The organism is Mycobacterium sp. 852013-50091_SCH5140682, assembly GCF_001665685.1.
Lineage (GTDB): Bacteria > Actinomycetota > Actinomycetes > Mycobacteriales > Mycobacteriaceae > Mycobacterium.
Window position 1 is genome coordinate 1 of sequence record NZ_LZTB01000005.1, and the last position, 56,782, is coordinate 56,782.

General features: G+C 67.2%; 56 protein-coding genes (1 of these 56 cut by a window edge). 24 read left to right on the top strand and 32 right to left on the bottom strand.

Annotated features, from left to right (window positions below):
* Positions 1-95 precede the first annotated feature (95 nt).
* Positions 96-527 carry a hypothetical protein gene (locus A5784_RS38960; RefSeq protein WP_232005886.1) on the bottom strand — a complete coding sequence of 144 codons (432 nt, stop codon included), beginning with the start codon at positions 525-527 and terminating at the stop codon, positions 96-98.
* Between A5784_RS38960 and A5784_RS38965 the strand changes: the two genes are divergently transcribed.
* Positions 505-753, top strand: coding sequence for a hypothetical protein (locus A5784_RS38965; protein WP_232005887.1), 249 nt, complete (start codon positions 505-507; stop codon positions 751-753). The genes A5784_RS38960 and A5784_RS38965 overlap by 23 nt on opposite strands.
* A gap of 9 nt (positions 754-762) precedes the next feature.
* Here the strand turns inward: A5784_RS38965 and A5784_RS00795 are convergent, their stop codons facing one another.
* Positions 763-2,271: an adenylate/guanylate cyclase domain-containing protein gene (locus A5784_RS00795; protein ID WP_064941365.1), complete on the bottom strand. Its 1,509-nt coding sequence runs from the start codon at positions 2,269-2,271 to the stop codon at positions 763-765.
* Between the two features lie 226 nt (positions 2,272-2,497).
* Between A5784_RS00795 and A5784_RS00800 the strand changes: the two genes are divergently transcribed.
* The 3 genes from A5784_RS00800 to A5784_RS00810 all read left to right on the top strand — a co-directional run bounded on the left by A5784_RS00800 (position 2,498) and on the right by A5784_RS00810 (position 5,436).
* Entirely contained in the window at positions 2,498-3,826 is a 1,329-nt protein-coding gene (locus tag A5784_RS00800; RefSeq protein WP_064941367.1) for a PE-PPE domain-containing protein, read from the top strand.
* Positions 3,827-3,906: 80 nt separating this feature from the next.
* The gene (locus tag A5784_RS00805) at positions 3,907-5,160 is read left to right on the top strand and encodes a sensor histidine kinase (RefSeq protein WP_064941369.1); all 1,254 of its coding nucleotides are present in this window, start codon (positions 3,907-3,909) and stop codon (positions 5,158-5,160) included.
* A gap of 102 nt (positions 5,161-5,262) precedes the next feature.
* On the top strand, positions 5,263-5,436 hold the full coding sequence (locus tag A5784_RS00810; RefSeq protein ID WP_064941371.1) for a CsbD family protein: 174 nt from the start codon (positions 5,263-5,265) through the stop codon (positions 5,434-5,436).
* 100 nt (positions 5,437-5,536) lie between these two features.
* Here A5784_RS00810 and A5784_RS00815 read toward each other — a convergent pair whose 3' ends face one another.
* Entirely contained in the window at positions 5,537-6,370 is an 834-nt protein-coding gene (locus A5784_RS00815; protein ID WP_232005888.1) for a 1-acyl-sn-glycerol-3-phosphate acyltransferase, read from the bottom strand.
* Between the two features lie 104 nt (positions 6,371-6,474).
* Positions 6,475-7,302 carry a patatin-like phospholipase family protein gene (locus A5784_RS00820; RefSeq protein WP_064941375.1) on the bottom strand — a complete coding sequence of 276 codons (828 nt, stop codon included), beginning with the start codon at positions 7,300-7,302 and terminating at the stop codon, positions 6,475-6,477.
* Positions 7,303-7,485: 183 nt separating this feature from the next.
* Here A5784_RS00820 and A5784_RS00825 point away from each other — a divergent pair, with 183 nt between their 5' ends.
* On the top strand, positions 7,486-8,796 hold the full coding sequence (locus tag A5784_RS00825; RefSeq protein WP_064941377.1) for a glycoside hydrolase family 183 protein: 1,311 nt from the start codon (positions 7,486-7,488) through the stop codon (positions 8,794-8,796).
* Positions 8,797-8,812: 16 nt separating this feature from the next.
* Here the strand turns inward: A5784_RS00825 and A5784_RS00830 are convergent, their stop codons facing one another.
* The 6 genes from A5784_RS00830 to A5784_RS00855 all read right to left on the bottom strand — a co-directional run bounded on the left by A5784_RS00830 (position 8,813) and on the right by A5784_RS00855 (position 14,810).
* The gene (locus A5784_RS00830; protein ID WP_064941380.1) at positions 8,813-9,034 is read right to left on the bottom strand and encodes a DUF1918 domain-containing protein; all 222 of its coding nucleotides are present in this window, start codon (positions 9,032-9,034) and stop codon (positions 8,813-8,815) included.
* A 67-nt stretch (positions 9,035-9,101) separates the two neighbouring features.
* Positions 9,102-9,842 carry an SDR family NAD(P)-dependent oxidoreductase gene (locus A5784_RS00835; protein WP_064941382.1) on the bottom strand — a complete coding sequence of 247 codons (741 nt, stop codon included), beginning with the start codon at positions 9,840-9,842 and terminating at the stop codon, positions 9,102-9,104.
* A 3-nt stretch (positions 9,843-9,845) separates the two neighbouring features.
* Positions 9,846-11,417 (bottom strand): ABC transporter ATP-binding protein, encoded by a 1,572-nt coding sequence (locus tag A5784_RS00840; RefSeq protein ID WP_064941492.1) that lies wholly within the window; start codon positions 11,415-11,417, stop codon positions 9,846-9,848.
* A gap of 23 nt (positions 11,418-11,440) precedes the next feature.
* Complete coding sequence (locus A5784_RS00845; protein WP_064941384.1) at positions 11,441-12,319, bottom strand: ABC transporter permease; 879 nt, start codon at positions 12,317-12,319, stop codon at positions 11,441-11,443.
* Positions 12,316-13,293: an ABC transporter permease gene (locus tag A5784_RS00850; protein ID WP_232005889.1), complete on the bottom strand. Its 978-nt coding sequence runs from the start codon at positions 13,291-13,293 to the stop codon at positions 12,316-12,318. Before A5784_RS00850 ends, A5784_RS00845 begins: the two co-directional genes overlap by 4 nt.
* Positions 13,290-14,810, bottom strand: coding sequence for an ABC transporter substrate-binding protein (locus A5784_RS00855; RefSeq protein WP_197514589.1), 1,521 nt, complete (start codon positions 14,808-14,810; stop codon positions 13,290-13,292). The genes A5784_RS00850 and A5784_RS00855 overlap by 4 nt, the downstream gene beginning before the upstream one ends.
* A 147-nt stretch (positions 14,811-14,957) precedes the next feature.
* On the opposite strand from A5784_RS00855, the gene A5784_RS00860 reads away from it, so the two are divergent.
* Together A5784_RS00860 and A5784_RS00865 are read left to right on the top strand one after the other, a co-directional pair.
* Positions 14,958-15,491, top strand: a complete 534-nt coding sequence (locus A5784_RS00860) for a hypothetical protein (RefSeq protein ID WP_064941388.1) — start codon at positions 14,958-14,960, stop codon at positions 15,489-15,491.
* A gap of 56 nt (positions 15,492-15,547) precedes the next feature.
* Positions 15,548-16,609: a glycoside hydrolase family 183 protein gene (locus tag A5784_RS00865; protein ID WP_064941390.1), complete on the top strand. Its 1,062-nt coding sequence runs from the start codon at positions 15,548-15,550 to the stop codon at positions 16,607-16,609.
* A 1-nt stretch (position 16,610) separates the two neighbouring features.
* On the opposite strand, the gene A5784_RS00870 is transcribed toward A5784_RS00865, so the two are convergent.
* Positions 16,611-17,357, bottom strand: a complete 747-nt coding sequence (locus tag A5784_RS00870) for a 3-oxoacyl-ACP reductase family protein (protein WP_064941392.1) — start codon at positions 17,355-17,357, stop codon at positions 16,611-16,613.
* A 125-nt stretch (positions 17,358-17,482) separates the two neighbouring features.
* Between A5784_RS00870 and A5784_RS00875 the strand changes: the two genes are divergently transcribed.
* From A5784_RS00875 to A5784_RS00885, 3 genes are all read left to right on the top strand, one after another.
* Entirely contained in the window at positions 17,483-18,043 is a 561-nt protein-coding gene (locus A5784_RS00875; RefSeq protein ID WP_064941394.1) for a TetR/AcrR family transcriptional regulator, read from the top strand.
* A 67-nt stretch (positions 18,044-18,110) separates the two neighbouring features.
* On the top strand, positions 18,111-19,139 hold the full coding sequence (locus A5784_RS00880) for an NAD(P)H-dependent amine dehydrogenase family protein (protein WP_232005894.1): 1,029 nt from the start codon (positions 18,111-18,113) through the stop codon (positions 19,137-19,139).
* 62 nt (positions 19,140-19,201) lie between these two features.
* Positions 19,202-21,004, top strand: a complete 1,803-nt coding sequence (locus A5784_RS00885; protein WP_064941398.1) for an Hsp70 family protein — start codon at positions 19,202-19,204, stop codon at positions 21,002-21,004.
* A 6-nt stretch (positions 21,005-21,010) separates the two neighbouring features.
* On the opposite strand, the gene A5784_RS00890 is transcribed toward A5784_RS00885, so the two are convergent.
* Together A5784_RS00890 and A5784_RS00895 are read right to left on the bottom strand one after the other, a co-directional pair.
* Positions 21,011-21,649 (bottom strand): TetR/AcrR family transcriptional regulator, encoded by a 639-nt coding sequence (locus A5784_RS00890; RefSeq protein WP_064941400.1) that lies wholly within the window; start codon positions 21,647-21,649, stop codon positions 21,011-21,013.
* 9 nt (positions 21,650-21,658) lie between these two features.
* Complete coding sequence (locus A5784_RS00895; RefSeq protein WP_064941402.1) at positions 21,659-22,504, bottom strand: SDR family NAD(P)-dependent oxidoreductase; 846 nt, start codon at positions 22,502-22,504, stop codon at positions 21,659-21,661.
* A gap of 208 nt (positions 22,505-22,712) precedes the next feature.
* Here A5784_RS00895 and A5784_RS00900 point away from each other — a divergent pair, with 208 nt between their 5' ends.
* Positions 22,713-24,257, top strand: a complete 1,545-nt coding sequence (locus A5784_RS00900) for an acetolactate synthase large subunit (protein ID WP_064941404.1) — start codon at positions 22,713-22,715, stop codon at positions 24,255-24,257.
* Here the strand turns inward: A5784_RS00900 and A5784_RS00905 are convergent.
* Positions 24,254-25,330 carry a class I SAM-dependent methyltransferase gene (locus A5784_RS00905; RefSeq protein ID WP_064941406.1) on the bottom strand — a complete coding sequence of 359 codons (1,077 nt, stop codon included), beginning with the start codon at positions 25,328-25,330 and terminating at the stop codon, positions 24,254-24,256. The genes A5784_RS00900 and A5784_RS00905 overlap by 4 nt on opposite strands.
* Positions 25,331-25,332: 2 nt before the next feature.
* On the bottom strand, positions 25,333-25,572 hold the full coding sequence (locus tag A5784_RS00910; RefSeq protein ID WP_064941408.1) for a lipopolysaccharide assembly protein LapA domain-containing protein: 240 nt from the start codon (positions 25,570-25,572) through the stop codon (positions 25,333-25,335).
* A gap of 47 nt (positions 25,573-25,619) precedes the next feature.
* On the opposite strand from A5784_RS00910, the gene A5784_RS00915 reads away from it, so the two are divergent.
* A complete protein-coding gene (locus A5784_RS00915; protein ID WP_064941410.1) occupies positions 25,620-26,372 on the top strand; it encodes an SHOCT domain-containing protein in 753 nt (250 codons plus the stop codon).
* A 3-nt stretch (positions 26,373-26,375) separates the two neighbouring features.
* Here the strand turns inward: A5784_RS00915 and A5784_RS00920 are convergent, their stop codons facing one another.
* The 3 genes from A5784_RS00920 to A5784_RS00930 all read right to left on the bottom strand — a co-directional run bounded on the left by A5784_RS00920 (position 26,376) and on the right by A5784_RS00930 (position 29,621).
* Complete coding sequence (locus A5784_RS00920) at positions 26,376-27,749, bottom strand: styrene monooxygenase/indole monooxygenase family protein (protein ID WP_064941413.1); 1,374 nt, start codon at positions 27,747-27,749, stop codon at positions 26,376-26,378.
* Between the two features lie 157 nt (positions 27,750-27,906).
* Positions 27,907-28,530: an MBL fold metallo-hydrolase gene (locus tag A5784_RS00925; protein ID WP_197514587.1), complete on the bottom strand. Its 624-nt coding sequence runs from the start codon at positions 28,528-28,530 to the stop codon at positions 27,907-27,909.
* A gap of 5 nt (positions 28,531-28,535) precedes the next feature.
* Positions 28,536-29,621, bottom strand: a complete 1,086-nt coding sequence (locus tag A5784_RS00930; protein WP_064941496.1) for an S-(hydroxymethyl)mycothiol dehydrogenase — start codon at positions 29,619-29,621, stop codon at positions 28,536-28,538.
* A gap of 40 nt (positions 29,622-29,661) precedes the next feature.
* On the opposite strand from A5784_RS00930, the gene A5784_RS00935 reads away from it, so the two are divergent.
* From A5784_RS00935 to A5784_RS00945, 3 genes are all read left to right on the top strand, one after another.
* Positions 29,662-30,567, top strand: a complete 906-nt coding sequence (locus A5784_RS00935) for a hypothetical protein (protein WP_064941417.1) — start codon at positions 29,662-29,664, stop codon at positions 30,565-30,567.
* 10 nt (positions 30,568-30,577) lie between these two features.
* Positions 30,578-31,411, top strand: coding sequence for a serine hydrolase domain-containing protein (locus tag A5784_RS00940; RefSeq protein WP_064941419.1), 834 nt, complete (start codon positions 30,578-30,580; stop codon positions 31,409-31,411).
* 115 nt (positions 31,412-31,526) lie between these two features.
* Positions 31,527-32,039, top strand: coding sequence for a DUF3145 domain-containing protein (locus A5784_RS00945; RefSeq protein ID WP_064941498.1), 513 nt, complete (start codon positions 31,527-31,529; stop codon positions 32,037-32,039).
* Between the two features lie 19 nt (positions 32,040-32,058).
* On the opposite strand, the gene A5784_RS00950 is transcribed toward A5784_RS00945, so the two are convergent.
* From A5784_RS00950 to A5784_RS00965, 4 genes are all read right to left on the bottom strand, one after another.
* Positions 32,059-32,577 carry a hypothetical protein gene (locus tag A5784_RS00950; RefSeq protein WP_232005891.1) on the bottom strand — a complete coding sequence of 173 codons (519 nt, stop codon included), beginning with the start codon at positions 32,575-32,577 and terminating at the stop codon, positions 32,059-32,061.
* An 82-nt stretch (positions 32,578-32,659) separates the two neighbouring features.
* Positions 32,660-34,114 carry a flavin-containing monooxygenase gene (locus tag A5784_RS00955; protein ID WP_082944590.1) on the bottom strand — a complete coding sequence of 485 codons (1,455 nt, stop codon included), beginning with the start codon at positions 34,112-34,114 and terminating at the stop codon, positions 32,660-32,662.
* Positions 34,111-35,040, bottom strand: a complete 930-nt coding sequence (locus tag A5784_RS00960; RefSeq protein WP_064941422.1) for a patatin-like phospholipase family protein — start codon at positions 35,038-35,040, stop codon at positions 34,111-34,113. The genes A5784_RS00955 and A5784_RS00960 overlap by 4 nt, the downstream gene beginning before the upstream one ends.
* Positions 35,037-35,921, bottom strand: coding sequence for an SDR family oxidoreductase (locus A5784_RS00965; protein ID WP_064941424.1), 885 nt, complete (start codon positions 35,919-35,921; stop codon positions 35,037-35,039). The genes A5784_RS00960 and A5784_RS00965 overlap by 4 nt, the downstream gene beginning before the upstream one ends.
* A gap of 106 nt (positions 35,922-36,027) precedes the next feature.
* On the opposite strand from A5784_RS00965, the gene A5784_RS00970 reads away from it, so the two are divergent.
* Entirely contained in the window at positions 36,028-36,672 is a 645-nt protein-coding gene (locus A5784_RS00970; RefSeq protein WP_064941426.1) for a TetR/AcrR family transcriptional regulator, read from the top strand.
* Here A5784_RS00970 and A5784_RS00975 read toward each other — a convergent pair.
* Together A5784_RS00975 and A5784_RS00980 are read right to left on the bottom strand one after the other, a co-directional pair.
* Complete coding sequence (locus A5784_RS00975; RefSeq protein WP_064941428.1) at positions 36,669-37,574, bottom strand: diacylglycerol kinase; 906 nt, start codon at positions 37,572-37,574, stop codon at positions 36,669-36,671. The genes A5784_RS00970 and A5784_RS00975 overlap by 4 nt on opposite strands.
* A 25-nt stretch (positions 37,575-37,599) precedes the next feature.
* On the bottom strand, positions 37,600-39,168 hold the full coding sequence (locus tag A5784_RS00980; RefSeq protein WP_156750312.1) for an FAD-binding oxidoreductase: 1,569 nt from the start codon (positions 39,166-39,168) through the stop codon (positions 37,600-37,602).
* Positions 39,169-39,218: 50 nt separating this feature from the next.
* Here A5784_RS00980 and A5784_RS00985 point away from each other — a divergent pair, with 50 nt between their 5' ends.
* The 4 genes from A5784_RS00985 (at position 39,219) to A5784_RS01000 (ending at position 43,652) form a co-directional block, all read left to right on the top strand.
* The gene (locus A5784_RS00985; protein ID WP_064941432.1) at positions 39,219-39,803 is read left to right on the top strand and encodes a TetR/AcrR family transcriptional regulator; all 585 of its coding nucleotides are present in this window, start codon (positions 39,219-39,221) and stop codon (positions 39,801-39,803) included.
* A complete protein-coding gene (locus A5784_RS00990) occupies positions 39,800-41,335 on the top strand; it encodes a glycerol-3-phosphate dehydrogenase/oxidase (RefSeq protein WP_064941434.1) in 1,536 nt (511 codons plus the stop codon). The genes A5784_RS00985 and A5784_RS00990 overlap by 4 nt, the downstream gene beginning before the upstream one ends.
* Positions 41,336-41,385: 50 nt before the next feature.
* Positions 41,386-42,006 carry a TetR/AcrR family transcriptional regulator gene (locus A5784_RS00995; RefSeq protein ID WP_064941435.1) on the top strand — a complete coding sequence of 207 codons (621 nt, stop codon included), beginning with the start codon at positions 41,386-41,388 and terminating at the stop codon, positions 42,004-42,006.
* A gap of 74 nt (positions 42,007-42,080) precedes the next feature.
* Positions 42,081-43,652 (top strand): FAD-dependent monooxygenase, encoded by a 1,572-nt coding sequence (locus A5784_RS01000; RefSeq protein WP_064941437.1) that lies wholly within the window; start codon positions 42,081-42,083, stop codon positions 43,650-43,652.
* Here the strand turns inward: A5784_RS01000 and A5784_RS01005 are convergent.
* On the bottom strand, positions 43,626-44,531 hold the full coding sequence (locus A5784_RS01005) for a LysR family transcriptional regulator (protein ID WP_064941439.1): 906 nt from the start codon (positions 44,529-44,531) through the stop codon (positions 43,626-43,628). The two genes, A5784_RS01000 and A5784_RS01005, sit on opposite strands and share 27 nt — an antisense overlap.
* 87 nt (positions 44,532-44,618) lie before the next feature.
* Between A5784_RS01005 and A5784_RS01010 the strand changes: the two genes are divergently transcribed.
* Entirely contained in the window at positions 44,619-45,368 is a 750-nt protein-coding gene (locus A5784_RS01010) for an SDR family oxidoreductase (RefSeq protein ID WP_064941441.1), read from the top strand.
* 75 nt (positions 45,369-45,443) lie between these two features.
* Here A5784_RS01010 and A5784_RS01015 read toward each other — a convergent pair whose 3' ends face one another.
* From A5784_RS01015 to aceE, 7 genes are all read right to left on the bottom strand, one after another.
* The gene (locus tag A5784_RS01015) at positions 45,444-46,871 is read right to left on the bottom strand and encodes an acyl-CoA carboxylase subunit beta (protein WP_064941444.1); all 1,428 of its coding nucleotides are present in this window, start codon (positions 46,869-46,871) and stop codon (positions 45,444-45,446) included.
* Between the two features lie 56 nt (positions 46,872-46,927).
* Positions 46,928-48,181 (bottom strand): 3-oxoacyl-ACP synthase KasB, encoded by a 1,254-nt coding sequence (gene kasB, locus A5784_RS01020; protein WP_064941446.1) that lies wholly within the window; start codon positions 48,179-48,181, stop codon positions 46,928-46,930.
* Between the two features lie 27 nt (positions 48,182-48,208).
* Entirely contained in the window at positions 48,209-49,459 is a 1,251-nt protein-coding gene (gene kasA, locus A5784_RS01025) for a 3-oxoacyl-ACP synthase KasA (protein WP_064941448.1), read from the bottom strand.
* Complete coding sequence (gene acpM / locus A5784_RS01030) at positions 49,456-49,755, bottom strand: meromycolate extension acyl carrier protein AcpM (RefSeq protein WP_064941450.1); 300 nt, start codon at positions 49,753-49,755, stop codon at positions 49,456-49,458. The genes kasA and acpM overlap by 4 nt, the downstream gene beginning before the upstream one ends.
* A 74-nt stretch (positions 49,756-49,829) precedes the next feature.
* Complete coding sequence (locus tag A5784_RS01035; RefSeq protein WP_082944591.1) at positions 49,830-50,747, bottom strand: ACP S-malonyltransferase; 918 nt, start codon at positions 50,745-50,747, stop codon at positions 49,830-49,832.
* Positions 50,748-50,910: 163 nt separating this feature from the next.
* Positions 50,911-52,197 (bottom strand): PucR family transcriptional regulator, encoded by a 1,287-nt coding sequence (locus A5784_RS01040; protein WP_064941454.1) that lies wholly within the window; start codon positions 52,195-52,197, stop codon positions 50,911-50,913.
* Between the two features lie 130 nt (positions 52,198-52,327).
* Complete coding sequence (gene aceE / locus A5784_RS01045; protein ID WP_064941456.1) at positions 52,328-55,117, bottom strand: pyruvate dehydrogenase (acetyl-transferring), homodimeric type; 2,790 nt, start codon at positions 55,115-55,117, stop codon at positions 52,328-52,330.
* A gap of 145 nt (positions 55,118-55,262) precedes the next feature.
* Between aceE and A5784_RS01050 the strand changes: the two genes are divergently transcribed.
* From A5784_RS01050 to A5784_RS01060, 3 genes are all read left to right on the top strand, one after another.
* Positions 55,263-55,838 (top strand): Rv2240c family protein, encoded by a 576-nt coding sequence (locus A5784_RS01050; protein WP_156750308.1) that lies wholly within the window; start codon positions 55,263-55,265, stop codon positions 55,836-55,838.
* Between the two features lie 95 nt (positions 55,839-55,933).
* Positions 55,934-56,365 carry a DUF3052 domain-containing protein gene (locus A5784_RS01055; protein ID WP_064941458.1) on the top strand — a complete coding sequence of 144 codons (432 nt, stop codon included), beginning with the start codon at positions 55,934-55,936 and terminating at the stop codon, positions 56,363-56,365.
* A 3-nt stretch (positions 56,366-56,368) separates the two neighbouring features.
* Positions 56,369-56,782, top strand: partial view of a peroxiredoxin gene (locus A5784_RS01060; RefSeq protein ID WP_064941460.1) — the 5' portion only. The gene runs 48 nt beyond the window's last position; only the first 414 of its 462 coding nucleotides appear in the window; the start codon lies at positions 56,369-56,371; the stop codon falls past the right edge of the window.

The window sequence follows — 56,782 nt, forward strand, 5'->3', positions numbered from 1 at the left end:
AGATCTACACTTATGCGATCGTCGGCAGCGTCAGATGTGTATAAGAGACAGCCCCGCCCCACCCCGCCGCCGAGCACACGCGAGTTCTCGTCGGTCTACCCGACGCCCACCGGTAGCGGTGAGACACCGTATCCGGCGCCGCCCCCGGTACCCGCCCCTGCAGTCCCGGCCCGGCGGCGGCGCTGGACGCCCGGGCAGGTGCGGTTGGTGATCGCGACGGTGCTGCTGCTCGGTGTGGCCGGGATCCTGGCCACGATCTTGGCGCTCAGTGGAAACAACCACAGTTCGACGACGCCCAAGACACCCTTGGCGGTGCCGCCCCCGACGACGAGCTCGAGTGCACCGGGCGACTCGACCAGCGAGTCGACGACTGACGCGACCACCACCACGACCAAGACGACGACATCCACGTCGCGTTCGGCGGCTGCGCCCGTCTCCGGCGCCGACGCCCAGGGCTTCGTCGGCCATACCGCCCGCTGCGACTCGGGCAGCACCGCGGCTGCGATGATCAAGACGGCGTCGTCCATCGCGGTGATCTGCCAGAGCGGGCCGGACAGTTACTACTACCGCGGCGAACGGCTCAGCGACGGTGCCCACCTGGAGATCGCGCAGGCTCAACGTTCCGGCGACGGGTTCAACGCCATCAACCCCGCCGACGGTGCTCAGTATGAGATCCGCCCCGACAGCCTCACCATCATCAGCAACGGCCACGTCGATTCGGAGGAAGCGGCGCAGCAGTACTCGGCGGGCTAGCTGGGCGCGTCACGCAGGCGCGTAGATCTGCACCGGAGTGGTCTTGCCTTTGAGTGTCAGGCCCGGGCGTTCGGCGAACGCGACCCGGTGATCGGTGAGGAGCTCGAGGGTATCGGCCGTGAGCAGGACTGCGTCGCCGGTTTGCCGGGTGGCTGCCTCCACCCGGGCGGCCACGTTGACCGTGTCGCCGATCACCGAGAACTCGAAACGTCCGGCGCCGCCGACGTTTCCGGCCACCACCGGACCCGAGTTGAGCCCGACGCCCACCGACAGCCGGCCGCCGAATTCGACGTGCACGGCATCGGCGATCTGCAGGGCGGCTGCGAGCGCCTCGTCGGCGTGCCGGGCCCGGTGCCGGGGCGCGCCGAACACCGCCATCAGCCCGTCGCCGGCGTACTTGTCGACGTGCCCGTGGTGTTGATGCACGAGCGGGACGATCCGCTCGAACAGGCGGTTGAGCGTGGCGACCACGTCGGCGGGTGGGAGCTGTTCGGCGAATGTGGTGAAACCGCGGACGTCGACGAACATCAGGGTGACGTCGACCTCCTGGCCCTTCAGCGGTCCGCCCGCGCACAGGATGTGTTCGGCCACATCGCGATCCACGTAGGTGCCGAACGCGGCGCGAATGCGTTCGCGCTCCGCCAGACCCGCTGCCATGGTGTTGAATCCGGCTTGCAATCGGCCGATTTCGCTCGCGTCGTCAACTTCGACGCGAGCCTCGAAGTCTCCGTTCTGGACTCGCGCCAGTGCGTGGCGTAGCGCCCGCACCCGTTCGGCCACTGAGCGCACCGCCACCAGAATCGCGAAGAGCCCCACCACAAATGCCACCGCGACGAGCACCAGGATGGCCGCGATGGTGCGCTGGGTCCGGTAGTCGGTGTCGGCGAGATACCCGAGTGCCAGCATCGCGACGCCGAGCAGTGGCACGCCCGTGGCCAGGGTCCACGCCATGGTGAGCCTGCGCTGGATGGTCGGGCCGACTCGGCGTTCGGGCGCACCGCCGCTCAGCGCGCGGGCTGAGATCGGCCGCATGACGCGCTCCACGATCAGGTACCACACTGCGCTGGTGGATATTCCGCCCAGCGTCACCACGCAGAAGATGTAGAGCGCCGTGGACAGTGCGTCGGGCACGGCCAGCGAACCGAAGACCACCGCACCGACACCCCACGCGACGACCGACATCCGCACCGCCTCCCCGGGCGCGCCCAACGTCATCCGCTGTTCGGCGGCGGTCGGGAGTCGGTTTTCGCGCAGCCACGCGGTGCTCGCGGCGAACCGGTGCCGGCGCACCCGCAACATCACCGGGATTGCGACGACGAGGAACACGACGAGCGCGGTGCCGCCGCGCATGAGCAACCGCTCGGTGGCCACCGGGCTCAACACGATCGGGGCGGCGAAGGCCAGAAACGCCCCGACGGTTACCCCGCCGGCGATGCTGACGGCGGCCGCGCCCCACACCCATCGTTTGAACGTGGTGCAGCGGAGTGCCTCACCGGCGTCCGCAGCGATCACGTCCATACCGAAAGCCTGCTGATACCGGCGGGGGCAGACTAGCGTAGTGCGCTACTCGATCGCTGCAAAGCCCTGATTTAACCGTTGTCGGTCGTTCGGACGATTTCATCGGAATTTTGCCTCCAACCCGGTTATCCCGGCTGACCGGGCATGCTAACTTTTGCCAAGTTTGAGGTTTTCGTGCGCATCTGCGGGGCGGTGTCGTGCGCGTGACGAGGGGTGGAGGACCTTCATGTCCGGTAGGCATCGCAAGCCGTCGCGTACCCGAGCCGCAACCACGCGCTGGGTACCCACACTGACCGCGGCCGCGGTCAGCGCCACGGGACTGTCTACCGCGGTAATGACAGGAACCACGACGACGTTCGCGGCACCCGCCGTCGCGCTGGCGGCGGCGATCACCCCGGCGAACTCGACAGCGCAGATCTTCGCGGGATCCACCTATTACGGCACGGACTACGCGAAGTCGAATCCGCCGCAGCAGGTTGTCCCGTTTTTCCTAGGGCCGCAAGGCATTGTCGACGCGGTAGACCAGAACAGCAACGATCCGAACGTGGTGGTGGTGTCGTCGGGTTGGGGCGCCGGGCAGACCGGCCTCGCGCTGGCCCAGATGCAAGCGAACCACGACCCGGCGCTGAACAACGTCAAACTGGTCATCCTGGACAACAACACCAACCGTGCCGGCGGCGGATTCTGGACCACCTACTGGATGTTCGCGCCGCTGCTGGCGACTTCGGCGGCGCCGGAACCCAGCGACCTGTCGATCCCGGTGATCGACACCGCCTACGAATACAACATCAATTCCGACGCCCCGACCTACCCGCTCAACGTCGTCGCCGACGCGAATTCGTTGGCGGCGTACGCCTATGGGTATGGCGCGCAGTCGAATGCGAAACTGCCCGACGATCCGGCCAACCTGAAACCGGGCTATCACTACATCGTGAATCCGGACGGCTCGTACACCGCGATTCCGCTCTCCAACACCAATGTCACCTACGTGACCTTCACGACCGACCGGCTTCCGCTGGTGCGACCGCTGCTGCTGATGCCGGGCGGCAACATCGTGGCCGACGCCGTCGAACCTGCACTCACCGACATCGCCAATGCGGGCTACCAGGACAACCAGCCCATCCCGACCGATCCCACCAAGACCCGCCCGGTCGGCCTGTTGCCGCCGGCATCCGACATGACCGCGACCCTCGGCGCCCTGCCCGGCGATGCGCAGGCCGGGGTGACGAAAGCCGCGGCCACCGCCCAGCAGGACCTCAGCGCGCCGACCACCTTGGTGACCGGGCCGCTCGATGAGGCAGGCAGCACAGCCAAGATCATCACGGGCAACCTGCCCACGTCATCGTTGTCGCCGACCAGCGTGCCCGGACTCTCTGGCCTGTCGCCGTTGAACTCGGGCAACAAGGCGGTCCCCAATCCGGTGAAGTCGCTGAAGTCCACCGGTGGGTCCAACCCCGCGCAGAAGGTGGCGGGCAGCATCAACTCGACGGTGAGCGGTGTGGCCAACGGTGTCCAGAACGCGGTGAAGAAGGTCGTATCCGGCGCCAAACCGTGATCGTGACCTGCTGAGCAGCATCGACGACATCAGTTGCCGCCCTATACTTTGTCCACGCATTTGCGGGGACAGGAGCCCTCATGGCCGGACATGACGAGCGCGCGGCGAACACACCGCAGCTGCAGCTCCCCCCGGACTCGACCCGGCGCCCGGCTTTTTACGGACTCGTCCTGCAGTGGGCACTGCGGCTGGTGTTGGTGGGCTACATCGCCATCACGTTGTTGCTTCAGCCGCCCGACCGCGACTTGTGGTTTTGCATTCTGACCCTGGCCGGGTACCTGGCCGCGTTCGCCGCGTGGACCTGGTGGGTGGTGCGCACGGGGCCCTCGTCGAAAGACATCACCAGCAGGCGCCCTGCGCTGTGCATGCTCGCCGCCGACGTCGCCTTGGTGTCGCTGCTGTCGGTGCTCACGGGCCTGCACTCACCGGACAACTGGACGTCGGATGTGTTGCGCACCGGGCTGTTTCTGATCCCGGTGATCGCGGCGGCACAGCTGGATCCGTTCCTCAGCGGTGTTACGGCGATTCCCACTGTCGCGGCGTACATCGTGGTCAGCTGGATCGGACAGAACAGCAACGAAGAGCCGTGGTCGTCGATCCTGTTGAACGCCATGGTGTTGTCCGGGCTGGCCGCCGGTTCGGTCGCGCTGTCGCGGATCCAGCGGTCAAAGGTCGAGACGATCGAGGAATTGGCCAGGCAGCGAACGCAATTGCTCGACGATGTGCTGGGCTTGGAGAAGCGGGAACGGCAAGCCCTCTCGGAACGTCTCCATGACGGACCTTTGCAGTACGTCCTCGTTGCCCGAGGCGATCTCGAAGATGTGCGGGCCGGCTCGGTCCCGGCGCTTGACCTGGTGGAAACTGCGCTCAAGGAATGTTCGGCGTTGCTGCGCGACGCTGTGCGCGAGTTGCATCCCGAGATCCTCACGCGGGCCGGCTTGAAGGCCGCGATCGAGGCGCTGGCCGACAGCATCGCTGCCCGAGACGATCTCGCGGTCGATCTCGACTCCTCGACGTGGCCCGCGGATTTCCGTACCGATGCCGATCATCTGCTCTACAGCGCGGCGCGTGAGTTCACCACGAACGTCATCAAACATGCCCACGCCAACACGTTGCGGATCGAGCTGCGCCGCGAGGATGGGGAGGCGCGGCTGCGGATCATCGACGACGGTGTCGGCATCTCCGATGCACGGCTGGCGAAGAGCATCGCCGAAGGTCACATCGGCATGGCCTCGATCCGCACCAAGGTGCTCGCATCGTGCGGGCAGTTCGATGCGCACGCGACAAACGCGGGCACCGAGGTCGCGATCGTGGTGCCACTGGCGCACGGCTGAGCGGCCACTTCCTTCGCCGGGTTTCGATCGGCGGCTCGTGAGGTATCCCGGGGGCTGGGACGGTCGGCCGTGCGGGTCGACCCCACGAAAAGGAGAAGCACTGTGAGCGCGATCGACAAGGCGAAGAACAAGGGCCAGGATTTGGGTGGTAAAGCCAAGGAAGCTGTCGGTAAGGCCACCGGCGACACGAGTACTGAAAATGAAGGTAAGGGCGACCAAGTGAAGTCCAACTTGAAGGACGCCGGCGAGAAGATCAAGGACGCGTTCAAGGACTAGGGTTTTCCCGGGCGGCCCAGTGGTAGCGCCCGCCGCCACCGCTGGGCCCCTGGTTGTGCGCAGTATCGAAAAAAGCCCTCCCGCAGGGTTTATCGTGCGCTCAGGCATGACCTACCTGATCGGCCACCCAGGTGTCGACCCGGGTCCACGTCTGTTCGAGCCAATCGCTGATCTCGTCGGGTTGCGGACGCTGGTCTGCCGGAAACAATTCGGTGTGGACCAGGAGGCGCCGGTGAATCGGCAGCTGCCACCAAGGGCGTGCTCGCCCGTCAGGACAGAATCCGGTATGGGCCAGAACAAGAATGCTCGCGCCCGGCGCTCCGGACACCGCAGCCGTTGCGCCGCCCGCGCGTGGCGGCAGAGTATGGGATTGGCGAAACGCCCGTGCGGCTGCGCGAATCCGGCCCGTCGCGCGGAGCTCGGCGATCGTGGCGCGCCACCGTGGCACACTGAAATTCGCGCCTTCGGGAAACAGCAATAGGGCCTGCCGACCGGACAGCGACGCGGCGAGATCGCGGATCTGCTGACGTGCGCGGTCACCGTGATCCACGAAGCACACGCACCCCAGCTGACCCGCGACGTCGAAGACCGGTTCCAGCCGGAGAGCTGACCTGGCGACAACCCGGACCTGTAACCGGTACTCGGTCATCAGTAGCCACGCGATCAGAATGCTGTCCCCAGGGCCGCAGTGCCGCGAGAGCACGATGACAGGCGCGTCGTCCGGTATCTCGTCGGGGGCCACCGAGGTTGGCCCGAGCGCGACCTCGACGTCGAGGAGCCTGCGAACGGCGGCGTAGGCCATGGCGCCGAAGTCGAGCATCAGCCGATCGCAGTCGCGGGCACCGCCCAGAAGCTTGGCCAGCATGCGCAATTCGATCAGCGCGTACGCCATCACCAAGGCCGCGGAGCGTGCCGGCCGGGTTGACCGGGTCATCAGGCTCACCATGCCGGCAACGACCAAATGAATTGGCCCCGTGAGCAATACGAAAACCATGAAGGACGCGATGATCGGCATGGTCACAGCCCGACGCGCGGCCGTCATGACAGCGCCTCAAGGTATTCGCGGGTGGCTTCGTAAGCCAGTTCGGCGCGTCGGGCTATGCGCCGGGTATCGCGGTAGCGCAGATTCGACCATGTAGCGGCGGGCCGCTGGGGCAGACCAGACGGCAGCACATGCACGGTGACGTCGGACCCCGCGTGCTCCAGATCGCGGAGGAAGCGGTGTCGGCGCGAGATCTCAAAGGCCACGAAGCCGACCTCCCACAGGAACTGCGGCGGGGCGAGTTCCTCCTCCAGGCGGCCCACATGCAACACCCATACGGTTTCGGCGCCGCGGGCCACTGCACGATTCAGCGGGATGCTGTTCACCAGGCCACCGTCGTAGAAGTGCTCGTCGCCGATCCGCACCGGAGGAAACACCCCCGGCAGTGCGCACGACGCCAGCACTGGCTCGATCAGGTCACCGCCGGTGAACCAGTGCTCACGGCTGCGTTCGATGCTGGCGGCAACGCATTCGAACGGGACCGCGAGATCTTCGAAGGTCTTGGCGGGCACATGCTCGCACAGCAGCTCACGGAGTCGACGGTTGTCGTGCAACGCCGTCTTGCTGCGCACGATCTCGGCGACCTGTCGCAGCGGGGAGCCGCCGAAGATGTCGTCTCCGGCGAGCGCGTTCCAAATCGTCAGCAGGCGCTCCGCGCCCTCAACGGTGGGATCCACAGCGATCACCGCGCCGTTGATCGCCCCGATCGACGTGCCACACACCAGGTCGGGGCGAACTCCGGCCTCAAGAAGGGCGCGTGCCATGCCGACTTCGGCCGCGCCCAGCACTCCGCCGCCGCCCAACACAAACGCATCACAGCCCACGTGGTAGCTGTACCCACAGCGGTCGTTTCCGTATCAGCTCTCCGCCGTGTCGCTCACATGGGCTACCTGGTCCGCACCATCTCGACCGGGTCACAGGAACATCCCAGATTGTTTCTGGCAAACCCCCTCCGCCTCTGTAGCAACTATTGTCACAGGCGTTGGGCGTTAGCCGGAAGGTAGGACATGACGACACTGCGTCGGCTAGCGGCGATGGCGGCTGCCTCAGCCGCGACGATCACTCTCGCGGGGCCGGCTCCGAAAGCCGTCGCGGACCCGTGCTCCGTGCCGACATCGACGCCGTCGGCACGCGCCGCGACCCCGGCACTGCCGACGTTGCCGATCCTGCATCTGCCGATCGGCCGCAAACCGGTCAGCACGGCGAGCACCCCGGAGGCAGCCAAGGACACCGCCGTGGCCCCCAACACCGCCGCCCGCGCTGCGGCCGCCCCGTCGGCCTCGGCCGCAGCCATCGTGGGGTGGATCACCGGGCCCAACACCGACAGCTACAGCCGCTTCGGCATCTCCGGCGCCGACCTCGGAATCATGTGGGACAACGGGCAATCCGGCGCAGGCAATCAAGTGTTGATGGCGTTCGGTGACACCTTCGGCAATTGCAGTGTGCCAGACCAGGAGTGGCGCAAGAACACGCTCTTCCGCAGCGCCGACCGCAACCTGGCCGACGGCATGACGATCCCGAACCCCGTGCCCGGCAACGTGTATGCCGGCTCGCCCGTCGACGCCGACCGCCCCAACTTTGCCCGGCAGGTGATCCGGAGCCTCGGCCTCGCGGGCACCGAGGTGACCATCATTCCGACTGCCGGAATCGCTGTCGGAACAACGCAGTACGTGAACTTCATGTCCGTCAGCCAGTGGGGTTCCCCGGGACAGTGGTCGACGAACTTCTCCGCCGTCGCGGTGTCCAACGACAACGGCGAAACGTGGACGGTGCCGGTGACGAGTATCCGGCCGAGCTGGTTCAACACCGTCCCCGGGGTGGCCTTTACGTGGGGTGACCAGAATTTCCAGATGGGGGCCTACCTGCGCAACGGTGGATACGTCTACTCCTACGGCACCGGGGCGGGACGCGGCGGCATGCCGTTCCTGTCGCGGGTCGTGGAGAGTTCGGTCGCCGACAAGTCCGCGTACGAGTACTACACGCCGTTCGGCTGGCTGAAAGGTTTCCCGTTCCTGGCCATCCAGGTGGTGTGGGCCCCGGGCAGTGAGATGTCCGTGGCGTGGAACGACTACCTGAAGAAGTTCGTCATGCTCTACACCAACACCACCTCGGCGGTCGTGATGCGCACCGCCGACAAGCCGGAAGGCCCGTGGAGCCAAGCAAAGACGATCGTCAGCTCGACCGCGGTGCCCGGTGGCATCTACGCGCCCTACATCCACCCATGGTCCACCGGAAGCGACCTGTACTTCACGCTGTCGCGCTGGTCGGACTACAGCGTGATGTTGATGCGAACCTCGCTGGGTACGTCAAGCACGTAGCTGACGTGCCGCGTACCTAGTGCCTCTCGCGTTCGGCCGCATGTGCGTGTTCAGCTGCCGATACCACCAGCGCATCGGTGCCGGGGTAAATCGTCGCTTCGTGCCCGTTTCCGAGCCACCGGACCTCGTACGGGGGAGAGCCGTCCTCGGCGCGGACCCCGATGATCTCGGCGTGCTGCTCATGCTGGTCGGTGGTTGTGCCTTTGACAACCAGGAAATCGCCGACGTGCGCTTTCATCGTCCGCTCCCTTCGCCTACCCGGCGGACCCTTCTATCGTGCGCGCACCGATGGCGATGCGAAACCCTTACCCGGCGGTCTTTCCGGCGTCGACGATGTACACCGCGCCGTGCACGGCCGCGGCGTCGTCACTGGCGAGAAACGCGATGGTTTTGGCGACATCGGCCACGTCCATCATCCCGCGGGGTGCGGCAATGCGCAGGATCAGATTCCAGTCCGCGCCATCGGGTGCGGCGAACTCGGTGGTCTGCGGGGTCAGCATGCCGCCGGGGCAGACCGCATTGACGCGCAGGCGCTCCGAGGTGAATTCGATCGCGAGCGCACGGGTCAACCCGACCAGACCGTGCTTGGCCGCGCAGTAGCCCGCCGAATAGACCTCGCCCTCGATACCCGCGATCGAGGCCACGTTGACGATGTTGCCGCCGGCCTCCAGCAGATGCGGCAACGCCGCCCGGCACAGGAAGAACGGGCCGTTGAGGTTGACGGCCAGATCCTTGTCCCAGTCCTCGTCGGTCATCGAGATGGTATGGCGCATCTGGTGAAAACCCGCGACGTTGATCAACGCGTCGAGCCTGCCGAACTCCTCGACACACTGGGCGACGGCCTGTTTGCAGGCCTCGACCGAGGCGATGTCCACCGAGGCGTACCTGCCGCCGGGAACCTGCGTGAACACCTCAGCCATCCGCTCGGCATCGCGGGCGATGCCGAACACCGAAGCACCCCGCTCAGCGAACAGGCGCGCCACTGCCGCGCCCAATCCCGACGACGCACCCGTGACCAATGCGACCTTGCCGCTCAGCTGACTCATGCCCTAGACCTTCTCAGATCCCGCGCGGGGTCTGGTGGGTGGTATCGCGGCGAGCAGCGTGCGCGTGTACTCCTGCTCGGGGGCGGCGAACAGCTCGGGCGCGGGGCGGTACTCGACCACTGCGCCGGATCGCATGACCAACACGTCGTGACACATGCGGTGCACCACCGCAAGGTCGTGCGCGATGAACAGGTAGGACAAGCCGAGGTCCCGCTGCAGTTCGGTCAACAGGTCCAGTACCCGCGACTGGATCGAAACATCAAGGGAGGCTGTCGATTCGTCGAGGATGAGCAGCTCGGGCTCGGTGGCCAGCGCCCGGGCGATGCTGACGCGCTGACGCTGTCCGCCGGACAGTTCGTGCGGGTACCTTGACGCGAATTCCGGGGGCAGCCCGACGCGTTCGAGGAGTTGCGCCACCCGTTGCGCACGCGCGCGGCGGCCTTTGACCAGGCGGTGGACCTGCAACGGTTCACCGATCGCCGCACCGACCCGAGCGCGGGGGTTCAGCGATGCGAAGGGATCCTGGAACACCAGACTGATCCGGCGGCGCAGGTCCCGGTCCGCGCCGAAGACGTCGACCCCGTCCAGGGTTGCCCTCCCCGCCGACGGTTCGGCCAAACCGGTCAGCGCGGCCGCCACCGTGGACTTTCCCGAACCCGACTCACCGACGAGGCCCAACGTGGTGCCGCGCCGAACCCGCAACGACACGTCGCGCACCGCGGTGACGTCGCCGTAGTGGACGTCAAGTTCGTTGACCTCCAACAACACCGGGGTCTCGGCGACCTCGGTGGGTCCCTCGCTGTCGATGCGCGGCCTGGCCTCCAGGAGCTCGCGGGTGTACGGGTGCTGGGGGTGGTCGAAGACGTCGAGGACGGGTGACTGTTCAACTGCCTCGCCCTCCCGCAGCACCGTCACCTCGTCGGCGACCTGGCCGATGACCCCGAGATCGTGGCTGATCCACACCACCGCGGCGCCGAAGTCCCGCTGCAAGTCGGCCACCAGATCGATGATCTGGGACTGCGTGGTGACATCCAGTGCCGTGGTCGGTTCGTCGGCGATCAGCAGTTCGGGATCGCACGCGAGCGCGATAGCGATCATCACGCGCTGGCGTTGGCCGCCCGAGAGCTGGTGGGGATAGGCGTCCAGCCGCTCGGTCGGCAGGCCCACGGCATCGAGCAGCTCACCCGCCCGGGTGCGGGCCTGCCGGCGCGTCATGTTGCGGTGGGTTTCGAGCGTTTCGGTGATCTGACGCGCCAGGGTCAGCAGCGGGTTGAGCGAGGTGCCGGGATCCTGGAACACGAATCCGATCCGGCCGCCGTGGACTTGGCGCAGCGTGCGGGCCGACGCCCCGACGAGTTGGGTGCCGTCGGCCAATGTCGCGGTGCCCGTGACGACGGCGCCTGGAGCGTCGAGCAGTCCGGTGGCGGCCAGCACCGTCATCGACTTGCCAGATCCGGACTCGCCGACGATCCCGACGGTCTGTTCGCGTGCCACGTCGAACGACACCCCGCGCACGATCTCACGGCGGCCGATCGTCACCCGCAGATCGCGCACGCTCAGTACCGACTCCGGCATCATGTGCTCCTTGCGTGCGCCTGTCACTGCTTTCCCGCCCTTCTCGCCTCGATCATGGTGCGCTGCTTGGGATCGAGCACGTCGCGCAGGCCGTCGCCGAACAGGTTGAACGCCAGCACCGTCACGAAGATGGCGGCGCCGGGGAACACCGCCATCCACCACGCGAGCGTGACGAAGCCCTGCGCATCGAAGATCATCCGGCCCAGCGACGGTTGCGGCGGCTGGATTCCCAAGCCCAGGAACGACAATGACGCTTCGGCGAGGATCGCGAAGGCCAACGACAGCGAGAGCTGAACGATCAGCGGCCCGGCGATGTTCGGCAGAATGTGACGGGTCAGGATGTATCCGTCGCCGGTTCCCATGGTGCGGGAGACGGCGACGAACGGCTCGAGGCGCACGCTCAGCGTGCTGGCGCGGGCGACGCGCGCGAAGATCGGCGTGTAGACGACACCGATGGCGAGCATGGTGGTGGTGATGCCCGGCCCCAGGATTGCCACGATGGCCAGCGCGAGCAGCAGTACGGGGAAGGCGAACATCACGTCGACGACGCGCATCACGACGGTGTCCACCCAGCCGCTGCGATACCCGGCCACCACGCCGATCGTCACGCCAACGAGCGCCGCGAATGCCACGCTCACCACCGCGACCCGCATCGATGCCTGAACCGCGACCAGCACCCGCGACAGCACGTCACGGCCCAGCTCGTCGGTGCCGAACCAGTGCGATCCGCTGGGCCCCTGCAGCGCGCTTGGCACGTCGATGTCGTTGATGCCGAACGGCGTGATCCATTGGGCGGCGACCGCGATGAACACCACGGCCAACAGCACGACCCCACTGATCGCAGTCACCGGGTTGGACAACAGCAGCCGCCAGGACGAGACCCGGCCTTCGGTGAATGTCATGACAGCCGGATCCTCGGGTCGACCACCGCGTACAACACGTCGACGATCAGGTTGATCAGCAGGAACAACACCGCGATGAGCAGCACCGCGCCCTGGATGACCGGATAGTCGCGGGCCGCAACGGAATTGAACACCAGCCGGCCCAGACCCGGCCAGGCGAACACCACCTCCACCACGATGACCCCGCCGAGGATGGTGGCCAGCTGGATACCCGTGATGGTCAGAATGGGTAGTAGCGCATTGCGGACGATGTGACGAAACGTGATCACCGGCGGCGCAAGCCCTTTCGATTTGGCGGTGCGCACGTACCCCATCGCCGTGACCTCCAGAACCGCCGACCGCACGTAGCGGGTCATGATCGCGGCGGCCACCAGCCCCACTGTGAGCCCGGGCAGGATGATGTGTCGCAGCCAGCCACCCGGATCGCTGAAAAGCGGTCGGTATCCCGAGGTGGGCAGCCAGCCCAGCGTCGACGCGAAGACCCCGATCAGCAGGATGCCCATCCAGAAATCGGGCACAGATACGCCGAACTGGCTGGCGATACGCACGATCGCGTCGCTGACCCTGCCCTCGCGCAGGGCCGACCAGATCCCGGCAGGCAACGCGATCAGCAGCGCGATGACGATGCCGACCAGGCCAAGCGACACCGTGGCCGGAAGGCGTTCCAGCAGCGTGACGGTGACCGGATCACCGTTACGGAAACTGACCCCCAAGTTTCCGGTGAACGCCGAGCCGAGGTAGCTGAAGAACTGCTCGACGAGTGGTCGGTCCATGCCACTGGCCGAGCGCAGCGCCGCATACGCCTCAGGGGTGTAGCGCGTGCCCAACGCGATCCGGACCGGGTCGCCCGGCACCAGGTGCACCAACGCGAACACCACGATCAGCACGCCGACGAGCACCACCGCGGAGTGCACCAGGCGCCGGGCCAGAAACACCAGCACCGGATGCCCCGCCGTCAACTTGCCCACATTCACGCCGCCCCACCCCGATTCAGGCTCGCGCCACGGAACCGGACGGCTCCGTCGCGCCGCGCCTGGTAGCCCGACAGATTCGTTGCCCACGCCTGGATCACCGACGGGTTGTACAGGTAGATGTAGCTGACCTCATCGGCGATACGCGTTGCCGCTCTGGCGTAGATGGATTTTCGTTTGGCCACGTCGGTCTCGACTCGGCCGGCGTCGAGAAGTTGGTCGACCTCGGGGTCGGAGAACTTCTGCGCATTGCTGGTGCCGCCGGAATGGTGCTGGGCGTAGTAGAAGTCGTCGGGGTCGATGTTGCCGAGCCAGCCCATCATCAACATGTCGAAGTGCCCGTTGTTCTGTTCGTCGAGCCAGGTGGCGAAGTCGACCGTGCGGATGTGCACCGTGATGCCAAGCGGGGCAAGATTATCGGCGATGATCTGGGCTGCGGTCACCGTCTCGGGGTATTCGCTGGTGACCAGCATGTCGAGATCCTTCGGTGCGCTACCCGCTTCTGCGAGCAGACGTTTCGCTTCATCCACATCGTGGCGGTAGCGGTGATAGTCGGTGTACCACGCATTGCCCTGCGGAATGGCGAGTTGGTTGGTCGTCGCGGTGCGGTACGTGGTGGCTGCGGTGATCGAATCCCGGTCGATCGTATAGGCGATGGCCTGCCTGACCCGGACGTCGTTCCACGGTGCGCGGGCTTCGTTGAGCGCGAGGTACCAGTAGTCGTTGCTCGGGGTGACCGCCAGATGCAGCGACTCGTCTTCGCGCAGTTGGCTGACGCGTTGCGGGGGAATCGAATCGGTCCAATCGACTTCGCCGGCCTGCAGCGCCGACAGCGCGGTCGACGGTTCCGAGATGAACCGGAACGTCACCCCGGCCACCGGCGGTGCTCCGGCCCAGTAGTGCGGGTTGGCCTTCAACGTGATGGCGTCGCCGCTCTTGCGCGACACGAACGAGAACGGCCCGGTGCCGATCGGATGTGTGGCGATCTGTCCGCTCTCGACGTTGTGGCGTTGCACGATCGCCATGCCCTTGAAGCCACCGAGATTGGTCAGCAGATTCGGCGTCGGATGCTTGACGGCGATCCGCACGGTCGCGGGGTCCACCGCGTCGACGCCGGCGACCGCGCTGAACTTGTCCACGTTGGTCAGTTTCTGGTCGATGATGCGCCGATACGAGTAGACGACGTCTTCGGCCGTCAGCGGGCTGCCGTCATGCCAGCTCACTCCCGGGCGCAGGTGAAACGTCCAGGTCAACTGGTCGGGGCTGACCTCCCACGACGTTGCCAGGGCCGGCCCCATCTGCAGGTTCGCGTCCGGTTCGACGAGTGTGTCGAACACGTTCTCCAGCACCTCGAACGAGAAGTACGCGCTGGTCCGTTGGGGGTCGAGTTGGTCGGGTTCGCCGGCGATGGCCGCGATCAGGTAGCCCGACGCCTCACCGCCGAGGTCGACGCGGTTGCCGGCCGAACAGGCCGACAGTACGAGCGCCAGGACGGCTGCCACCGCGCTCAACGTTCTCACCACTGGTCGTGTGGTCACGATCTCTCCAGGATCACCGCGGGCGATCCGTCAGTACGCTCACCCGCTGGGGCCGTCGCCGGGCCCGACCGAAACGTCGGTGGACCATACCGGTGACGACGCTGATGAAGACTGCGATACTCACCCATTGTGACCTTCAAGCGCACCGCTGCTGCGACCGCCCTGGCCTCGACCCTCGGAATCGGACTCGGCCTGGGGTTTGCCGGACCGGCGCAAGCCGACCCCGTGATGCAGGGTGTCTACACCTATACCCAGGACGGACTCGACCCGCAGACCTTCACGGTGTACCCGAGTTGCGTGCCCGTGGTCGGGGATCTGCGTGAACCTCTCGAGCTGGCGGTGGCGTGCCGGCTGCACGTCGCGACGGGCCCCGAGCTCAAGGGCGGAGATGCCCGGTTGACGGGCGGGCTGTGGACGTACTCGACGACGACGGCCGAGGGCATGCAGTGTCCCGACGGCAGCTGGGCGCCGACCACCGAGGTCTACAAATTCGACGACGTGGCCATGACCGGCACCCGGTCGGTGTTCCACAATGCGGTCTGCGGACTGCAACCCGGCGAGCAGAGCGTGCCGTTCAAGCTGGCGTACAAAGAGCCGTTGCCCATGCCGGTCAAGGTCTATCCGCTGGACTGCGAGCCCTGGGGCTTGCGGTTGTGCACGTGACGCTTGGTGGTGGAGCGGGTCGCGCGCTGGGGGAGGACCAGACTCCCGCACTGCCGATGCTCAACGGAAAAGCCATCGACCTGACGGGCCCGGGTCGCACCGACCAATTCGGGGTGACGGCCACCGATCTCGGTGCGTCGGTGGTGGCGCCCAACGGCAAGCTGGTCTCGGTGTTCGGCGACACCTTTTCGGGACCTGCGGTGGGACAGGGAGATTGGCGTTCCCCGGTGGCGTTGATCGGCAGCGGGGATGCCGATCACGAGATCGTCTACGAGCGCGCGGCCGGCCCCGATCCCAACTATGCGCATCAGCTGTGGTTCTACATCCACGACGACGCGTCGAGCGGATGGAGCCGCGGCGGCATCAGCACCGTGATCCCGTCGGACCTGCTGCGGGTGGGTGATTCGCTCTACCTGCACGCCATCGTCAACCATGGCTTCGGCAACGTGATGTGGACCGAGATCTGGCGCTCGGACGACAGTGGTGTCTCGTGGACCCATATGGGGGAGCAGGCCAAGTTCCCTGGCGATCTACAGGGCGGCTACGCGCAGTGCTGGTCCTGGGACTACGACCCTGACGACGGCTGGGTTTACGTGGTGGCCACCGGGTTTCAGCGCAACAAGGGCATCATCCTGATGCGGGTGCGGCCCGACCAGATCGGGCAGCGTTCGCGGTACAGCTGCTGGGGTTTCGTGAACGGCCGCTGGGCGTGGGGCCAGCAGAGCACGCCGATCACGCCGCCCGGAGAACAGTGGGGAGAGTTGACATTTCGCCGGGTGGCTGCCGGAACATGGGTTCTCGGTGGGTTTTTGGCTTCGCAGTATGCGCTCGGTTACCGCGTCGTCAACTCCCCGGTGGCCAACATGTACACCACGCCACTGCAGATCCCGGTGGTCGGCTCGTCGTGGGCCGACGAGGACCCCGCCGACAGCAGGGTCGCCCAGCTCTATGGCGGCTACCTGCTGCCGGGTTCCCGCTTCGATGTGCAGGGCGGGGTAGGCCTGGTGGTGTCCCAGTGGCGCACCGATACCGGATGGCCTTACCGAGCAATGCAATTCAAGGCTCAGCTCAAGGACACCAGCAGGTCACCGCAGCCGACGGACCCGATCAATCTGTAGGTCAGGCGGTGAACCCGCCGTCGACGTTCCAGTTCGCCCCGGTCACGAAGCCGGATTCGGAGCCCGCCAGGAAGCTCACCACCGCGCCGATGTCGGACGTGTCGCCGTAGCGGCCGAGTGCGGTGGACTGCCTTATGGAATCGGCGAATTCGCCCTCGTCGGGGTTCAAGTCGGTGGCGATCGGGCCGGGTTGCACGTTGTTGACGGTGATACCGCGCGGGCCGAGATCGCGGGCCAGCGCCCGGGTCAGCGAGGACACCGCACCCTTGGTCATCGCGTATACCGACAGTCCCGCCACCGGCACCCGGTCGGCGTTGATGCTGCCGATGTTGATGATTCGCGAGCCCTCGCCGAGATGGCCGACCGCGCTGCGGATCGCGGCATAGACACCGCCGATGTTGATCGCGACCAGCCGGTCGAACTGCTCCTGCGGAAATTCTTCGATGGGTGCGATGTAGGCGGTACCGGCATTGTTGACCAGGACGTCGAGACCACCGAGAGCTGCCACGGTCTGCTCGACCGATGCGGCGACCTGTGCGGGATCGGCGCTGTCGGCCTGGATGGCCACCACCTTGCCGCCGTCCGCGGTCACTTCGGCGACCAGCTTGTCGGCCTCGGCTGCCGAGGCCGCGTAGGTGAAGGCCATGTCGGCGCCGTCGGCGGCGAGTCGGCGCACGATCTGTGCGCCGATTCCGCGGGAACCGCCGGTTACCAGTGCGCGGCGGCCGGCCAGGGGTGCTGAGCTCATGGGATTTTCCTTCCGGAATGTTTTTCGAACCGGTTGGTTACTAAGTACGCTGAGGTCAAGGCGCAGATGCGGGTAATGATTCCCGCTGTGACCGGTATCACAACAGGATGGGAGGTAGGTCCGCGATGGCGATAGGCAGGCCCCGGGAGTTCGATCCCGAGCAAGTCGAGGACGTCGCGATGAAACTGTTCTGGGAACACGGCTACGACGCGGTGTCCATCAGCGATCTGACCGCCGCCACCGGCGTGAACCGCCGCAGCATCTACGCCGAATTCGGTTCCAAGGAGCAACTCTTCGAACGCGCACTGCAGCGCTACGTCACCGGCCCCGGCGGGTACGCAGCCGAGGCTTTGACCCGCGCGACCGCCCGCGAGGTCGCCGAGGCGATGGTCCACGGTGCCGTGGACGCGACCACCGGCGAGCCTCGAGGTTGCCTGCTGGTCGGAAACGGTGAGGGACTCGCCGAGCGGCGCTGTGCCGACGTGCAAGACATCGCCAGACGATTCGACGCCGCGGTGGCCACCGGCGAACTGGCGGACGTTGACACCATGTTGCTGGCCCGGTGGATCTCGGCTGTGTGTCAAGGGATTTCGGTGCAAGCTCGCAGTGGCGCGAGCCGGGCCGAGCTGCACGCCGTCGCCGATCTGGCACTGGCCGGGTGGCCCGGAACCGCCCCGCGCACATGACATCTGCGCATATGGTGAGGCGGTGACGAAGCGAGTCGTGGTCTGGGGCACCGGTTTTGTGGGCAGCATGGTGATCGCCGAAATCGTCAAGCACCCACTGTTCGAACTGGTCGGCGTCGGGGTCAGCAACCCCGACAAGGTCGGCCGCGACGCAGGCGATATCTGTGGCCTGGGCGCCTCGATCGGTGTCACGGCGACCGACGACGTCGACGCGCTGATCGCGCTCCGGCCCGACGCGCTGGTCCACTACGGACCGACTGCCGCGCATGCCGACGCCAACATCGACCTGATCACCCGGTTCCTGCGGGCCGGCATCGACGTCTGCTCGACGGCGATGACGCCCTGGGTGTGGCCGAAGATGCACCTGAACCCGCCGAATTGGATCGAGCCCGTCACCGAGGCGTGCGAGGCCGGCGGGGCGTCATGCTTCACCACCGGCATCGACCCAGGCTTCGCCAACGATCTGTTCCCGATGACGCTGATGGGCCTGTGCTCTGAGATCCGGCAGGTCCGCGCCTCGGAACTGCTGGACTACACCAACTACACCGGCGACTACGAGTTCGAGATGGGCATCGGCAAGCCGCCCGAGCACCGGGCGCTGCTCGAAACTCCGGACATCCTGGTATTCGCTTGGGGCGCAACCGTTCCGATGATCGCCTATGCGGCGGGTATCGAGCTCGACGCCATCACGACGACGTGGGACAAGTGGGTGACCCCCGATGAACGCAAGACCGCCAAGGGGATCATCGCACCGGGGAACGTGGCCGCGGTCCGGTTCACCATCAACGGCGTGTACCGCGGCGAGACCCGCATCCAGCTTGAGCACGTGAATCGCATCGGGCTGGACGCTGCGCCCGACTGGCCGTCCGGGAACGACAACGATGTGTACCGCGTCGACATCGACGGCACCCCGAGCATCTCGCAGGAAACCGCGTTCCGGTTCACCGATGGTTCGGGCCGCGACGCGGCCGCGGCGGGCTGCCTGGCCACCGGACTCCGTGCGCTAAATGCCGTCCCCGCAGTCAACGACCATTTGCCAGGATGGGTAACTCCGCTGGATTTACCGCTCATCACAGGTAGCGGCAATATTCGCTGAGTAACATTCGCCCCGTTAACTGAGATGGACTACCGGATAGTGCTCTCTCGAGACGGGGTGACATGGCTGACGGAATTGGGTTGTCGGTTGGTGCGACCAACCTGACGGCGGTGGTGGTGGGCAGGACCGCGGTGACGCGCTCACCTGTGTTGACGCTGTATCCGCATCGCCCGTCCGAGGTCGGAGTGCCCAGCGAGAATCCCAATCTCACCGAGCGGGGACTCATCCTCACCGACTTCGTCGACCGGGTCGGGGACCCGGTGGGGATCTTGGCCCCTGACGGCTCGTCGCATCGTGGGGAGGTGCTGGTGGCGGACGCGCTGGGGGCGCTGCTGCACACCGTCACCCGAGGCGGGCCCGCAACGGACCCGATCGCCGTCACCCACCCCGCACACTGGCGGCCCAACCAGATCGCTGCGCTGCGCAACGCCCTTGACGAGGTCCCGGAGTTCCGGGCCCCGGCCTCGCCCACGCTTCTGTCGGACGCCACGGCGGCGCTGATCGCCCTGCAGGACAACCCCGGGGTGCCGACCCGCGGCGTGATCGCGCTGTGCGATTTCGGCGGTACGGGCACCAGCATCACGCTCGCCGACGCCGGTAACGGCTACCAGCCGATCGCCCCGACCGTCCGGCACCCCGACCTGTCCGGTGATCTCATCGACCAGGCGCTGCTCACCCACATCGTCAACGAACTGTCGTCGGCGGGCACCATCGACCTGGTGAGCACGTCGGCGATCGGCTCGCTGGGCCGGTTGCGCGGTGAGTGCCGTCGCGCCAAGGAGCGGTTGTCCACCGAGTCGGTCACCTCGCTGACCGCTGAACTGCCGGGCCACCGAACTGACGTCCGGTTGAACCGCCGTGAACTCGAGGACGCCATGCAGGCGCCGCTGGACGAATTCGTCGCGGTTCTGCAGGACACCGTGGACCGCGCCGGGTTGCGGCCCGGCGACCTCGTCGCCGTTGCCACCATCGGCGGCGGGGCCAGGATCCCGGCCGTCACCACAGCGCTGTCGCAGAGCTTGCGGGTGCCGGTGATCACCGGGGCTCAACCCGAGCTGACCGCGGCCATCGGATCGGGGATCACCGCGGTGCGCGGCACGGTCGAGGAGAGCATGACCGCGCTGGCTCCCGCGTCGGCGGCCGCGCCGCCAACCCAGGCGGCCGCCGCGATGGCGCCCGAACCGCCGCCGGCCTCGCAGGCGCTGGCCTGGTCGGATGCCGACGACGTGCCCGACGTCGCGCCGGCCACCGATTTGGGCTATGCCGAGCCCGAGCCCGAGCCCGAGCCCTCCCGCATCGGGCTCACCAGCGCCCGCCCGCAGTTGGCATTCGGCGAACCCGAGCTCACCGACCACGACCGGGTCGCCGCGCTGCCCTGGTATCGCAAGCCCGCGCTGCTGGCGGGCGCGGGAGCCGCCGTGGCGCTCGTCGCCGTCGCGGCCGTGCTGCTGCTGACCCACCAGGATTCGGAGAAGAGCCCGGCCCCGGCGTCGACCTCGACGGCGATGACCACGACGTCGGCGCCCGCGCAGGCACCGGCCCCTGCCGCTCCTGCCGACGCGTCGGCACCTGAGCAGCAGCAGCAGTCACCGCAAACCGTCATCGAGCAGGCCCCGGCGCAGACGGTGACACAGACCGCGCCACCGCCACCCGCCGATGCGCCACCGCCGCCCCAGACGACCGACGCGCCGCCTCCGGCGACGGACACACCCACTACCGCCGCGCCGGCGACGACCGATACACCGACGAGTGCGGCTCCGTCGACGCCGACCCAGACGCCGTGGACCCCCGCGGCGCCGTACCCGACCATCCCGGGTCTGCCGTGGGTGCCTGCTCCCGGCGGTGGGCACGGTCACGGGGGCTAGCTCGCATCATCCGAACGACTCGAACGCGTCGAGGACTTCGGGGGAGTAGACGATCGACGGTTCGATCGCCGCGGTCGTCTTCAGGGTCGTCACCAGGGCGGCGGCCGCGAGTTCGACGAGCGCGTCGGCGTCGATGTCCCGGTGGGTGATGCGGTCGATCATCATCTCGTCGAGATAGCCCACCCACCCGTGCATGGCAGCGCGCAGCACCGGCGGGATCGGGTCAGCGATGCCCAGTGCCAACAGGATTCGCTGCGCACCGATCCAGCGCAGGCGCTCGACGGCCGCTTGGTGCTCGGCGTCGGCGCCCAACGCGCCGCGCAGCAGCGCGACGAAACTCCCTGAATACGAGTCGATGTAGGCGATGTGGCTGCGCAACGCGTGGCGCAGCTGGTCCACCAGGGCCGTGTCCGCCGGCGGCAGGCTCAGCTGTACGGCTGCGATCTCCTCGGCGATCTCGTTCATCACCGCGAGATAGAGTCCGCGTTTGTTCTCGAAATGGTGCGCGATCAGCCCGTATGCCACCCCGGCGTTCTTCGCGATCTCTGACGTGGTGACCCGGTCGTAGGGGCGGGTGGCGAACAGGTGTCGGGCCGCGTCGATGATCGATTGACGCCGGTCGGTGACGGCCGATTTGGCACCCATCAGTTCAGGCTAACGAGGTTGGTCGGCATGAGGGTGCGGTTCGAGTGCGGCGCGGGTGTTCACGCGGCGCCCGCCGATCGCGGCGAGCAGACGCCCGATGGCCGGAATCTCAAGCGGCAGCAATGAATACCGCGGGTAGCCGACGCGAGAATCGCCTCGTTCCAGCGCGCCAACGACCGCCTCCGCCGTAGCCTCCGGGGGTACCGGTCGCAGGGTTTTGGGAGCCGTTGTCTTCCAAGGGAGTTCGTCGATATCTCGCAGCGCGGTGTCGGTGGATCCCGGTACCACCTCGAGCACCCGAAGTGGGGTCTCGGCGAGTTCCAGTCGCAGCGACCGCGTGGCCTGCGCAAGGGCAGCTTTGGACGCTGCGTAATACCCGAGTAGGGGCAGCGGCACGGCTTGCACTGTCGAGGTGACGTTGACGATCGTGCCGCGGCCTGCGGCGCGCATCGCAGGCAGTACCGCGGCGGTGAGCGCGAGCGGCGACCACAGGTTGACTTCGAAGACGGCGCGGGCCGCGGCACTGTCGGCCACCAGGGACTGTGCGCCGGTGAGGTTGGCACCCGCGTTGTTGATCACGACGTCGACGATCCCGTCGAGCGCGTGCACGGCATCGCGACCCAGGGTGGCAGCCGAACCGGGCTCGGCCAGATCGGTCGGCATCACGATCGGCCGGGGGCGCCCCGACGCGGCGATCTGATCGGCGACCTCATCGAGTAGCTGGTGGCGTCGGGCCGCGAGCACGAGCGTCGCGCCGCGGGCACTCAGTGCGAAGGCCAGTGCGCGCCCGATGCCACTCGACGCACCGGTGAGAAGGATCCGCTTGTCGCGCAGGTTCATTCGATGTCTTCGCATGACTGTCGCCGTTCTCGGTGCCGGGGATTCCGCGTGCTGCCGGATCCACCGTCGCATACCGATTGATAATCAGTCAATGATGTGCCGGGACTTCGTCAGGTGTCGCCCTGGCGTCCGACCGGATCGCCGACCACTATGGGTGGGTGCGGGACAAGTGGCATCAACGCGAAATCGAAGTCGGCGGCCGGATGTGGACGCGGGCCCGCCGATGAGCACGAGCACCGGCGCGCAGGTGGTGATCGGGCGATTGCTCGCCGCGGGAGTCGACGTGTGCTTCGCCAATCCGGGCACCTCGGAGATGCACTTCGTCGCGGCACTGGACGCGGCGCCGGAGATGCGGCCCGTGCTGTGCCTGTTCGAGGGCGTGGCCACGGGTGCGGCCGACGGCTATGCGCGCATCGCTGGGCGGCCGGCAGCCACCCTGCTGCACCTCGGGCCCGGCCTGGCCAACGGTCTGGCCAATCTGCACAACGCGCGGCGGGCCTTCAGCCCGGTCGTCAACATCGTCGGCGACCATGCGACGTACCACAAACCCCTCGATGCGCCACTGGAATCCGACATCGAGGCGCTGGCCGCATGGACCCACGGTTCGGTGCACCGACCCGCGACGCCCGACGATGTGGCTACAGCCGTTGACAGCGCTGTCCACAGCGCGGCCGGTGAACCCGGCGGGGTGGCCACCGTGATCCTGCCCGCCGATTTCTCGTGGGGCCCGGCGTCGCCCGGCGCGCCGGTGTCGTCAGAACGACAGCCTGCGACCGGTGGGATGCAGATCGCGGCCGCGGCGGAGCTGTTGCGTGACCGCGGCGCGCACGCGTTGTTGCTACTCGGCGGCGCGGCGAACTCAGCAGAAGGGCTCATCGCGGCGGCCCGCATCGAGGCCGCGACCGGAGCCCGAGCACTCGTCGAGACCTTCCCGGCCCGCGTGGCGCGTGGACGCGGTGTGCCGCACCTCGACCGGTTGGCCTACCTCGGCGAGCAGGCTGCCGAACAACTCTCCGGCACAACGGATCTGGTTCTGGTGGGGGCACGTTCGCCGGTCACGTTCTTCGCATATCCGGGCAAGCCGGGCGACCTCGTGCCGGCCGGGGCGACCGTGCACGCCGTGGCCCCGAGCGATCTGGAGAAGCTGGCCGACCACCTCGGAGCTCGGCCGTACGTCGACAACCCGGCCGAACTCGCCGCACTGCCGACCGGGCCACTCAACGCGCAGAACTGGGCCCAGGTGATTGCCGCGCTGCTGCCCGAGGACGCGATCATCTCCGACGAGGCGAACACCAGCGGCTTCTTCCTGCCCACTGCGACTGCGGGTTCGGCCGCTCACGACCTGCTGACGCTGACCGGTGGCGCGATCGGCCAAGGGCTGCCGGTGGCTGTGGGTGCCGCTGTCGCCGCGCCGCACCGGCCGGTCATCGCGCTGCAGGCCGACGGCAGTGCGCTCTACACCATCTCGGCGTTGTGGACCATGGCCCGCGAGAGACTCGATGTCACCGTCGTCATCCTCAACAACCACGCCTACGCGATCCTTCAAATGGAACTGCAGCGCGTCGGGGCCGCTGCGGCCGGTGAGCAGTCCCGTTCGTTGCTCGACCTCGGTCGACCTGACATCGATTTTGTTTCCATCGCAGAGGGATTCGGTGTTCCCGCCACGCGGGCGACCACGGCCGAAGAACTTGCCGAGCAGTTCCGCGCTGCGCTCGGCGAGCCCGGCCCACACCTGATCGACGCTGCGGTTGCGGGCTGGTCCCTTTAGCTCTTGAGTCGTTTGACCAGGACCACCTCGGCCAGCGGGATCCGCATCTGTTCGGGGGCGGCGGCCAGCCGGGCGGCCACGCCCGCCTCGAGCCGATCGAAGAACACCGCGTGTCGTCCTGCGTCGCCGAGCGCTTGGGCCAGTGCGTCGAACAAGGCGAACCGGCAGAACGCAGCCCATTGGGCGCCGAAAGCCCTTGCGTCATGGTCGGTGCGGTACTGGTTGAAGAACCGGTCCTCGGCGTCGAACACCTCGAGGTGTTCGATGGAGAGCCGCTCGAGACGACCGGACGGTGCGAAGGGAGTCACGAAATCCGCTGCGGCCCGGCCCATCACGGGTAGCGACATGCGGTGCAGCTCGTCGCTGGTGATGACTGCGTCGGCGACGAGTTCCCGCAAAGCGTCGGTGAGGGCGATCAGCAGCGGCCGATAACCGAAGTCGCCGTCGTCGGCGAGTCCCATCGTCAGCACCACGAGTTTGCCTCCGGGGCACAGCTCCCGGCCCCGGAAGGCCACGAACTCGTGCCAATCGTGCGCCGCCTGCCGCGCGTAGGCGGCGCGGGCGTGCGCGTCGGTGCTGTAGGCCACCGCGATGTGATCGCGCACCGGCATCGGCACCCGGCCCAGCCACTGAATCGACCACGCCGACCAACCCAGGTTGATGCTGTTCGACGGCAGGATCTGGCTGTAGTACGACCGGCCCACCGCGGAGCTGAACGCCGCGGCGTCCGTGCGCAGATAGGACGCCGGGTCGTCCGCGAGGGTGCGGAACAGCGTGGTGAAATCGTTGTCCGGGGTATCGGTGTGCGTGACCAGCACCGAATGTTCGGGGCGGGTGCGCCCCCGCAGCACGCCGACCGCCTTCGAGAGCGCGAGCAGGCCGTTGTGTCCGGTGCCCGAACCGTAATCGGCGACCACGATCGGCTGCGGCGGGCTCGGGAGTGGCACGGTGCGGGCGGCCTCCGCGAAAAGCGTTATGGCCGAGCTCAATCCCGCTGCCTGCAACCGCAAACTCGGCGTCTGCTTTCGATCATCGCCGGGATCTGGGCGCACGACGAAGCTGGATTCCGGCATGGCTAGCTCCGTCGCCACCGCAGCAACAGTCCGATGAGAAGTCCCACAACGAAAATGATGACCAAGATCGACCACATCGGCGACTCGACGGTCACCCACAGCACGTGCACGCGGACGCGGTCGCGGTTCTGAGCGACGAAGAGCGCGGCGAGCGCCACCAGGATCAGCGCCATCCAGTACCGCATCGCCAGCCGGCGCACCGGGCCGACCGACCGGTTTGCTTCGGTCTCGTCGCGAGGCATGCCCCGACGGTAGTCGTTGCTGTGGCGACCATGGCACACTTCCGGCTATGAGCAGCCGGCGAATCGCGGCACCGTTGGTGACAGCCGCGATCGTGTCCCTCGTGGTCGGGGTCATCGGATTCATCGTGGCCCTGGTCCTCAGCGCGTTCGTGCTCGACGAGTACGACGCATACGGGGAGGTTCCGATCCCGGGATCGGGCACGGTCCAGTTGCCCGCAGGTGAGGTGACCGTCAGCTTCCACACGCTCACCACGGGGTCGGGTGGGGGTGTGCCCGTGCCGAGCCTGAAACTGCAGCTCGTTCCGCCGCAAGGGGCACCCGAGCCGGTCGTCACCGAAAGTCCAGGCGGCACAACGACGGTGAACAATGACGCCCGGGTGCGGGTATGGGTGGCTCAGGTGGCCGAGGCCGGAAGCTATCAAGTGGTCACCGACGGCGATGTCAACGGTTACATCAGTCCGCGGCTGGCGTTCGGGCACGGCAGCCAGTACGGCTGGGTGGTGTGGTTGTTCGTCGGGCTGTTCGTGCTGGGGCTCGCCGAACTCGCGGTGGCCCTCTGGTGGTCGGCGCGCGCAGCGAAGCGGCCACGTCCCGTCGGTCCGCAGGAATTCCCGGTCTTCGGAGCTGCGGACGCGCCGACGTACACGTCGCAGAGCTATGTCCCCGCACCGCCGAGCTATCCACCCACCGATCAGGGCGTACGCCTCGAACAGCTGAAGACGTTGGCGGCGCTGCGTGATTCAGGTGCGCTGACCGACGCTGAGTTCCAAGCCGAGAAGCGCCGCATCCTCAACAGCTGATCGTCACGCCGCTCGCAACACCAATCGGGATCGGTCGAACCTACCGGCAGGCACGAACCGGTCGAGCACCGCTTCGGCGGGTTCGCCGGCGAAATCGGCGATCAGGTCATACGCCGCTTGCCGGGACGTGAGTCGCTCCACTGGTGTCGGGTCGTCCAGCAGGCCAAACAGTTTCGAGGCGAACCGGTCGCTGGAGCTGGCCGCAGTGAAGAACAGCTCGCCGTACTCCGCGAGCTCGGGATCTGACAGAAAGAGTCGGGTGACCAGATGGGCCGCCCGGGCCCGGTGCTGATAGAAGTCCTCGAACGCCGTTGTGAGCCAAGCGGTGTCGAACGCGCCGTCGTGTGCCGCGGCCTTGCGTACCAATGCCGCGGCCTGTACGAGTCCGCCCTGCGCGCCCTGCCCCGCGATTGGGTCGTACGCCACCGCGGTGTCGCCGAGCGCGGCGACCGGATGCCTACCGGCCGTATGGCCCACCCCCGAGCGCACCACCTGGGTGACCCCGCCGGTCAGCCACGAATGCGGGTCCTCCTCGATCACCGCCAATTCGGAGATTTCGGGCAGATCCCAGTCGATGTAGTCGCGGTGCAACTCGGTGATCGTCCGCAGTGCGGACTGGGCGCTGTCCACCCCGGCGAATCGGCGATCCCAGTCGCTGCCCGGCCGGGCCCAGCCGAGGAAGGCCCAGGACGGACCAGCGTCCTTGTGCAGATACGGACCCAACCACGAGTCGCCCTGATCGCTGATCACGGTGAAGGCGCTGTGCCTGCCGCCTGCGGCGCTGCGATGCGCGAAAACCTCCGGCCCGTAAGGCAATCCGGTTACCGTCAGGGCCAGGAGCCGGCGCTGCGGCCGGTCGTACACCGTCCGGTCGGGGTCGATCGGAAACAGCGACGACAGCCCACCGCGGCCCGTAGCCACCAGGGTCAGATCGGCACCGGCGGCGATGCTGTCGAGGCGGTTGGGATCGACCGTCTCGACGACGAACTTCCCGCCGCGCTGCTGGAACAGGCTGAGCCGGTCGTCGGCCTTGAGCCGCGTGTCGACCGCGACCCCGACGAAGCCGTCGAACGACGCATCGAAGGCGACCTCCTCGGGACGCGCCGGATCGGAGCCGTTGACCACCCGCACGCTCTGTCCGGTCAAGGTCGGAGCGGTGGCCAGGTAGGTGTTGAGCCCCAGGCTCTCCTCGGCGCGCTGGGCGGTGCCGAAGATCAGCGCCGTGCCGGTCGCGGGCACCGCATCACGCAGGTTGCGCTGATCCCGGTCGCTGTACAGCGTGACGTCAAACCCGTTGTCCAACAACCCCAGTGCTGCGGTGACCCCAGTCTGGCCGGCTCCGATGATGGCAGCGGAGCGCCCGCTCGATGTCGTCATGGCACCGACTATGGGCGCACCGCCGCTCCGCGTTAAGAAACTGGCTCAGCGTGATCGCAAAGCGTCAGTGGCCGGCTCGTTCCTCGCGGCGCATCGTCAGTGGCCGTGCTGGTCTGGACCACTTCCTCCGCGCCGGCTCGTTCCTCGCGGCGCATCGTCAGTGGCCGCGCGCCACCCAGTCGTCATAGTTCACGATCTCGCCGCCGATCGTGGTGGTGTCACCGTGTCCGGTGTAGACCACGGTCTCGCCGGGCAGGGCGCCGAGTCGTGTGCTGATGGATTCGAGGATGGTGGGAAAGTCCGAGTAGGAGCGTCCGGTGGCACCGGGGCCGCCCTGGAACAGGGTGTCGCCGGAGATGACAGCGCCCAGGTCGGGTGCAGACCAGCAGACCGAGCCGGGCGAGTGTCCGGGGGTGTGCAGGGCATGCAGCTCGATGCCGCCGACGCGCAGCACCTGTTTGTCGTCCACAGGCCGGAACTCGTTGTCGGGGTGGATTTCTCGCCACAGCATCTCGTCGGCGGGGTGCAGCAGCACCGGCGCGTCGAGGGCCTTGGAGAGTTCGGGTGCGACGGTGATGTGGTCGTTGTGCCCGTGGGTGCACACGACCGCGACCACGTTGCGTCCGTTGACGGCGTCGATGATGGGGGCGGCGGTGTGGGCGGCATCGAAGACGACCACGTCGGTGTCGTCGCCGATGAGCCAGATGTTGTTGTCGACGTCCCAGGTGCCGCCGTCGAGGGAGAAGGTGCCGGAGGTGACGACTCGCTGGATCGCGCTCATGGCGCTCATACTACGACCACCGATCGCAGCACCTGACCGCCGTGCATCTTTCCGAAGGACTCTTCGACGCCGTCGAGGCCGATGCGTTCGCTGACAAACTTCTGCAGGGGCAGGCGGCCCTGCAGATAGAGGGATATGAGGGTGGGGAAGTCGCGTTCGGGTAGGCAATCGCCGTACCACGAGGACTTCAACGATCCGCCGTGGGAAAAGAAGTCGATCAGCGGCATATCGAGCCTCATGTCCGGGGTCGGGACACCAACCAGCACGACTGTGCCCGCGAGATCACGGGCATAGAAGGCCTGCTTCCAGGTCTCGGGGCGGCCGACCGCGTCGATCACGACGTCGACGCCGAAGCCGTCGGTGAGGTCCTGGATGGTTTTGACAGGGTCGAGTTCTCTGGCGTTGATGGTGTGGGTGGCACCGAAGTCGCGGGCCCAGTCGAGCTTCGTGTTGTCGGTGTCGACGGCGATGATGGTCTTGGCGCCGACGAGGTTGGCGCCGGCGATCGCGGCATCGCCCACGCCGCCGCAGCCGATGACTGCGACGGTGTCGTTGCGCGTGACCGCCCCGGTGTTGATGGCGGCGCCGATGCCAGCCATGACACCGCAGCCGAGTAGGCCTGCCACCGCAGGGTCAGCGGCGGGGTCCACTTTGGTGCATTGACCCTCGGCCACGAGAGTTTTGTCGCAGAAGGCACCGATACCGAGAGCCGGCGTGAGTTCGGTGCCGTCGGTGAGGGTCATCTTTTGCTTCGCATTGTGGGTTTCGAAACACAGCTGCGGGCGGCCGCGCTTGCAGGCGCGGCATTCCCCGCACACTGCGCGCCAGTTGAGTATGACGAAGTCGCCGGGGACGACGTGGGTGACGCCCTCACCCACGGACTCGACGAGGCCTGCGGCTTCGTGTCCGAGCAGAAAAGGGAATTCGTCGTTGATGCCGCCTTCCCGGTAGGTCAGGTCGGTGTGACAGACCCCACAGGCCTGGATGGTCACCACGACCTCGCCAGGGCCGGGATCCGGTATGACGATGTCGACCAACTCGACGGGGGCTTTGGCGCTACGGGCGATGACGCCACGGACAATCTGGCTCATGCCCATAAGGTAGTACTTAGGAAACCGAACCGTCGGCCTCATGCCCACCTTCGCGTTACCGTTGGTTGTGGTCGACGATCGAACCGAACTTCTCGTCGTCGCGCGGTCGGCGTACCGGCGAAACGACTGGCGAACCAGTTACGAATCCTTCAGTCGAGTCGAAGGTGTGCAGGCGCTCGATACGGACGATCTCGCGCATTTCGCTGCGGTGGCCTGGCGGCAGGGCCACGGCGGAGAAGCCTTGCGTATCAATGAACGTGTCCACAGTCGCCTACTGCGCACGGACCCTGTTCAGGCCGCCATGAAGGCGACCGAGCTCGGCCTGGCCTGGCTGGCCCGCGGCCATATCGCGTTGGCAAGGAATTGGGCTCAGCGGGCCGAGGTGCTGCTGCGCGGTGTTTCCGAGGTCGGGGCTCACGGTTATGTGATGTATCTCACCGGCGTGATGGCGGCCGATGCCGGGGAATTGACTGAGCTGGCCGATGCGGCGCGGGCGCTGACGGGTATCGCCGGGCGCATCGACGATGTGGCCGTGAAGACGCTGGCGCGGGTGCTCGAGGGGCTGAGCGCGGTTGCGGCCGGTGATGTCTCCGGGGTCGCGACGCTCGACGATGTCCTGCTGCCGACGCTCGACGAGCGCGTGCCGATGGAGTGGGCCGGTGATGTCTACCGGCGGGCGTTGAACCTGGCGCAGCGTCGTTCCGACCGCGAGCGGCTACAGTCCTGGACTCGGTCGATGGATCAGTGGTGCGAAACCACGCAGGCCTCGCCATCGGCCTATCGCGCGATCTGCGATGTGTACCGGCTCTCGGTGGAGTCGAGCGCCGACACTGCCGAGTTGATGCGGCGCGGCGTCGACTTGCGTCGCCTGGTCGCCGAAGTCGATGCCCTCGCAGCCGGTTTGGCGGACGGGTTGCTTGCGCGTGGCATGGGGCGCACGGGCTAGTTTGCCTTCCATGAGCGTTGCGGATGTTCTGCAGGTCGTTGACGACTGGCCGGTGACGGCCGCGGCTGCCGCGGTGGTCGGGCCGGCCGGCGTGCGCGGCAGCTATGGCGATACGGCAAAGCCGTTCGCACTGGCTTCTGTGACCAAGCCGCTGGCGGCACGGGCTGCGCAGATTGCGATCGAGGAAGGTGTCGTCGAGCTCGACACACCGGCCGGGCCGCCGGGCTCGACGATCCGTCATCTGCTCGCGCACACCTCGGGCGTGGCCATGGTGTCGGACGACATTCTGGCCAAGCCGGGTACGCGGCGCATCTACTCCAACACCGGATTCGCGCTGTTGGCGCAGGCCATCGAGAAAGAGTCGGGGATCGAGTTCGGCCAGTACCTCACCGAGTCGGTGTTCGAACCACTCGGGATGTCGGCGTCGACGCTGACCGGGGGAGCTGCGGCTGCCGGATACGGTGGCACGTCGACGGTCGCCGACTTGGCGATGTTCGCGCGTGAGCTGCTGCGGCCGGAGCTGGTCTCCCCGGCCATGCACGCGGCCGCGACCGAGGTGCAGTTTCCGGGCCTTTCGGGGGTGCTACCGGGCTTCGGCTCCCAGCGGCCCAACGACTGGGGGCTTGGGTTCGAGATCCGCGACAGCAAATCGCCGCACTGGACCGGTTTGACCAACTCGCCGTCGACGTTCGGTCATTTCGGCCAGTCAGGGACGTTTGTGTGGGTGGATCCCGACGCCGATGTGGCGTTGGTAGTGCTCACCGACCGCAACTTCGGGGAGTGGACGTACCCGCTGTGGCCGGCCATATCTGATGGTGTCCTGAGAGAAATCGGGTCAGACTAGCGCAACATAGGCCACACAAGGCACAATAGACACGCGCGACACACAACTGCATTACTCGATCGGTATCGCTAGGTCGTTGGGGAAGACGTCCCTCGTGAAGCCGAAGGAGAAGCAGATGCGTGCGTCAAACCAGTTCGCCGACGCGGCGACGGGTGTGGTGTACATCCACGCCTCACCCGCGGCGGTCTGCCCGCATGTCGAGTGGGCGTTGTCGTCGACCCTGTCGGCGCGGGCGAACCTCAAGTGGACGCCCCAGCCGGCAATGCCGGGGCAGCTGCGTGCCGTCACCAATTGGGTCGGCCCGGTCGGCACCGGAGCGCAATTGGCCAATGCCCTGCGCTCCTGGTCTGTGCTGCGCTTCGAGGTGACCGAGGACCCCAGCGGCGGTGTCGATGGCCATCGGTGGTGCCATACCCCGCAACTCGGTCTGTGGAGCGGGGCGATGAGCGCCAACGGCGATGTCATGGTCGGCGAGCAGAGGTTGCGCACCCTCATGGCCGGCGGTGCTGACATGCTCGCCGCCGAACTGGACTCCGTGCTCGGCACGGCATGGGACGAATCGCTGGAGCCGTACCGCGACGGCGGTGAGACCGGCGAGGTCAGCTGGCTCAACAGGGGAGTCGGCTGAGGCCGCGCGCAGGCAATCGTCAGCCGCGCTGCCACAGGCAGTAGCCGGTGAGCCTGGCCGTGAACAGGTGGTCGCCGACCTCCAGGGCCAGGGGGCGGCCCGGGTCGGCGGCATGGACCTCGGGCGACGACGTCTCGCCGGGAGCCAACACATCGACAACTTCGGCGCGGCATGCTGTTTCGTCGGTCTGCGGAGTTCCGGTCCACGTGCCCGCGTGCACTTCCGGATTCCGCCGGCCCTGACCGTGCAGGATCAGTTCGGGGCCGGTCGTCAGCCAGCGATCGGATGCGGGATACGGGTCGAGGTACGGCTGCCACGTACCGCCGGTGCACTGCATGAGGTCCTTGGCGGTCCCGGTACCTGAGGCGGGCTGGGGCAGTTCCGTCAACGCACCGTCGAGATTGTCGCCACAGGCGGAGCCGGCCTGCGGCGGTGTCGCGCCGGGGTCGGCGCGGGCGGAGGTGCCTGCGCCGACGACAACCACGCCGAGAGCGACAACCAGCGCGCTGACCCGACCGATGTGCGTGGTTGCAACCATGAGGCTCCGTATGAGTCGATCCATCAACCCGTCGAAACGTACCGTGCGGGTTCAGCACGCGCGACGAACACGCGAAAGTCCCTCAGGCCGTCCGGTAATGCGCAGGATCGGGTTCGGAGAGCATGTGGGTGAGCGTGGCGCGGTCGAACGGCCACAGGTCGATGGTGCCGTTGTCGGTGAAGTACCACGAGTTGCAGCCGGTGTTCCACACGGTGGGCCCGAGCGCGTCTGCCACGGCGGCGTTGAACTCGTCGGTGGCCGACTCGGTGACCTCCACTTCGGTCAGCTCACCCGCGGCGAGCCGGCGTAGCCATTTCACGAGGTAGCGCGCGGTCAGCTCTGCCGAGTACTGCAGCGGGATGGAGCCGGTCGGCGAGTTCGGACCGAGGACGGTGAACAGGTTGGGAAATCCCGGGATTGCGGTCATCCGGTAGGCCCGCGGGCCCTTGACCCAGGCATCGTCGAGCGTCATTCCGTCGCGACCGATGATCCGCATGGGCCGCATGTAGTTGTGGGCGTGAAATCCGGTGGCCAGCACCGCGACATCGATGTCATGGTGTTCGCCGGAGGCGGTGCGGATACCGGTCGCGGTGAACGCGTCGATGCGGTCGCTGACGAGTCGCGCGTTGGGCCGGGTGATGGCGCGGTAGTAACTGCCCGACACCACCTGTCGCTTGCACAGCGGTTGGTAATCCGGCGTGAGCTTGGCGCGCAACCGCGGATCCCGGATCTGCGCGCGCAGGCACCACCGGGCATACGACTGCACGAGCGTGCGGCGCCAGGACGGCTTGGTGACGATGTCGGCCAGAATGCCCGAGGCCCACAGCAACCTTCGATACGCGGCGTCGTGCAGGGCAGGCCAGCGACGCAGCATCCGGGCAAGCGCCTTCGGTTGCCGCAGCCCCATCGGTGCCCACAGGATCCACTGCGGCGACCTGGCGAAATGAGTGATCGTCGCCGCCTCGGGCTGCAGGGCCGAAACCACCTGCACGCCGGTCGATCCGGTGCCGATGACCGCAATTCGCCGGGCCGCGGTGACCACCTCGGGATCCCATCGCGCGGTGTGCACGACCGAGCCCCGGAAGGTGTCCAAACCGGCGAAATCGGGCACGAACGGATGGTGCAGCACCCCGGTGGCGCAGACCACGACATCGGCGGTCAGGGTGGAACCGTCGCCCGTCGTCACCGCCCAGGTGGAATCGGCTGCGTTATAACGCATTTCGGTGACTTCGGTGTTGAAGCGAAGGTACCGCTGCAGCCCGAAGCGCTCGACGACGTCGCGGTGATACTGCTGGATCTCCGTGCCGCTCGCCCAGATGTGGCCCCAGTCGGGCTTGGGGGCAAACGAGAACTGATAGATCTGCGACGGGACGTCACAGGTGAGGCCGGGATAGCGATTCCAGTGCCAGACCCCACCGACGTCGGACCCCTTTTCCAGGATCGTCAGATTGGTGAAACCTGCTTGGGTGAACGTGTACGCCGTGGCGATCCCGGCCATCCCCGCACCTACGATGACGATCCGAAGCTCGCGGTTCACCGGACCTCCTCACTGACGGCCAGCGCCCGTTCGACCGTGGCCGGCGCGGTGCGCAGTGCCGCGTCGAAAGCCGCACGTCGACGGTCGCGCCGCATGAAGTGTGCGCCGAGCCCGGCGAGGTCGGCATCATCTGGGCGGATGACCACCACCTGTGTGCCGCGTGCTCGTACGGCGGCGACCTCGTGGTCAAGCCCTTGCGACATCGGCCTGCGCAACAGCAACTCCTCCACGAATCCGCCGAAACCTGGTGCGCGGCAGCCGCGCTCGGAGGACATCGGGGCGATGACGTAGATGAGGTCGGCCTCGTCGCGGCCGATCAGGTAGACCGATGCGGTCGACGCGGCACCGCCGTCGACGAAATGGCGGTCGCCGATGGTGACCGGTGGCATCCAGCCCGGGATGGCCCACGAGGCGCGCAGTGCCTCGCCAGGTTCTGCGCGTGGTGCGCCGGGCGAGCCGAACACGACACGTTCGCCCCGTCGGTAGTCGAAGGCGACCATGCGTACCCCTGGATGAGCCGGCCAGCCGCAGGTGCCCGTGAAGCCGTCGGCCAGGCGTTGCAGCCAGCTAGCGTCGCCGCGCCCTACTGGCGCCACGCCCGTCGCCGCGGCGAGGCCCCGCTGGGTGCGGAGCAGTCGCGGATTGAGCAACCCCGGCAAAGGGATTGGCGGAAAACTGGCGGGGGTGTCGGCTATGTGGCGGCGCAATCGCTCGTCGGTGCTGGTGCCCCGGTGCATCGCAACGAGGTCGGCCACCGATGCTCCGCCGCCGAGCATCGTGACGAGTTCGGCGCCCGCCGACGTGCCCTGCAACACCGAGGCGGTGGCGGGATCCCAGCCGGTCTGTTCGACGAGCGCGTGCAGGGCCGCGACGGTCCAGGCCCCACCGATCGTGCCGCCGCAGCCGATGACCAGTGCGGTGCTCATCGCACCGCCCTCGAATCGGCGTGGCCGGCATGAGCTTTCGACTGTCGGTCGAGTCGCTGCAGATAATCCGCGCGTCCGGCCGCATCGATCGCCGTCAGGGCGCGGCGGTCGTCGATCCTGGAACGTACTGCACGTTCGATGAATTCGGGGACCAACGCGTCGACGAGGGCCCACCCGGGCGCGACCCAGGCCGGCACCGACGTACGGGCGGCCCGCGTGCGGAGCGTGCGCAGGATGGCGCGCGCGACGTCGTCGGGATCCACCGTCGGCAACCCGCCGCCGAGTTGGACACCGGAGGACAACTCGGTACGTACGGCCGACGGCAGCACCGCCGACACCGTGACTCCGGTGCCTGCGTACTCGCGACGCGCGGCCAGCGATGCGCCGAGCGCGGCGAACTTGCTGGCGTTGTAGGTCACCATGCCGGGGATCGGGATCATGCCCGCCATCGATGCCACATTGACGATGTGGCCCGCGCCTTGGTCGATCATGGTCGGCACCACCGCCCGCAGTCCGTTGAGCACCCCGCGGACGTTCACGTCGAGAATCAGGTCGGTGGTCGCTTCAGGTTCGGCTTCGAATGCGCCCAGCGGCATCACGCCCGCGTTGTTGACCAGGACATCGATGCGGCCTTCGGCGTCGAGCACCGCGGCGACAAACCGGTCCCACGACGTGCGGTCGGTGACATCGAGGCGGGCGCTGCGACTGTGCCTTATCCCAGCGGCCGTCGCCGCGGCGACGTCGGCATCCACGTCGCCGATCCACACGGTGGCGCCGGCAGCGGAGAACACTTCGGCGGTCTTGGCGCCGATGCCGCGGCCGCCGCCGGTGATGACGACCACCGCGCCGGCGGGGGATGGCTTCTTCCGGGAAAACTGCACGTCATGCCTCCAGGCCGGTCATCTCACGAGCATTCAAATACTGACGGTATCCGAATACTCTGAGTAAATTCAATACCCGGAGTTCGCCTCGAACTATCATCAGCGCATGCCGCGGCTGACCAGGGCGCAACGCCAGGAACGGACGCGGGCCCAGTTGTTGCAGGCCGCCAAGCTGCGCTTCCTGCGCCACGGATACGCCGCCACCAGCCTCGACGACATCGCCGACGCCGCGGGCTTCTCGAAGGGCGCGGTGTACTCCAACTTCGGCAGCAAGCCCAACCTGTGCCGTGAGGTGCTGGAGCTCATACACCGCGAAAAGTTCGATGAGATGGCCGAACTCGCGACCTCAGACGATGAGCTGGAGGCTCGCGTAGCCGCGGTGAGCGCTTGGCTGGAACGGACCGCCGGTGATGTCGGCTGGACCATGCTCGAACTCGAATTCGTGGTGCTGTCGCGCAACAACCCCGAACTCGGGGAGATGATCACGGCGCTACGCAACGAGGCGGCGACGATGATCGTCGATGTCCTGCAATCGATGTCGGCCAAACTAGGGTTCACCGAGGAACAACTGGCGGGCAGCGACGTGGCGGCCAGCCTCGACGACCTCGGCAATCTTCTGCTCAGCGCCGGTATCGGGCTGGGGATTCAGCGCGCGGTCGATCCGTCGGTGCCCACGCGACCCATGACCGACGCGTTCGGCCACCTCGCCAAACTGCTGGCCGTGATGGGCTCGTCGCAGGACGCGGACTAGGGCACGAGGATCTGCAGTGCCTGCGGTACCGCGGACACCGTGACCGGAAGGGCTGCCGCGAAATCCCCGTCGGCATAGGCGTTGATGCCGGGGCAGTCGACGTGCACGGTCGCGGCCCGCTTGGTGGTGATCTCGGGCAGGTCGACGTGCGTGCCCTTGAACACCGTGGGGAACAAGCGAATCAGCTTGGTACGCGAGGCCGAATGGGCCATGGTGACATCCAGCAGACCGTCGGAGTGATCGGCGCCCGGGCAGATCAGCATGCCGCCGCCGTAGCTACGGGTGTTGCCGAAGGCCGCCAGGGTCAGCTCGGTTGTGACCTCCGGCCCGTCGTCGAAGGCCAGCCGAAACGGCAGCAACCGCAGTTTCGACAACTCGGCAACCATGGCCACGTTGTACCGCATCCGGCCGTGCGGCCAGCGCATGCGGTTGGTGCGGTCACTGACCAGTGAGTCGAACCCGGCAGCCATCACAGTGCCGAACCAGTTCACCACACCGGAGCGCTCGACGATGCGGCCCAGATCGATGGTCTCGGTGCGGCCGGCGACGATCACATCGGCGGCAGCCTCGGGATCGCCTGTGGGCAGCTTGAATTCGCGGGCGTGGTCATTCCCGGTGCCGGCCGGGACGATGCCGAGCGGCACGCTGCCCTGGGCCAACTCCTGCAGAGCCAGCGAGATCACGCCGTCACCACCGACCACCACGAGCGCGTCGGTGCCGGTGTCGAGGGCGTCGCGGACCAGACGGCGGGCGTGCTCGGCGTCGGTGCCCACGATGGCGCACACATCCAGGCCTTGCCGTTGAAATCGGGCGACGGCACGTTCGGCGGCGTGCGGTGCGTTACCGTGCCCGGACAACGGATTGGTCAGCACAGTGACATGGGCCGGCGGGCTCGGTGTCATCTCGCTCCTCGCGTGCGCGGTGTCATCACGGAATCAGCTTGCCCGGGTTGAGGATTCCCGCCGGGTCCAGGGTGCGCTTGACGGCGCGCAGCACCTCGACACCGAGATCGCCGATCTCGGCTCCCATCCACGGCCGGTGATCGGCGCCGACCGCGTGATGGTGGGTGATGGTGCCGCCGGCGCGCACCATGGCATCGCTGGCCGCGGCCTTGGCAGCTTGCCACTGTTCGATCGGGTTGCCGTGCTGGGCGGCGACGACGGTGAAGTACAGCGAGGCCCCGGTGGGGTAGACGTGCGATATGTGGCACATCACCAGGGCCGGCGCCAGCGCGGTCGTCAAGGCTTCGGTGACAGCGGCTTTCAACGCCGCGACATTCGACCAATTGGTCGCGGTCTCGAGTGTCTCGCACAGGGCGCCGGCGGACAGCAGGGAATCCCGCAGGTACGGCGCCCCGAAGCGGCCGTGCTCCCAGGCCCGGGCCGGGGCCTCGCCAAGCGACGTCCCGCCGTGTTGTTCCAGTACGGCCCGCGTCTCGGCATGACGGCTCTCGGCGTGGGCCGTGGTGCCCTCGAACACCGTGATGGCCAGGCAGCCGCCGGTAATGCTCTGCTCGCCAATGCTTTCCGTGGTGGCCAGGTTCACGCCCGTCTCGACTTCGTCGGACAACCGGATCACGGTCGGGCCGGCTCCGGTCTGGGTGACGGCGCGCAGCGCGGCCGCGCCGGCGGCGAAATCGGGAAACGACCACGCTTCATAGCGGGTGGATTCGGGAACGGGGTGCACGCGCACGCGCACTCGGGTGATGATCCCGAACACACCTTCCGAGCCGACGACGAGTTGGCGCAGATCCGGTCCGGCCGCAGACGCAGGGGCTCGGCCGAGATCGAGCACGCCGGCCGGCGTCACCGCCCGCACCCCGCGCACCATGTCGTCGAACCGGCCGTAGCCCGCCGAGTCCTGACCCGAGGAGCGGGTGGCGGCGAACCCGCCGATGCTGGCGAACTGGAAACTCTGGGGGAAGTGCCCGAGTGAAAAGCCGTGTGCGCCAAGCAGCCTCTCGGCATCCGGTCCGGTGACGCCGGCTTCCAACTCGGCCTCACCGGACACCTCGTCGAGGCTGATCAGCCGGTTCAGGCGGCGCAGGTCGAGCGCGATGACAGCGGTGAGCCCACCGCGCACCGGATCCAGCCCACCGACCACGCTGGTGCCGCCGCCGAACGGGACGACCGCGACGCGCTGGGCCGAGCAGTAGGCGAGAAGCTCGGCGATCTCGTCCTCGGAACCGGGCAGCACCACGGCGTCGGGAGCATCCTGTGGTTCGGAATCCTTGCGGCGCAACAGGTCCAGAGTCGATTTTCCGCCGGCATGCAGCAGCCGCGACGTGTCGTCGGTGGCGCAGTACGGCGCGCCGACGATCGCTGCCAGTGCGGCGCGGTGCGTCTCGGCGAGTGTCGACGGCCGGAGCTGGACCTCTTCGGCGGTGATCTCGGGGATCTGGATTTCGTCGACGCCGAGGGCCTGGTTCAGCAGGGCTCGGATCCCGTCGGACAGAGGTTTGGCTGCCTGGGGGTCGCCCCAGGCATTCCATTTCATCGGGGGCAGAAGCTGCTCAGCCGGGCGCGTCATGAGTTACAGTATTACACATGCTGTCAATCAGTAACCCTGCGTCAGGGGAGTCGCTGGGGGATCGGATCCTCGACGCGGCCGCCAGCTGCGTGCTGGCATACGGCATCGACCGGGTCACCTTGGCCGAGATCGCTCGGCGCGCCGGCGTGAGCCGGCCCACCGTCTACCGCCGCTTCCCGGACACCCGCTCGATCCTGGCTGCGCTGCTCACCGCGCGCATCGTGCAGGTGCTCGACGACGTCGACAGTGCAGGGCCCGGTCGGGATGCCTTGGTATCCCGTATCGTTTCGGTCGCGCAGCGCCTGCGGCACGACGCGGTGATCATGGCGGTGCTGCACACCGCGCCTGAGCTGGCCATGGTGTACATCGCCGAGCGGCTGGGCACCAGCCAGCAGATCCTCATCGATGCGGTGGCCGGAGAGCTCAAGCTCGCACAGGAAGACGGCAGCGTCCGCGGGGGCGACCCCCGGCAACTCGCCACCATGTGCCTGCTGATCACGCAGTCGGCGATCCAGTCGGCGCAGATGGTCGAACCGATCCTCGATGCCGACACGCTCGCTCGTGAACTGACCCACGCACTGAACGGATACCTCGCGCCATGACCCGATCCGCCGTACTCAACCGGACCCGTCGGGTCACCGAACTCGCCGCGCTGGCCGACGGCGCACAACTCGATGTGCTCGTCATCGGAGGCGGTATCACCGGCGCGGGCATCGCGCTGGACGCCGCCACCCGCGGGCTGAGCGTGGCCCTGGTGGAAAAACACGATCTGGCCTTCGGCACCAGCCGGTGGAGTTCCAAACTGGTGCACGGCGGGCTGCGTTACCTCGCGACCGGGAACATCGGGATCGCTCGCCGCAGTGCCATCGAACGCGGAATCCTGATGACCCGCAACGCTCCCCATCTGGTGAAGGCCATGCCGCAACTGGTGCCGCTGCTGCCCTCGATGAGCCGCCCGTCGCGGGCTCTGGTGCGCACCGGGTTCGTCGCCGGCGACGGATTGCGCAGGCTCGCCGGAACTTCCGCCGCGGTATTGCCGCGGTCGCGGCGGGTGGACGTCGCCCGCGCAGTCCAGCTGGTACCCACCGTGCGCACCCACGGTCTGGACGGTGCATTGCTGGCCTACGACGGTCAGCTCGTCGACGACGCCCGGCTGGTCGTCGCCGTCGCGCGTACGGCCGCCCAACACGGCGCCCGGATCCTGACCCGGCTGGCTGCGACTGGCGCGCAGGGCGATTCGGTCACGCTCACCGAGCAGGTCACGGGCGAGACGTTCGACGTGAAGGCCCGTGCCGTGATCAACGCGGCAGGCGTCTGGGCGGGCGAAGTGGACCCGTCCATCACGCTGCGGCCGAGCCGCGGCACGCATCTGGTGTTCGATGCCGCAGCCTTCGGCAATCCGACTGCGGCGCTGACGGTTCCGATACCGGGGGAGTTGAACCGGTTTGTCTTCGCGATGCCCGAACAGCTCGGCCGGGTGTACCTGGGTCTCACCGACGAAGCCGCCCCTGGCCCCATACCCGATGTGCCCCAACCGACTTCGAGTGAGATCAGCTTCCTGCTGGACACCGTGAACACCGCATTGGCCACCACACTCACCATCGAAGACGTGCGGGGTGCCTACGCCGGGCTGAGGCCGCTCATCGAGAGCGGGGCGGACAGGACCGCCGACGTCTCTCGTGAGCATGCCGTCGTCGAATCACCCAACGGTGTCATCAGCGTCATCGGCGGCAAGCTCACCGAATACCGCTACATGGCCCAAGACGTCCTTGACCGCGCGGTCGCGCTGCGCGGCTTGCCTGCCACGGCCTGCCGCACCCGCAATCTGCCGCTGGTCGGTGCCCCGGCCAATCCGGTGTCGACCTTGCGCGTGCCGATGGAGCTGCCACTGTCCCTGGTGGCCCGCTATGGCGCCGAGGCGCCCAACGTCATCGCCCAGGCCGGCTGCGATCGCCCGACCGAGCGGGTGGCCGATGGAATCGACGTGACCCGAGCGGAATTCGAATACGCGGTGACGCACGAGGGCGCGGCGACGGTCGAGGACATCCTGGATCGTCGCACCCGCATCGGGTTGGTTGCCGACGACCGGGCTTTGGCTGCCGAGGCTGCCGCGGAGTTCCTCGCACGGGTCTGATCGCGGGTATATTGACACGGAACTGACCCGTATCGACAGGATGGTTCGTCATGGCAGGTGCCGCGTCGACATCGAACCCGCGGCGCAGCCCCGGGCGCCTGGACCGGACCCGTGATGCGAGCATTCTCGATGCGGCCCTGCAGGGGGTGGCCGAACTGGGGTATGACCGGCTGAGCATGGACGACGTGGCGGCGCGGGCCGGCGTCGGCAAGGCCGCGATCTATCGTCGCTGGCCGTCGAAGCCCGTGGTGATCGCCGACGCGATCGCGCACTGGCGGCGACGTCAGGGTTCGGTCGAGCCGCCCGATACGGGAAGCCTGCGCGGCGACATCGAGGCACTCGTCGCTGCGGTGCCAGAGTTCGACGATGCCGGACTGAGCACCATCAAGGTGATTGTCGGGGTCGCGACGGCCGCGATGCACGATCCGGTCCTCGCCGCCGCACTCGATGACCTCGTGCTCTCCCCGCCGCGCCAGATGATCCGGCTGCTGCTCGACCATGCGCAGGCGCGCGGCGAGATCCCGCCCGGCCGCGACCTGAGCCTGATACCGGACGTGGCGCTGGGTCTCAACGTGGTGCGGGTGATCACCGGACGGCCGATCGATCGGGTGTTCGTGCGGCGCGTGCTCGAGGACGTGATCCTGCCGCTGGCCGGTGCGTCGACGCTCTGACGGTTGCGCGGCGCGGCCCCCAGTGCCACAGTGGAGCTAGACGGAACTAAGTAGTTCCGTGTTGAGGAGGGGCCATGAACGACGTTCGAGTCCCGGTACTGATTGTCGGCGCGGGGGTCGCGGGGCTGGCCTGTGCGGATCTGCTGGCGCAGCACGGCGTCGAATCGATGCTCGTGGAAAAACGGCGCGAGGCCTTCGTCTATCCGAAGGCCCGCAACATCACCTTCCGCACTCTGGAGATCCTGCGGTCGCTGGGCTTGGCGGACCAGGTGCATGCGGTGGCCGACGGTGTCACCGGTGTGGTGCTCAAACCGACGCTGAACAGTCCGTCGGCCGAGCCGGCCATGGACGTCGACGCGATCTTCGCCGTATTCGACGGCCTCAGTCCCGAACCCGTGGCCCAGTACTGCCCGCAGAGCCACCTGGAACCGATGTTGCTCAACGATATTCGTCGGCGCGGTAGCCAGGTTCGGTACGGCACCAGCCTCATGGGCTTCGCGGAGGAACCCGACGGCATCACGGCCGAGCTGAGAGGCGAGTCCGGCACTCAGACCGTGCACGCCGACTACCTGGTCGCGGCCGACGGTGTGCACAGCCCGATCCGCACCATGCTCGGCACCGCAACGTCGGGCTACGGGGCGCTGCCGATCTTCGTGGTGTTCATCTACTTTCGGGCTCCGTGGCGATCGTTCGTGCCCGAGATGGGTGAGGGCGACGCGGTCCAGGTGCGCAACTCCGAGGCGGACGGCATCTTCCTGGTCGTCGAGGGTGACCGCGGTATGTTCATCACCACCTACCTGCCCGAGCACGGTGAATCCGCCGATCAGTTCACGCCCGAACACTGTCGCGACGTTCTCGTCGCGGCGATCGGCGTACCGATCGATGTGGAGATCATCGAAGTGGCACCGTGGCAGCCGTATGAACGGGTGGCCGATCAATTCCGCACTGGCCGAACGTATCTCGTGGGCGATGCCGCGCACACCATGCCGCCTTTCAAGGCCGGGGGTGCGAACACCGCCATCCAGAGTGCGCACAACCTCGCCTGGAAACTGGCGGGCGTACATCACGGCATCGCCGGGCCCGGACTGCTCGCGACCTATCACGACGAGCGGTATCCGATCGGCCGGTTCGCCGCCCGCCAGTCGCTCATCGGGCCACCGCTGGCCCTGCTCAAGCTGGACGGTAAGACGCCGGGCCTGGCCGAGGGCGAAGAGGCACCGCTGTTCACCATGGTGCTCGGCTACCAATACCATTCGGCAGCAGTGGTTTCCGACGACGCTTCGCCCGGTACCGTGACCTTCGTCGACGAGCTGACGGGCCAACCGGGCACCCGCATGCCGCACATCTGGCTACCCGGCGACGGGAACCGGGTATCCACGCTGGACGTGATCGGTTCGGGTTTCGCCTTGTTCACCGCGGGGGATCCGACGGCGTGGACAGCCGCGGCCAACCGGGTGGCGGCCACGTTGGCAGTGGAGGTCACAGTGCATGCACTGGGCGACGACGGCGCGGCGCACACGGGACTCGGTGCGGGCGGTGCGCTGTTGGTGCGGCCCGACGACTTCGTCGGTTGGCGTGCCGAGAGCCTGCCCTCGGACCCGGAAAGCGCTCTACGGCAATCACTTTCCGCGATCCTCGACCGTTGAGTGCGGTTCGTCGGCCAGGATGGCGTCGCGTACCTCTGAGACGGTGTGACGCTGCCAGAGCGCCTGGATGGGCACCAGCAACGGCGGGTCCAGGTCGATGACGGCCACTCGTCCCGCCATCGCGGGACCGGCCGGTGTCGTCACGAACGCGACGGCGTCGGTGGTCAGCGGCGCGGCGACCGTGGCGGCGCCCTGGACCCGGCTCACCACGTAATCGGGTTCGAATCCGGCGCGGCGGCAGGCGCCCATCAGGAAGTCGCTGTAGTAGGACGCACCCGGTGGTGCCCACAGGGCGATCCGCTCGCCGGCCACCTCGGCGATGTCGGCCGTCGCGCGGCCTGCCAGCGGGTGTTCGGCCGGGACCGCCAGTCGCACCCGGTCGTATCCCACGACGGCGGTGGCCAGTTCGCTGGTGGGCACCACGGCGCGGCGCAGGCCGAGCGCCACCGTGCCGTCGAGCACCGCCTCGACCAGCTGATCCGGGTAGAGCTGCCGGAACGTGAACGACGTGTCCGCGTAGGCAGTGATGGCCCGTTCCAGCCGCGTGTACACCTCGGCGCCGCTGAGCGCGGGGGTATGGCCGACGACGTAGACATCCTCGGTGCCTGCGGCTTGCCGCACTCGCTCGGAGACCGTGCGGGCCGCGGCCAGCAGAACGCGGCCCTCGCTGCGCAGCAACTCGCCGGCCCGGGTGAGGGTGACCCGCCGACCCTCGCGGACGAACAGCGTGGTGGCGAGCTCTTTCTCCAGCTGAGCAACCGAACTGCTGAGCGCCTGCTGGCTCAGGTGCAGCTCAGCGGCGGCCCGGGTGAAGCCGCCGGCTTCGGCAACCGCGATGAAATGACGCAAACGTCGCAGGTCGGGGATGCGGCCGCTCATCGCGTCAGCTTATCCACAGGCGATGCTTGTTAAAAGATCGAGATTTTGCGTTACTCATTTGTGGGTCTGCTGGCTAGCCTCGGAACCATGAGCAAACTGGAAGGTAAATCCGCGATCGTTGCCGCAGGCGCCAAGAACCTGGGCGGTCTGATCAGCACCACACTCGCCGAGCGCGGCGTCAACGTCGCGGTCCACTACAACAGCGCGTCGACCGAGGCTGACGCCGACAAGACGGTGGCCGCGGTGCAGGACGCCGGAGTGAAGGCCGTCAAAGTGCAGGGCGACCTCACCGTCCCCGCCAACGTGGAGAAGCTCTTCGACACCGCTGTCGACGCGTTCGGCAGCGTCGACATCGCGATCAACACCGTGGGCAAGGTGCTGCGCAAGCCGTTCGTGGAAACCACTGAGGCCGAATACGATTCGATGTTCGACATCAACGCCAAGGCGGCCTACTTCTTCCTGCAGCAGGCAGGCAAGCGCCTGGCCGACAACGGTTCGGTGGTCACCATCGTCACCGCGCTGCTGGCCGCCTACACCGACGGCTATTCGACGTATGCCGGCTCGAAGAGTCCGGTCGAGCACTTCACCCGCGCGGCGTCCAAGGAATTCGGTGTGCGCGGCATCAACGTCAACAACGTCGCGCCCGGGCCGATGGACACGCCGTTCTTCTACCCGCAGGAGACTCCCGAGCGCGTCGAGTTCCACAAATCGCAGGCCATGGGCAACCGGTTGACCGAGATCACTGACATCGCCCCGCTCGTGGTGTTCCTGGCCGGTGAAGGGCACTGGATCAACGGGCAGACCATCTTCGCCAACGGGGGCTACACCACGCGGTAATCCTGGCCACCAGACGCAGAATCGCACGATTCCAAGGGAATTCGTGCGATTCTTCGTCTGCTCGCGCAGAGAAGGTTACAGCGGGATGTTCTTGTGGCGGCCGCGACGGTGCGGGGCCTCAGCCAATGCCTGCGTGATCTTGCTGCGGGTGTGGGCCGGGTCGATCTTCTCGTCGACCACGCCGATCTCGATGGCCGAATCCACCCCACCGGCGATGCGCTCGTGCTCGACCGCCAGCTCCTCGTGCAGAGCCTCACGCTCGGCGAGGTCCTCGACGGCAGCCAGCTTCTTCTTGTGCAGGATGCCGACGGCAGCCTTGGCGCCCATCACGGCGACCTCGGCGTCCGGCCACGCGAAGACCTTGGTGGCGTTGAGCGACCGCGAGTTCATCGCGATGTAGGCGCCGCCGTAGATCTTGCGGGTCACCAGCGTGACGCGGGGGACCGTCGACTCGCCGAAGGCGTGCAGGAGCTTGGCGCCGCGTCGCACGACGCCGCCCCATTCCTGATCCACCCCGGGCAGGTAGCCGGGCACGTCCACCAGGACCACCAGCGGGATGCCGAAGGCGTCGCACAGTCGCACGAAACGTGCCGACTTCTCGGCACTTTCGGAGTTCAGGCAGCCGCCCAGGCGCAGCGGGTTGTTCGCGATCACGCCGACCGAACGCCCGGCCAGCCGGCCCAGGCCCACGACGATCGACGGGGCCCACTTGCCCTGGAACTCTTCGAACGGCACCCCGTCATCGAGCAGCGCGGTGATCAGCGGGTGCACGTCGTAGGCGCGGCGGGCCGATTCCGGCAGCAGCGCGTGCAGGTCGGTATCGCCCGACTCGGCCTTGCTGCGGTCGAAATGGCCCTGCTGGCAGAACAATCCGACCAGGCGGCGGCCGCGCTCGTAGGCGTCGAGCTCGTCGTCGGCGACGATGTGGCACACGCCGGACTTCTTGTGGTGGGCGTCGGGGCCGCCGAGCGACACCATGTCGACGTCCTCGCCGGTGACACTGCGCACCACGTCAGGACCCGTGACGAACACCTTGCTGTCCGGGGCCATGATGATCACGTCGGTCAGGGCCGGGCCGTAGGCCGCGCCGCCGGCCGCGAAGCCGACCACCACCGAGATCTGGGGGATGTAGCCGGACGCGCGGATCATCGCCTCGAACACCAGGCCGACCGCGTGCAGGGCCTTGACGCCCTCGGCCAGCCGGGCACCGCCGGAGTGCCAGATGCCGACGATCGGGCTCTGGTCGGCGATGGCGGTGTCGTAGGCATTGACGATGTGGGCGCAGCCATCCACACCCATCGCACCGCCCATGACGGTGCCGTCGGTGCAGAAGGCGACGGTCCGCACACCGTTGACGGTGCCTGCGGCGGCGAGCACACCGGAACGGTCACGCTCGTGCAGCAGTTCGACGTCGCAGCCGTCGTCGAAGAACGTCTTGAGCCGGAGCAGTGGATCGCGCGGATCGAGTGACTCGGCAGCCGCCTCGGGGGCCATGATGGTCATACAAACCTCCTTGTAGCTGTCGGATGCCGGCCAGCCTTGCGGGAATACGGTGGGTGTCAGTACTTCCCGAAGGTGAGCGCGACGTTGTGCCCACCGAATCCGAACGAGTTGTTTATTGCGTACTTGTAGTTGCCCTGCCTCGGCTCACCGGCGACGACATCGAGGTCGATCTCCGGGTCGAGGTTACGCAGGTTAAGTGTCGGTGGGATGACGCCGTCGCGCAGCGCCAAGATGGTGAGGATGGATTCCACGGCCCCCACCGCTCCGACCGAGTGGCCGAGCGCGGACTTGGGCGCGTAGACGGCGGGACGGTGGCCCCGCATCGCGTTGTTGATGGCCACGCCCTCGGCCACGTCGCCGACGCTGGTGCCGGTGGCATGCGCGTTGACGTGGTCGATGTCGGAGGGCTGCAGGCCGGCCAACTCGATGGCCCGGGTCATGGCGTAACCCGCCTGCTCGCCGTTGGGATCGGGCGCCACGATGTGGTAGCCGTCGGACGTGACACTGGCACCCATGATGCGGGCCAGGATGTTGGCGCCGCGGGCCTTGGCGTGCTCCTCGGTTTCGATGACCAGCATGGCGCCGGCCTCACCGAAGACGAACCCGTTGCGGTCCTTGTCGAACGGGCGGCACGCGCCCTGCGGATCGTCGTTGCTGTTGGACAGCACGATGCGCATCTGGGCGAAGCCGGCGATCGGCACCGCCTCGATCTTGGTTTCCACACCACCGCAGATGGCGATATCGGCTTCACCGAGCACGATATTGCGCCACGCATTCGCGATGGCTTCGGAACCCGACGCGCAGGCCGAGATCAGGGTGCTCACCCCGGCCTTGGCCTTGCGCTCGAGTCCGACGGCGGCGGCAGCGCCATTGGGCATGTACATCTGCACAACGAGTGGTGACACGGCACGCAGACCTCTGGTCCGCATGCCGTCGTAGGCGAACACCAACTCCTCGGCAGACCCCAGGCCGGTGCCGATCGACACCATCAGCCGCTTGGCATCGACCTCGGGAGTGCCCGCGTTCTCCCAGACGCGCCGACCGATCACGGTCGACATCTTCTGGAGGTACGACAGGCGACGGAGCTCGACACGCGTCAGCTCATGATCGAAGTCTTCGAGGAGGTGACCACCGATGCGAACCGGCAGGTCGTACTCTTCGACGAACGGGTCGGTGAGCGTGCGAATGCCGCTCTGCCCGTCCAGCAACTTCTTCCAGGTACTTTCGGCATCGGTTGCCAGCGCCGTCGACATGGCTACGCCGGTGACAACCACGTTGGGCAGACCGTTACCCGTGGACAATCCCGCCATATTTGGTGCGTTCTTTCCTCTCGTGCCTCAGTACCGCCCGAAGGTCAGGGCCACATTGTGGCCACCGAACCCGAACGAGTTGTTGATGGCGTACTGGTAGTCGCCATACCGAGGCTCACCTGCAACGATATCGAGATCGATCTCAGGATCTGGTGTTTCGTAATTCAACGTCGGCGGGATGACGCCGTCGCGAAGTGCCAGCACTGTCAGCACCGACTCGAGTGCGCCGACAGCACCGATGGAGTGGCCCAGGGCCGACTTCGGTGCGTACACCGCAGCGTTCTGCACACCGGCGACACGGATGGCGTTGGCCTCCGCGGTGTCACCGATCGGCGTTGCCGTGGCGTGAGCGTTGACGTGGTCGATGTCCTTGGCGTCCAGACCGGCGGTCTCCAGGGCACGCTTCATTGCGGCACCGGCGCGCAGACCGTCGGGGGCCGGAGCCACCATGTGGAAGGCATCGGAGGTGATGCCGGCGCCCATCAGGCGGGCCAGCGGCTTGGCGCCGCGGGCCAGGGCATGCTCTTCGGTCTCGATGACCATGAGCGCACCGGCCTCGCCGAAGACGAACCCGTCGCGGTCCTTGTCGAACGGACGTGATGCACCCTCAGGGTCATCGTTCCGGGTCGACATGGCACGCATCATCGAGAACGCCGCGATGGGCAGCGCTTCGATGGCACCCTCGACGCCGCCGCAGACGGCGATGTCCGCGTCGCCCATGACGATCTGCCGCCAGGCGTGGGCGATGCCCTCCGACCCCGACGAACATGCTGACACGGGCGTGATGACGCCGGCGCGGGCCCCGAGCTCGAGGCCGACGACGGCGGCTGCACCGTTGGGCATGATCATCTGAACGGCGAGCGGGGACACCTTGCGGGGCCCGCCCTCGTTCATGGCGTCGTAGGTCTCGACGATCTTCTCGCCGCCACCGAGGCCGGTGCCGATGACCACTGCGAACCGGTCGGGGTCGACCTCCGGCTTACCGGCGTTCTCCCACAGCTGGTTGCCGAGGTACTTGGCCATGCGCTGCACGTAGGACATGCGACGCATCTCAAGGCGGGTCATCAGCGGATCGAGCGGCTCCTTGAGGTGCCCACCGATCTTGGCCGGAAGATCCCACTTCTCGACGAAATCGTCTTCGAGGACGCGGATACCGCTCTCGCCTGCCAGCAGGCCCTTCCACGTGCTCTCGATGTCCGGCGCGAGCGAAGTCGTCGCCGTAACGGCGGTCACCACAACATTGGGGAAACCGCCATTAGCAGTGGAAGGCCTGGTCACTGGTCTGCCGAGAACTTCTCACGCAGGGCGGCGGCGGCCTCGGGGTTCTCTTCCTCGAGCTTCTGGATGTAGGAGACGACGTCACCCACGGTGCGCAGGCCGGCGAGATCCTCGTCCGGGATCTTCACGCCGTACTTGTCCTCGGTCTGCACGGCGATTTCCACCATCGACAGCGAGTCGATGTCCAGGTCGTCGACGAAGCTCTTCTCGGGGGTCACCTCAGACGGCTCGATGCCGGTGACCTCTTCGATGATCTCGGCGAGACCGGCGATGATTTCTTCCTGACTGGCGGCCACTATGGCTCCTTCTATCGGTGTTTACGTCCCCCGGGTGCGGAGGACTTTTTGGAACGTTTTCAGGTGGAGATGGTCTAGAGCTCGGTGAGGGTGTCGAGGTCCTCAGGGGACTTGATGGCGCGCGTCGGCGTGCCCTTGAGTTCCCGCTTGGCGATGCCGGCCAACGTGCCGGCCGGCGGAAATTCGACAATTCCGGTGACCTCGTGCTGACGCATGGTCGCGGTGCACAGGTCCCAACGCACCGGCTTGGTCAGCTGAGCGACGAGCTTCTCCATCGCATCGGCCGCCGAGGCGACGGGCTGCCCGTCGGCGTTCGATAGCAGTGTCGCCGTGGGCTCGGCGGTCGTTACAGACGCCGCCGCGGCTGCGTAGCCGTCGAGAGCGGAAGCCATGTAGTGGGTGTGGAAGGCGCCTGCGGTGGCCAGTTGGCGTACCCGGGCCTTGGCCGGCGGATCCTCGGCCAGCTTCTCCAGCGCAGCCACGGCGCCGGCAGCCACGATCTGGCCTGCGGCGTTGCGGTTGGCCGGGATCAAGTCGAGGGATTCCAGGCGGGCGAGCACCTCGTCCTCATCGCCCCCGAGCACCGCGGACATGCCGGTGGGCTCGACAGCGCAGGCCTTGGCCATCTCGGCGCCGCGGGTGGCGGCCAGCTTGACCGCGTCGTCGGCAGAGATCACACCGGCGATCGCGTAGGCGGCGATCTCACCGACGGAGTGCCCCGCCACGATGGTCTCGGCGGCGGCGACCTTGTCGAGCACGCCGCGACGGACGAGTTCCTCATGGGCCAGCAGGGTGGCGGCGACCACCAGGGGCTGCGTCACCGCAGTGTCGGTGATCTCCTCGGCGGTTGCCGTGGTGCCCAGGCGGGCCAGATCCAGGCCACTGATCTGCGACCAGGTCGCCAGACGATCGGCGGCACCGGGCAGCTGCAACCACGGGGTGAGCATGCCGGGCGTCTGCGAGCCCTGTCCGGGGGCGAGCAATGCGAGCACGGGTCCTTGAGGCACGTCTTTAAGAGAACACTGTGAAGTTGGTTTTGCGCCGTGTAAGAGATTATGAACCTTGTCTTAGGTTTTTGTGGGATGTCTACAAAACTGCACGTGATGCGACATTGCCGATACCCGGCCGCGACCCAGGTTTCTGGCAAGAATGCCGCTACCAGGCCCGTCGCCCGCTCCCGCCGGCCGGTCCGATGGCGGGAACCGCCTTGGCGATGCTGTTTGACGTGCTCGACTGAGACGGCTGCGAGCTCAGCCGCCCGACGCTCGCCGCCACCCGCAGCACGTAGGCGTCCCGGGGTACCGATGGGTCGCGTCCGGTGAAGTCGGCGATCCGTTTGAGCCGGTACCGGACGGTATTTGGATGAACGAACAATTTGCGGGCGCAGGCCTCGATCGCGCCGCCGGAATCGAGATAGGCGTCAAGGGTTTCGGTCAGGGCGGGTCCGGCATCGGACAGCGGGCGCATGACCTCTGTCGCCAGGGCCGCGATCGCGTCCATGTCGCCGAGCAGTGCGCGCTCCGGCAGTAGTTCGCGCGCCGGAACCGGCCGCGGGGCGCCGCTCCACCCGGCCACGGCGTTCATGCCCGAGATCGCCTCGGTCGCACTGCGGTGCGCGGCCGTCAGGGTGTGGGCCAACGGGCCGATCACCACCGGGCCGTCGGCGAACACGGTCATCAGATCGGTCAGGAACCGGTCGGTCGGGGACAGCGGACCGGACACGATGGTGACCAGCCAGGTGCCGTGCACGTCTGACAGGGCCGCCCGGTCGTGGCGCTGCACGACGTCGCGCACATCGTCGCTGGCCATCTCGGTGCGGTCCGGGTGCGGCAGCCCCACGATCACCGTGGCGGGTGCGGTGGCGTCCCAGTTCAGCGCCGCGGCCTGGGACTGCAATTCGGGCCCGACGTCGCCGCGCACCACGGCGTCGACGACGTTGGCCTCCATCCGCCGGTCCCAGGCGCCGCGCGCCTCGGCCTGGTCGGCGTACGCGCTGGCCGCCGCGAACGCCAGGTCACGGCTGTACCGCAGGATCCCGGCCGTCAGGGCGGTCAGTTGTTCTTCCGAGCGGGCCAGCAGCGGCACCACCTCTTCGAAGAACTCCATGGTGGTGCGCACCATCTCCACCGACTGCCGCAGGGCGATCCGGCGCCGCAGGTCCTGCGGCACCACTTCGAAGGCCTGCGCGGTGTAGCCGACGTCGCTTTGCGGGTTGCGCATCCATTCCACGAAGTTGACGACGGCGGTCTGCACCACCAGTTGCACGCTGGCCCGCTGCGACGCGTCGAGTTCGGCGAAGAACGACAGCCGGTCTTCCATCGCATGCACGGCTTCGGTGGCCAGCCGGCCGGAGTACTGCTTCAAGCGGCGCAGCGTCGAGTCCGGCACCGCCTCCAGCACCTCGACCGTGGTCTTCGGCGGAACGAACCGATTGTCGGGCATCCCTAAAAGCTACGCCGATCTTCTGGCGGATTCCTCCAAACGGCTTCTCGGCGAGCAGACAGTCCGGTACGCGACACGCCGCATTTCGGGTACCGCGATGTCTGCTCGCCCGAGAAAGCCGCCGGAAACCCTAGGCGCTGCCGGTGTCGGCGTAAGACACCGCGGCGGCGAAGACGTCGTCGATGCGGTACTTACGGGCGGCCTCGGCGGCTACCGAGGGGTCGATGTTGCCGTCGCGGGCAAGCCCCTCCAGCACTGCCACCACCACCGACTCTGCGTCGGTATTGAAGTAGCGGCGCGCGGCCGGGCGGGTGTCGGAGAAGCCGAACCCGTCGGCGCCCAGGGTGATGTAGGTGCCGGGCACCCAGGGCCGGATCTGCTCGGGCACGGCACGCATCCAGTCCGACACCGCCACGACCGGACCCGCCGCGTCGGCCAGCGACGAGGTGACGTGGGGTGTCAGCGACGGCTTGTCGGGGTGGCGCAGCCGATGCTTCTCGATCTCCACGCCTTCGCGGTTGAGCTCGCCCCAGCTGGTCACCGACCACACATCGGCCGCGACATCCCATTCCTCGGCCAGCAGGTCCGCCGCCCGCAGGGCTTCTGGCATCGCGACACCCGAAGCCAGGATCTGAGCGGCATTCGTGCGTGGCTCGGCTGCCGCGCGGTAGCGGTACATGCCGCGCAGCAGCGCCTCGGCGTCGAGGTTCTCCGGCTCGGCGGGCTGGACGTAGGGCTCGTTGTAGATGGTGATGTAGAAGAAGACGTTCTCGGCGTGCTCGCCGTACATCCTCTTCAGCCCGCTTTCGATGATGTGGGCGATCTCGTAGGCGAACGCCGGGTCGTAGGTCACCGCAGCCGGGTTGGTCGACGCCAGCAGCAGCGAGTGCCCGTCGGCGTGCTGCAGGCCTTCGCCGGTCAGCGTGGTGCGGCCCGCCGTGGCGCCGAGCACGAAGCCCTTGGCCATCTGGTCGGCCGCTGCCCACAGACCGTCGCCGGTGCGCTGGAATCCGAACATCGAATAGAAGATGTAGATCGGGATCATCGGCTCGTCATGGGTGGAGTATGACGTGCCCACCGCGGTGAACGACGATGTCGACCCCGCCTCGTTGATGCCTTCGTGCAGGATCTGGCCGATCTCAGATTCCTTGTAGGCCAACATCAATGTCGAGTCCACCGACGTGTAGAGCTGCCCGTTGCGGTTGTAGATCTTCAACGACGGGAACCACGAGTCCATGCCGAAGGTACGGGCCTCGTCGGGGATGATCGGCACCAGACGTGGCCCGATGTTCTTGTCGCGCAACAGTTCCTTGAACGTACGCACCGTCGCCATCGTGGTGGCCACGGCCTGGTTGCCCGAGCCCTTCTTGAGCGGCTTGTAGGACTCCGACGCAGGCAACGCCAACGGGGTGCTCTTGTTGCGGCGTGCCGGGACGAATCCACCGAGGGCGCGGCGGCGATCCAGCAGATAGCGGATCTCCGGAGTTTCCGGGCCGGGGTGGTAGTACGGCGGCAGGTACGGATCCTCTTCGAGCTGGGCATCGGAGATCGGTACCCGGGTGACGTCGCGGAAATCCTTGAGGTCTTGCAGCGCAAGCTTTTTCATCTGGTGCGTGGCGTTGCGGCCCTCGAAGTGGCTACCCAGCGTGTAGCCCTTGATGGTCTTGGCCAGGATGACCGTCGGCTGGCCCTTGTGCTCGGTGGCGGCACGGTAGGCGGCGTACACCTTGCGGTAATCGTGGCCGCCGCGCTTGAGGTTCCAGATCTCCTGATCGGTCATCGGTTCCACGAGGGCCTTGGTGCGCGGGTCGCGACCGAAGAAGTGGTCGCGCACGTAGGCGCCGTCGTTGGCCTTGTAGGTCTGGTAGTCGCCGTCGGGGGTGACGTTCATCAGATTGACCAGCGCGCCGTCCTTGTCGGCATGCAGCAAGGCATCCCATTCGCGGCCCCACACCACCTTGATGACGTTCCAGCCCGCACCGCGGAAGAACGACTCCAGTTCCTGGATGATCTTGCCGTTACCGCGCACCGGCCCATCGAGGCGCTGCAGGTTGCAGTTGATCACGAAGGTCAGGTTGTCCAGTGCCTCGTTGGCGGCGACCTGGATCAAGCCGCGGCTTTCGGGCTCGTCCATCTCACCGTCGCCGAGGAACGCCCACACGTGCTGATCGGAGGTGTCCTTGATGCCCCGGTCATGCAGGTAGTGGTTGAACCGGGCCTGATAAATCGCATTCATCGGGCCAAGGCCCATCGACACCGTGGGGAATTCCCAGAAGTCGGGCATCAGCCGGGGGTGCGGGTAGGAGGGCAGCCCACCGCCGCGATGGCTGTGTTCCTGACGGAAACCATCCAGTTGGTCGGTTGTGAGCCGACCTTCCAGGAACGCACGGGCGTAGATGCCCGGCGAGGCGTGACCCTGGATGAAGACCTGATCGCCACCACCCGGATGAGATTTGCCGCGGAAGAAGTGGTTGAACCCCACCTCATACAGCGACGCAGACGACGCGTACGTCGAAATATGGCCGCCCACACCGACTCCCGGGCGCTGGGCCCGGTGCACCATGATGGCCGCGTTCCACCGGATCCAGGCGCGGTAGCGTCGCTCGACATCCTCGTCGCCGGGGAACCACGGCTCCAGGTCGGTCGGGATCGTGTTGACGTAGTCGGTCGACGTCAGTGCCGGGATCGCCACGCGCTTCTCCCGCGAGCGTTCCAGCAGGCGCAGCATCAGATATCGGGCCCGGGCAGGACCGGAGCGCTCCAGCAACTCATCGAACGACTCCAACCACTCCGTCGTCTCATCGGTGTCGATGTCCGGAAGATAGGAGGCAACCCCCTCCCGGATGACCCGAACCCGGTCGTGTTCGGCTGCGGTGGTGGAGTTTTGAGCCAGATCCTGGCGCGCGAACTCGGTGGTCAACTTCCGCTCCTTGTTAGGCGGTTAACAACTGATGGGTGCTTGTGGCGTCCTCTATCGTCCACCTATCGTGCCGTATTCGTGCCGCTGGGGTGTCGAGTGCAATGAACCCATCGGAATCGCTTCCAGCCGGTAACGTCTGCAGACCGTGCTGGTGGGTGGACAGTGTCGAACGCGGGTGCGTGTTGCCGCGTTCGCGGTGGGGAGTGCGGCATCGATCGCCATGGTGATCGTCGGCTGCACGCGCATGACCGACGGCGCCGCTGTCGCCGACCAACAGGACGCCCAGCTGTACCGGGCTTCGATCTCGGCTTCGATCGACGCCTCCAAGTCGAGTTCCGCGACCCGCGAGTCGGAACGGCAGGCCTCGCTGACCACCCAGGCCATCCACGCGGTGTGCGAGGACATGAGCACCTCGTCGGTGGACGCGGTCAACGCCGTCAACGCCTATGTCACTGCCGCCAACAACCACGGTGACGTGCAGTCGAAGGTCGGCCCCGCCGCCGACGCCCTCAACCACAGCGCTGACCTGGTCAGTTCCGGCTCCGTCGACGCGCTCGCGCCGGATCTTCGCGCTGCGCTGAACGAATGGGTGGACGCTGCGCGGGCGCTCGCGGCCGCGATTTCGAGCAACGCGGCGGTCGACACGATCAACGCCGCGACCGACAGATCCAACACCGCCAAGACCAACGCGCTGGACCGCTGTGACAAGGCGTATCGATGAACTGCCCGGCATGCGCCCGTACTCGGACACCGACGTGCGACGATTAGGACGAAAACGCATCAAGAGTGCACTTGGAGCTTGAAGGAGGATCGACGGTGGTCGCGGCGGGGAAGGACTCTGACCCGAACTACGCCCAAAGTCTGGGCATCAATAAGGATCAGATAGTCCAGGAATTGGGCTGGGATGAGGACACCGACGACGACATCCGGGCCGACATCGAGGATGCGTGCGGCGCTGAGCTGCTCGACGAAGATGCGGACGAAGTGGTCGACGTCGTCTTGCTGTGGTGGCGGGAAGGCGACGGTGACCTCGTGGACCGGCTGATGGACGCCATCACCCCGCTGGCCGAGGATGGGGTCATCTGGGTGGTGACGCCCATGACCGGCAAGCCCGGACACGTGCAGCCCGCCGAGATCGCCGAATCGGCTCCGACCGCCGGGTTGATGCAGACCTCGTCGGCGAAGCTGGGGGACTGGACGGCGAGCAGGCTCGTGCAGCCGAAGTCCAAGGCGGCAGGCAGGCGCTAGCCAGTGCTCGAGGTGGGAACCGCAGCGCCCGATTTCACGCTGCGGGACCAGAACGGCCGCCCGGTGACCCTGAGCGGCTTCCGCAACACCAAAGATGTGCTGCTGGTGTTCTTCCCGTTGGCGTTCACCGCTGTCTGCCAAGGCGAGCTCGATGAGATCCGGGACAATCTCGCCGCCTACCAAAACGACGACACCGCGACGCTGACGATCTCCGTCGGACCCCCACCCACCCATAAGATCTGGTCTGGCCAAAGCGGTTTCACCTTCCCGGTGCTGTCCGACTTCTGGCCGCACGGCGCCGTATCGCAGGCCTACGGCGTCTTCAACGACGATGCCGGCTACCCGAACCGGGGCACCTTCGTCATCGACCGATCCGGTGTCATCCGCTTCGCCGAGGTAATGGAACCCGGCCAGCCA

Coding starts and splice junctions, on each gene's coding strand:
- A5784_RS00890 (WP_064941400.1), bottom strand. CDS start 21,649: ATGGGTGCCAAATCGGCCGTCACCGACCGGCGTCAATCGATCATCGAC.
- A5784_RS38960 (WP_232005886.1), bottom strand. CDS start 527: ATGGACGACGCCGTCTTGATCATCGCAGCCGCGGTGCTGCCCGAGTCG.
- A5784_RS00920 (WP_064941413.1), bottom strand. CDS start 27,749: ATGACGACATCGAGCGGGCGCTCCGCTGCCATCATCGGAGCCGGCCAG.
- A5784_RS00945 (WP_064941498.1), top strand. CDS start 31,527: ATGCGTGCGTCAAACCAGTTCGCCGACGCGGCGACGGGTGTGGTGTAC.
- A5784_RS00895 (WP_064941402.1), bottom strand. CDS start 22,504: ATGCGAAGACATCGAATGAACCTGCGCGACAAGCGGATCCTTCTCACC.
- A5784_RS00880 (WP_232005894.1), top strand. CDS start 18,111: ATGGTGATCGCCGAAATCGTCAAGCACCCACTGTTCGAACTGGTCGGC.
- A5784_RS01010 (WP_064941441.1), top strand. CDS start 44,619: ATGAGCAAACTGGAAGGTAAATCCGCGATCGTTGCCGCAGGCGCCAAG.
- A5784_RS00815 (WP_232005888.1), bottom strand. CDS start 6,370: ATGACCCGGTCAACCCGGCCGGCACGCTCCGCGGCCTTGGTGATGGCG.
- A5784_RS00975 (WP_064941428.1), bottom strand. CDS start 37,574: ATGACACCGAGCCCGCCGGCCCATGTCACTGTGCTGACCAATCCGTTG.
- A5784_RS00910 (WP_064941408.1), bottom strand. CDS start 25,572: ATGCCTCGCGACGAGACCGAAGCAAACCGGTCGGTCGGCCCGGTGCGC.
- A5784_RS00950 (WP_232005891.1), bottom strand. CDS start 32,577: ATGGTTGCAACCACGCACATCGGTCGGGTCAGCGCGCTGGTTGTCGCT.
- A5784_RS00805 (WP_064941369.1), top strand. CDS start 3,907: ATGGCCGGACATGACGAGCGCGCGGCGAACACACCGCAGCTGCAGCTC.
- A5784_RS00990 (WP_064941434.1), top strand. CDS start 39,800: ATGACCCGATCCGCCGTACTCAACCGGACCCGTCGGGTCACCGAACTC.
- A5784_RS00875 (WP_064941394.1), top strand. CDS start 17,483: ATGGCGATAGGCAGGCCCCGGGAGTTCGATCCCGAGCAAGTCGAGGAC.
- A5784_RS00845 (WP_064941384.1), bottom strand. CDS start 12,319: ATGACATTCACCGAAGGCCGGGTCTCGTCCTGGCGGCTGCTGTTGTCC.
- A5784_RS00795 (WP_064941365.1), bottom strand. CDS start 2,271: ATGGACGTGATCGCTGCGGACGCCGGTGAGGCACTCCGCTGCACCACG.
- A5784_RS38965 (WP_232005887.1), top strand. CDS start 505: ATGATCAAGACGGCGTCGTCCATCGCGGTGATCTGCCAGAGCGGGCCG.
- A5784_RS00930 (WP_064941496.1), bottom strand. CDS start 29,621: ATGAGCCAGATTGTCCGTGGCGTCATCGCCCGTAGCGCCAAAGCCCCC.
- A5784_RS00995 (WP_064941435.1), top strand. CDS start 41,386: ATGGCAGGTGCCGCGTCGACATCGAACCCGCGGCGCAGCCCCGGGCGC.
- A5784_RS00865 (WP_064941390.1), top strand. CDS start 15,548: ATGCTCAACGGAAAAGCCATCGACCTGACGGGCCCGGGTCGCACCGAC.
- A5784_RS00900 (WP_064941404.1), top strand. CDS start 22,713: ATGAGCACGAGCACCGGCGCGCAGGTGGTGATCGGGCGATTGCTCGCC.
- A5784_RS00825 (WP_064941377.1), top strand. CDS start 7,486: ATGACGACACTGCGTCGGCTAGCGGCGATGGCGGCTGCCTCAGCCGCG.
- A5784_RS00925 (WP_197514587.1), bottom strand. CDS start 28,530: ATGAGCGCGATCCAGCGAGTCGTCACCTCCGGCACCTTCTCCCTCGAC.
- A5784_RS00905 (WP_064941406.1), bottom strand. CDS start 25,330: ATGCCGGAATCCAGCTTCGTCGTGCGCCCAGATCCCGGCGATGATCGA.
- A5784_RS00985 (WP_064941432.1), top strand. CDS start 39,219: ATGCTGTCAATCAGTAACCCTGCGTCAGGGGAGTCGCTGGGGGATCGG.
- A5784_RS00800 (WP_064941367.1), top strand. CDS start 2,498: ATGTCCGGTAGGCATCGCAAGCCGTCGCGTACCCGAGCCGCAACCACG.
- A5784_RS01040 (WP_064941454.1), bottom strand. CDS start 52,197: ATGCCCGACAATCGGTTCGTTCCGCCGAAGACCACGGTCGAGGTGCTG.
- A5784_RS00870 (WP_064941392.1), bottom strand. CDS start 17,357: ATGAGCTCAGCACCCCTGGCCGGCCGCCGCGCACTGGTAACCGGCGGT.
- A5784_RS01015 (WP_064941444.1), bottom strand. CDS start 46,871: ATGACCATCATGGCCCCCGAGGCGGCTGCCGAGTCACTCGATCCGCGC.
- A5784_RS01000 (WP_064941437.1), top strand. CDS start 42,081: ATGAACGACGTTCGAGTCCCGGTACTGATTGTCGGCGCGGGGGTCGCG.
- kasB (WP_064941446.1), bottom strand. CDS start 48,181: ATGGCGGGATTGTCCACGGGTAACGGTCTGCCCAACGTGGTTGTCACC.
- A5784_RS00840 (WP_064941492.1), bottom strand. CDS start 11,417: ATGCCGGAGTCGGTACTGAGCGTGCGCGATCTGCGGGTGACGATCGGC.
- A5784_RS00830 (WP_064941380.1), bottom strand. CDS start 9,034: ATGAAAGCGCACGTCGGCGATTTCCTGGTTGTCAAAGGCACAACCACC.
- A5784_RS00915 (WP_064941410.1), top strand. CDS start 25,620: ATGAGCAGCCGGCGAATCGCGGCACCGTTGGTGACAGCCGCGATCGTG.
- A5784_RS00935 (WP_064941417.1), top strand. CDS start 29,662: ATGCCCACCTTCGCGTTACCGTTGGTTGTGGTCGACGATCGAACCGAA.
- A5784_RS00835 (WP_064941382.1), bottom strand. CDS start 9,842: ATGAGTCAGCTGAGCGGCAAGGTCGCATTGGTCACGGGTGCGTCGTCG.
- A5784_RS00980 (WP_156750312.1), bottom strand. CDS start 39,168: ATGAAATGGAATGCCTGGGGCGACCCCCAGGCAGCCAAACCTCTGTCC.
- A5784_RS01005 (WP_064941439.1), bottom strand. CDS start 44,531: ATGAGCGGCCGCATCCCCGACCTGCGACGTTTGCGTCATTTCATCGCG.
- A5784_RS00885 (WP_064941398.1), top strand. CDS start 19,202: ATGGCTGACGGAATTGGGTTGTCGGTTGGTGCGACCAACCTGACGGCG.
- A5784_RS00960 (WP_064941422.1), bottom strand. CDS start 35,040: ATGAGCACCGCACTGGTCATCGGCTGCGGCGGCACGATCGGTGGGGCC.
- A5784_RS00970 (WP_064941426.1), top strand. CDS start 36,028: ATGCCGCGGCTGACCAGGGCGCAACGCCAGGAACGGACGCGGGCCCAG.
- A5784_RS00940 (WP_064941419.1), top strand. CDS start 30,578: ATGAGCGTTGCGGATGTTCTGCAGGTCGTTGACGACTGGCCGGTGACG.